The organism is Pseudomonas sp. 2FG (genome assembly GCF_005502935.1).
GTDB lineage: Bacteria > Pseudomonadota > Gammaproteobacteria > Pseudomonadales > Pseudomonadaceae > Aquipseudomonas.
Window position 1 is genome coordinate 224,488 of sequence record NZ_SCMP01000004.1, and the last position, 57,671, is coordinate 282,158.

50 protein-coding genes and 2 pseudogenes (2 of these 52 only partly in view) are annotated in these 57,671 nt (G+C 62.5%); 21 read left to right on the forward strand and 31 right to left on the reverse strand.

Translation table 11 applies throughout. From position 1 onward, the window contains the following. Window positions 1-615, forward strand: the 3' portion of a protein-coding gene (locus tag FFS13_RS06175) for an outer membrane protein assembly factor BamD (protein WP_137818225.1). The gene continues 402 nt to the left of window position 1, outside the view; the window shows 615 of its 1,017 coding nt (coding positions 403-1,017); its start codon lies beyond the left edge, outside the window; the stop codon is at window positions 613-615. A gap of 108 nt (window positions 616-723) precedes the next feature. On the opposite strand, the gene FFS13_RS06180 is transcribed toward FFS13_RS06175, so the two are convergent. Further along, window positions 724-2,355: an NAD+ synthase gene (locus tag FFS13_RS06180; RefSeq protein WP_137818226.1), complete on the reverse strand. Its 1,632-nt coding sequence runs from the start codon at window positions 2,353-2,355 to the stop codon at window positions 724-726. A 178-nt stretch (window positions 2,356-2,533) separates the two neighbouring features. On the opposite strand from FFS13_RS06180, the gene FFS13_RS06185 reads away from it, so the two are divergent. Genes FFS13_RS06185 through FFS13_RS06195 form a run of 3 tightly spaced genes read left to right on the forward strand, consistent with a single transcriptional unit; the run spans window position 2,534 to window position 5,686 of the window. Then, complete coding sequence (locus FFS13_RS06185; RefSeq protein WP_137818227.1) at window positions 2,534-2,761, forward strand: PP0621 family protein; 228 nt, start codon at window positions 2,534-2,536, stop codon at window positions 2,759-2,761. After that, window positions 2,751-4,343 carry a PAS domain-containing sensor histidine kinase gene (locus tag FFS13_RS06190; RefSeq protein WP_218568598.1) on the forward strand — a complete coding sequence of 531 codons (1,593 nt, stop codon included), beginning with the start codon at window positions 2,751-2,753 and terminating at the stop codon, window positions 4,341-4,343. Before FFS13_RS06185 ends, FFS13_RS06190 begins: the two co-directional genes overlap by 11 nt. 2 nt (window positions 4,344-4,345) lie before the next feature. Next, the gene (locus FFS13_RS06195; RefSeq protein ID WP_137818229.1) at window positions 4,346-5,686 is read left to right on the forward strand and encodes a sigma-54 dependent transcriptional regulator; all 1,341 of its coding nucleotides are present in this window, start codon (window positions 4,346-4,348) and stop codon (window positions 5,684-5,686) included. A gap of 49 nt (window positions 5,687-5,735) precedes the next feature. Here FFS13_RS06195 and thiO read toward each other — a convergent pair whose 3' ends face one another. Next, window positions 5,736-6,845 (reverse strand): glycine oxidase ThiO, encoded by a 1,110-nt coding sequence (gene thiO, locus FFS13_RS06200; protein WP_137818230.1) that lies wholly within the window; start codon window positions 6,843-6,845, stop codon window positions 5,736-5,738. Between the two features lie 66 nt (window positions 6,846-6,911). Here thiO and FFS13_RS06205 point away from each other — a divergent pair, with 66 nt between their 5' ends. From FFS13_RS06205 to FFS13_RS06235, 7 genes are all read left to right on the forward strand, one after another. Further along, the gene (locus FFS13_RS06205) at window positions 6,912-7,421 is read left to right on the forward strand and encodes a GspH/FimT family pseudopilin (protein ID WP_137818231.1); all 510 of its coding nucleotides are present in this window, start codon (window positions 6,912-6,914) and stop codon (window positions 7,419-7,421) included. Window positions 7,422-7,520: 99 nt separating this feature from the next. Next, the gene (locus tag FFS13_RS06210; protein WP_137818232.1) at window positions 7,521-8,003 is read left to right on the forward strand and encodes a GspH/FimT family pseudopilin; all 483 of its coding nucleotides are present in this window, start codon (window positions 7,521-7,523) and stop codon (window positions 8,001-8,003) included. Continuing rightward, window positions 7,994-8,470, forward strand: coding sequence for a type IV pilus modification protein PilV (gene pilV / locus FFS13_RS06215; RefSeq protein WP_137818233.1), 477 nt, complete (start codon window positions 7,994-7,996; stop codon window positions 8,468-8,470). The genes FFS13_RS06210 and pilV overlap by 10 nt, the downstream gene beginning before the upstream one ends. Continuing rightward, on the forward strand, window positions 8,467-9,489 hold the full coding sequence (locus FFS13_RS06220) for a PilW family protein (protein WP_137818234.1): 1,023 nt from the start codon (window positions 8,467-8,469) through the stop codon (window positions 9,487-9,489). Before pilV ends, FFS13_RS06220 begins: the two co-directional genes overlap by 4 nt. A 2-nt stretch (window positions 9,490-9,491) precedes the next feature. Further along, on the forward strand, window positions 9,492-9,998 hold the full coding sequence (locus FFS13_RS06225; RefSeq protein ID WP_137818235.1) for a PilX N-terminal domain-containing pilus assembly protein: 507 nt from the start codon (window positions 9,492-9,494) through the stop codon (window positions 9,996-9,998). 29 nt (window positions 9,999-10,027) lie between these two features. Further along, window positions 10,028-14,722 (forward strand): pilus assembly protein, encoded by a 4,695-nt coding sequence (locus FFS13_RS06230; RefSeq protein ID WP_137818236.1) that lies wholly within the window; start codon window positions 10,028-10,030, stop codon window positions 14,720-14,722. Window positions 14,723-14,727: 5 nt separating this feature from the next. After that, entirely contained in the window at window positions 14,728-15,168 is a 441-nt protein-coding gene (locus FFS13_RS06235) for a type IV pilin protein (protein WP_137818237.1), read from the forward strand. Between the two features lie 50 nt (window positions 15,169-15,218). Here the strand turns inward: FFS13_RS06235 and ispH are convergent, their stop codons facing one another. The 6 genes from ispH to murJ all read right to left on the reverse strand — a co-directional run bounded on the left by ispH (window position 15,219) and on the right by murJ (window position 22,623). Continuing rightward, a complete protein-coding gene (ispH, locus tag FFS13_RS06240; protein WP_137818238.1) occupies window positions 15,219-16,163 on the reverse strand; it encodes a 4-hydroxy-3-methylbut-2-enyl diphosphate reductase in 945 nt (314 codons plus the stop codon). Window positions 16,164-16,219: 56 nt separating this feature from the next. Beyond that, window positions 16,220-16,672, reverse strand: coding sequence for a peptidylprolyl isomerase (locus FFS13_RS06245; protein ID WP_137818239.1), 453 nt, complete (start codon window positions 16,670-16,672; stop codon window positions 16,220-16,222). After that, on the reverse strand, window positions 16,665-17,174 hold the full coding sequence (gene lspA / locus FFS13_RS06250; protein ID WP_137818240.1) for a signal peptidase II: 510 nt from the start codon (window positions 17,172-17,174) through the stop codon (window positions 16,665-16,667). Before lspA ends, FFS13_RS06245 begins: the two co-directional genes overlap by 8 nt. Continuing rightward, entirely contained in the window at window positions 17,167-19,998 is a 2,832-nt protein-coding gene (gene ileS, locus FFS13_RS06255; protein ID WP_137818241.1) for an isoleucine--tRNA ligase, read from the reverse strand. Before ileS ends, lspA begins: the two co-directional genes overlap by 8 nt. Before the next feature lie 10 nt (window positions 19,999-20,008). Next, a complete protein-coding gene (gene ribF, locus FFS13_RS06260; RefSeq protein ID WP_137818242.1) occupies window positions 20,009-20,947 on the reverse strand; it encodes a bifunctional riboflavin kinase/FAD synthetase in 939 nt (312 codons plus the stop codon). A 137-nt stretch (window positions 20,948-21,084) separates the two neighbouring features. Next, window positions 21,085-22,623 carry a murein biosynthesis integral membrane protein MurJ gene (gene murJ, locus FFS13_RS06265; protein ID WP_137818243.1) on the reverse strand — a complete coding sequence of 513 codons (1,539 nt, stop codon included), beginning with the start codon at window positions 22,621-22,623 and terminating at the stop codon, window positions 21,085-21,087. 280 nt (window positions 22,624-22,903) lie between these two features. On the opposite strand from murJ, the gene rpsT reads away from it, so the two are divergent. Continuing rightward, window positions 22,904-23,182, forward strand: a complete 279-nt coding sequence (rpsT, locus tag FFS13_RS06270; RefSeq protein WP_119952336.1) for a 30S ribosomal protein S20 — start codon at window positions 22,904-22,906, stop codon at window positions 23,180-23,182. A gap of 95 nt (window positions 23,183-23,277) precedes the next feature. On the opposite strand, the gene FFS13_RS06275 is transcribed toward rpsT, so the two are convergent. The 5 genes from FFS13_RS06275 to rplU all read right to left on the reverse strand — a co-directional run bounded on the left by FFS13_RS06275 (window position 23,278) and on the right by rplU (window position 27,033). Then, entirely contained in the window at window positions 23,278-23,751 is a 474-nt protein-coding gene (locus FFS13_RS06275) for a CreA family protein (RefSeq protein ID WP_137818244.1), read from the reverse strand. 34 nt (window positions 23,752-23,785) lie between these two features. After that, complete coding sequence (gene proB, locus FFS13_RS06280; RefSeq protein WP_137818305.1) at window positions 23,786-24,904, reverse strand: glutamate 5-kinase; 1,119 nt, start codon at window positions 24,902-24,904, stop codon at window positions 23,786-23,788. Between the two features lie 98 nt (window positions 24,905-25,002). Beyond that, complete coding sequence (cgtA, locus tag FFS13_RS06285) at window positions 25,003-26,223, reverse strand: Obg family GTPase CgtA (protein WP_137818245.1); 1,221 nt, start codon at window positions 26,221-26,223, stop codon at window positions 25,003-25,005. Window positions 26,224-26,425: 202 nt separating this feature from the next. Further along, the gene (gene rpmA / locus FFS13_RS06290) at window positions 26,426-26,683 is read right to left on the reverse strand and encodes a 50S ribosomal protein L27 (RefSeq protein ID WP_122450171.1); all 258 of its coding nucleotides are present in this window, start codon (window positions 26,681-26,683) and stop codon (window positions 26,426-26,428) included. A 38-nt stretch (window positions 26,684-26,721) separates the two neighbouring features. Further along, window positions 26,722-27,033, reverse strand: coding sequence for a 50S ribosomal protein L21 (gene rplU / locus FFS13_RS06295; protein ID WP_137818246.1), 312 nt, complete (start codon window positions 27,031-27,033; stop codon window positions 26,722-26,724). 243 nt (window positions 27,034-27,276) lie between these two features. Here rplU and FFS13_RS06300 point away from each other — a divergent pair, with 243 nt between their 5' ends. Both FFS13_RS06300 and FFS13_RS06305 read left to right on the forward strand, forming a co-directional pair. Then, window positions 27,277-28,245: a polyprenyl synthetase family protein gene (locus FFS13_RS06300; protein WP_137818247.1), complete on the forward strand. Its 969-nt coding sequence runs from the start codon at window positions 27,277-27,279 to the stop codon at window positions 28,243-28,245. Between the two features lie 129 nt (window positions 28,246-28,374). Continuing rightward, window positions 28,375-28,617, forward strand: a complete 243-nt coding sequence (locus FFS13_RS06305) for a hypothetical protein (protein WP_137818248.1) — start codon at window positions 28,375-28,377, stop codon at window positions 28,615-28,617. A gap of 75 nt (window positions 28,618-28,692) precedes the next feature. On the opposite strand, the gene FFS13_RS06310 is transcribed toward FFS13_RS06305, so the two are convergent. From FFS13_RS06310 to FFS13_RS06330, 6 genes and pseudogenes are all read right to left on the reverse strand, one after another. Next, window positions 28,693-29,310: an FKBP-type peptidyl-prolyl cis-trans isomerase gene (locus tag FFS13_RS06310; protein ID WP_137818249.1), complete on the reverse strand. Its 618-nt coding sequence runs from the start codon at window positions 29,308-29,310 to the stop codon at window positions 28,693-28,695. A gap of 189 nt (window positions 29,311-29,499) precedes the next feature. Further along, on the reverse strand, window positions 29,500-29,799 hold the full coding sequence (locus FFS13_RS06315) for a DUF6482 family protein (RefSeq protein ID WP_137818250.1): 300 nt from the start codon (window positions 29,797-29,799) through the stop codon (window positions 29,500-29,502). Window positions 29,800-29,958: 159 nt separating this feature from the next. Beyond that, window positions 29,959-30,084: pseudogene (locus FFS13_RS20010) on the reverse strand (hypothetical protein); the annotation flags it as partial. A 124-nt stretch (window positions 30,085-30,208) separates the two neighbouring features. Beyond that, the gene (locus FFS13_RS06320; RefSeq protein ID WP_137818251.1) at window positions 30,209-30,550 is read right to left on the reverse strand and encodes a hypothetical protein; all 342 of its coding nucleotides are present in this window, start codon (window positions 30,548-30,550) and stop codon (window positions 30,209-30,211) included. A gap of 208 nt (window positions 30,551-30,758) precedes the next feature. Beyond that, window positions 30,759-33,215, reverse strand: coding sequence for a Lon protease family protein (locus FFS13_RS06325; RefSeq protein WP_137818252.1), 2,457 nt, complete (start codon window positions 33,213-33,215; stop codon window positions 30,759-30,761). A gap of 96 nt (window positions 33,216-33,311) precedes the next feature. Beyond that, window positions 33,312-33,635, reverse strand: a complete 324-nt coding sequence (locus FFS13_RS06330) for a TraR/DksA family transcriptional regulator (protein WP_119952349.1) — start codon at window positions 33,633-33,635, stop codon at window positions 33,312-33,314. 161 nt (window positions 33,636-33,796) lie between these two features. Between FFS13_RS06330 and FFS13_RS06335 the strand changes: the two genes are divergently transcribed. Beyond that, window positions 33,797-35,653 carry a DUF4105 domain-containing protein gene (locus FFS13_RS06335; protein WP_137818253.1) on the forward strand — a complete coding sequence of 619 codons (1,857 nt, stop codon included), beginning with the start codon at window positions 33,797-33,799 and terminating at the stop codon, window positions 35,651-35,653. A 196-nt stretch (window positions 35,654-35,849) separates the two neighbouring features. Here FFS13_RS06335 and ettA read toward each other — a convergent pair whose 3' ends face one another. Further along, entirely contained in the window at window positions 35,850-37,514 is a 1,665-nt protein-coding gene (gene ettA, locus FFS13_RS06340; RefSeq protein ID WP_137818254.1) for an energy-dependent translational throttle protein EttA, read from the reverse strand. Between the two features lie 607 nt (window positions 37,515-38,121). On the opposite strand from ettA, the pseudogene FFS13_RS06345 reads away from it, so the two are divergent. Both FFS13_RS06345 and glyA read left to right on the forward strand, forming a co-directional pair. Further along, window positions 38,122-41,541, forward strand: a pseudogene (locus tag FFS13_RS06345) (EAL domain-containing protein); the annotation flags it as partial. A gap of 206 nt (window positions 41,542-41,747) precedes the next feature. Then, entirely contained in the window at window positions 41,748-43,001 is a 1,254-nt protein-coding gene (gene glyA, locus FFS13_RS06350; protein WP_137818255.1) for a serine hydroxymethyltransferase, read from the forward strand. Between the two features lie 92 nt (window positions 43,002-43,093). Here glyA and yjiA read toward each other — a convergent pair whose 3' ends face one another. The 4 genes from yjiA to FFS13_RS06370 all read right to left on the reverse strand — a co-directional run bounded on the left by yjiA (window position 43,094) and on the right by FFS13_RS06370 (window position 47,101). Further along, entirely contained in the window at window positions 43,094-44,065 is a 972-nt protein-coding gene (gene yjiA, locus FFS13_RS06355) for a GTPase (protein ID WP_137818256.1), read from the reverse strand. A 67-nt stretch (window positions 44,066-44,132) separates the two neighbouring features. After that, window positions 44,133-44,336 (reverse strand): YbdD/YjiX family protein, encoded by a 204-nt coding sequence (locus tag FFS13_RS06360; RefSeq protein WP_137818257.1) that lies wholly within the window; start codon window positions 44,334-44,336, stop codon window positions 44,133-44,135. Between the two features lie 30 nt (window positions 44,337-44,366). Next, window positions 44,367-46,433 carry a carbon starvation CstA family protein gene (locus tag FFS13_RS06365; protein ID WP_137818258.1) on the reverse strand — a complete coding sequence of 689 codons (2,067 nt, stop codon included), beginning with the start codon at window positions 46,431-46,433 and terminating at the stop codon, window positions 44,367-44,369. 161 nt (window positions 46,434-46,594) lie between these two features. After that, window positions 46,595-47,101: a DUF3015 domain-containing protein gene (locus FFS13_RS06370; protein WP_137818259.1), complete on the reverse strand. Its 507-nt coding sequence runs from the start codon at window positions 47,099-47,101 to the stop codon at window positions 46,595-46,597. Window positions 47,102-47,508: 407 nt separating this feature from the next. Between FFS13_RS06370 and FFS13_RS06375 the strand changes: the two genes are divergently transcribed. After that, complete coding sequence (locus FFS13_RS06375) at window positions 47,509-47,877, forward strand: PilZ domain-containing protein (RefSeq protein WP_137818260.1); 369 nt, start codon at window positions 47,509-47,511, stop codon at window positions 47,875-47,877. A 33-nt stretch (window positions 47,878-47,910) separates the two neighbouring features. Here FFS13_RS06375 and radA read toward each other — a convergent pair whose 3' ends face one another. Together radA and FFS13_RS06385 are read right to left on the reverse strand one after the other, a co-directional pair. Beyond that, complete coding sequence (radA, locus tag FFS13_RS06380) at window positions 47,911-49,275, reverse strand: DNA repair protein RadA (RefSeq protein ID WP_137818261.1); 1,365 nt, start codon at window positions 49,273-49,275, stop codon at window positions 47,911-47,913. Window positions 49,276-49,331: 56 nt separating this feature from the next. Then, on the reverse strand, window positions 49,332-49,589 hold the full coding sequence (locus FFS13_RS06385) for a YdcH family protein (protein WP_137818262.1): 258 nt from the start codon (window positions 49,587-49,589) through the stop codon (window positions 49,332-49,334). 218 nt (window positions 49,590-49,807) lie between these two features. Here FFS13_RS06385 and mscL point away from each other — a divergent pair, with 218 nt between their 5' ends. Then, a complete protein-coding gene (gene mscL / locus FFS13_RS06390) occupies window positions 49,808-50,224 on the forward strand; it encodes a large-conductance mechanosensitive channel protein MscL (RefSeq protein WP_137818263.1) in 417 nt (138 codons plus the stop codon). 70 nt (window positions 50,225-50,294) lie between these two features. Here mscL and FFS13_RS06395 read toward each other — a convergent pair whose 3' ends face one another. After that, window positions 50,295-51,071, reverse strand: coding sequence for a ferredoxin--NADP reductase (locus FFS13_RS06395; RefSeq protein WP_137818264.1), 777 nt, complete (start codon window positions 51,069-51,071; stop codon window positions 50,295-50,297). An 89-nt stretch (window positions 51,072-51,160) separates the two neighbouring features. Then, window positions 51,161-52,288: a cell division protein ZapE gene (gene zapE / locus FFS13_RS06400; protein ID WP_256657833.1), complete on the reverse strand. Its 1,128-nt coding sequence runs from the start codon at window positions 52,286-52,288 to the stop codon at window positions 51,161-51,163. Window positions 52,289-52,461: 173 nt separating this feature from the next. Between zapE and FFS13_RS06405 the strand changes: the two genes are divergently transcribed. Continuing rightward, entirely contained in the window at window positions 52,462-53,586 is a 1,125-nt protein-coding gene (locus tag FFS13_RS06405; protein WP_137818266.1) for a class I SAM-dependent methyltransferase, read from the forward strand. A 16-nt stretch (window positions 53,587-53,602) separates the two neighbouring features. Here FFS13_RS06405 and FFS13_RS06410 read toward each other — a convergent pair whose 3' ends face one another. Genes FFS13_RS06410 through FFS13_RS06420 form a run of 3 tightly spaced genes read right to left on the reverse strand, consistent with a single transcriptional unit; the run spans window position 53,603 to window position 56,213 of the window. Beyond that, the gene (locus tag FFS13_RS06410; RefSeq protein WP_137818267.1) at window positions 53,603-53,743 is read right to left on the reverse strand and encodes a DUF2474 domain-containing protein; all 141 of its coding nucleotides are present in this window, start codon (window positions 53,741-53,743) and stop codon (window positions 53,603-53,605) included. Between the two features lie 29 nt (window positions 53,744-53,772). Beyond that, the gene (cydB, locus tag FFS13_RS06415; protein WP_137818268.1) at window positions 53,773-54,780 is read right to left on the reverse strand and encodes a cytochrome d ubiquinol oxidase subunit II; all 1,008 of its coding nucleotides are present in this window, start codon (window positions 54,778-54,780) and stop codon (window positions 53,773-53,775) included. A 2-nt stretch (window positions 54,781-54,782) separates the two neighbouring features. Further along, the gene (locus FFS13_RS06420) at window positions 54,783-56,213 is read right to left on the reverse strand and encodes a cytochrome ubiquinol oxidase subunit I (protein ID WP_137818269.1); all 1,431 of its coding nucleotides are present in this window, start codon (window positions 56,211-56,213) and stop codon (window positions 54,783-54,785) included. 480 nt (window positions 56,214-56,693) lie between these two features. Here FFS13_RS06420 and FFS13_RS06425 point away from each other — a divergent pair, with 480 nt between their 5' ends. Next, on the forward strand, window positions 56,694-57,671 hold the 5' portion of the coding sequence (locus FFS13_RS06425; RefSeq protein ID WP_137818270.1) for an MFS transporter. The gene runs 252 nt beyond the window's last position; the window shows 978 of its 1,230 coding nt (coding positions 1-978); its start codon is at window positions 56,694-56,696; the stop codon falls past the right edge of the window.

A 57,671-nucleotide genomic window follows, 5' to 3' on the forward strand; every position in this document is an offset into this window, starting at 1 on the left:
CCGGGCGCGGCGCGTGACTCCTTCAACGAGTTCGCCCAGCTCACCAGCCGCTACCCGAATAGCCGCTACGCGCCAGACGCCAAGCAGCGCATGATTTACCTGCGCAACCTGCTAGCCGCCTACGAAATACACGTTGGCCACTACTACCTGACACGTCAGGCCTATGTCGCCGCCGCCAACCGTGGCCGCTATGTGGTCGAGAACTTCCAGGAAACTCCCGCCGTCGGCGATGGCCTGGCGATCATGACCGAGGCCTACCAGCGCCTGGCCCTGAACGACCTCGCCGCGACCAGCCTGGAAACCCTGAAGCTGAACTACCCGGATCACCCAAGCCTGGTCGACGGCCAGTTCGTAGCGCAGGAAGAGGAAGCCGACAATCGCACTTGGCTGAGCAGAGCCACCCTCGGCCTGATCGAAAGCGAGGCCCCGCTACCACCGGGCGAAACCCGCGCCAGCCAGGACGTGATCAAGCAGTACGAAGATGCCCAGGAAGAGATCCCGGACGAGCTGCAACCGGAAAACCAGGGCGCGGCGCAGGAAGAAGAACACCAGGCGGAAGGCAACAATGACGACCGCTCCTGGTTCAGCTATATGACCTTCGGCCTCTTCGATTGAGATAGCCGAATAACAAAAAAGGGAGGCCAACGGCCTCCCTTTTGTTTTGCTTTATCCGTAGGTTGGGTTACGCCTACGGCTAACCCAGCCTACAAAACAGTTCCAACCTCAGTCGCCCAGCCGCCAGCCCGAGGTGATCGGATAACGCCGGTCGCGGCCGAAGCCGCGCTGAGTCACCCGCACCCCCACCGCCGCCTGCCGGCGCTTGTACTCGTTCAGATCGACCAAACGCAGCACCCGCTTGACCGTGTCCTCGTCGAAGCCCTCGGCGATGATGGCATTGGCCGACAGGTCGTACTCGACATACAGCTTCAAGATCTCGTCCAGCACCGGATAGGCCGGTAGCGAGTCCTCATCCTTCTGATCGGGCGCCAACTCGGCCGACGGCGGACGGTCGATCACCCGCTGCGGGATCACCGCGCCGAGCCTGTTGCGGTATTCGCAGAGGCGGAACACCAGGGTCTTGGGCACATCCTTGAGCACATCGAAGCCGCCGGCCATGTCGCCATAGAGGGTCGCATAGCCCACCGCCATCTCGCTCTTGTTCCCGGTGGTCAGCACCAGATAGCCCTTCTTGTTGGAGATCGCCATCAGCAGGGTGCCGCGGCAGCGGGCCTGGAGATTTTCCTCGGTGGTGTCGCGCGCCAGCCCTTCGAAGACCGGCGCCAGCGTGCCCATAAAGGCCTCGACCATCGGCGCTATCGGCAACACACGATAAGTCACCGCCAGCGCCTTGGCTTCGGCTTCGGCGTCCTCCAAGCTGATCTGCGCGGTGTAGCGATAGGGCATCATCACCGCCTCGACCCGCTCGGCCCCGAGGGCATCGACCGCCACCGCCAGGGTCAAGGCCGAGTCGATACCGCCGGACAAGCCGAGGATGACGCCCTTGAAGCCGTTCTTCTGCACATAGTCGCGCACGCCCATGACCAGCGCCTGATAGACGCTGGCCTCGAGTTCCGGCAGCGGCGCACAACTGGCCGGCCGTGGCGTCACTTGCTCGCCATCGAAGCTCAGGTCGACCGGATACAGCCCCTCACTGAAGGCCGGCGCGCGCTGGCTGACTCGCCCATCGGCAGTCATGACGCAGCTGCCGCCATCGAACACCAGCTCATCCTGACCACCAACCTGGTTGACATAGACGATCGGCATGCCGCCCTCGCCAACCCGCTCGGCCAGCACCTCCTCACGCTCGCGCTGCTTATCCAGGTGGAAGGGTGAGGCATTCAGGCTGAGCATCAGCTTGGCGCCGGCAGCCCGCGCTTGCGCCACCGGTTCGGCGAACCAAATGTCCTCACAGATGGTCAGCGCCAGCGCAATGCCTTTGATCTCCAACACGCAGACCTCGTTACCGGGGACGAAATAGCGCTTCTCGTCGAACACCCGATAATTCGGCAGCTTCTGTTTGTAGTAAGTCGCCAGCAACTCGCCGTCGGCGATCGCGGCGCAGGCGTTGTAGCGCTGCTCGCCGTCCAGCCAGGGGTAGCCGACCACCAGATAAATACCGCGCACCTCGTCTTTCAGACGCTGCAGACCCTGCTCGATCCGCCGCTGCATGCTCGAGCGCAGCAGCAAGTCTTCCGGCGGATAGCCGCACAGGGCCAATTCCGGAAACACGATGACATCCGCTTGCCACTGATCGCGGGCGCTACAGGCGGCCTCGATGATGCGCTCAACATTGCCGTGTACATCACCAACACGCAGATTCAGCTGGGCCATTACGACCCGCAGGGTTTGGCTCATCACCGCCTCCACAGATAAAGTTGCACGCACCCCTCATCCCTTGGACAAGTGCACGCTACAGATTTGCCATTCTCCCGCATCGGCCCTAGCGGAAACAACGCACGGCATGCGACTTGACGACTGTGCTGGCGCGGCGTCCTTGGCTAAACTGCCAGCCTCTATAAAAGAAGAGCACATTATGGGCCGCCTGCTGTTCTGGATCGCATTGATCTCTGTCGCCTTCTGGCTATGGCGCCGCTTCAATCGCCCCGCCCGCCCCAGACCGAAAGCGGATGAGGCTACACCCATGGTTCGCTGTGCCCATTGCGGCGTGCATGTGCCGCGCGAGCACGCCCTCCAGCAGAACCAGCAGTGGTTCTGCAGCCAGGCCCACCTCGAGCAAGGTACCAAGCACGGTGAGCGTTGAAACACTGGCACTGAGCGGCCAGCAGGGCCTACGGATTCTGCGGCTCTATCACCTCTACCGACTGGCCATTGGTCTGGCTCTGGTATTGCTGATTTCCAGCAACCTCGACGACCAGTTGCTCGATCTGGCCAATGAGCGGCTGTTCCGCTATGGCAGCTGGCTCTATCTGGGCCTGAATAGCCTGTTCGCGCTGCTGGTGCGCCGGCCCCAACACCTGCTGCAAGTCTTCAGCCTGGCCCTGGTCGATGTCATCCTGCTCTCCGGGCTGTTCTACGCGGCTGGCGGTACGCCCAGCGGGATTGGCAACCTGCTGATCGTTGCGGTCGCCATCGCCAACATCTTGCTGCGCGGGCGGATCGGTCTGCTGATCGCCGCAGTCGCGGCCATTGGCCTGATCTATCTGACCTTCTATCTCAGCCTGCACAATCCGGCCGCCGTCGCTCAATATCTGCAAGCGGGCGCGCTTGGCGCGCTGTGCTTTGCCGCCGCACTCTTTGTTCAGGGGTTGACCCGCCGCCTGCACGTCAGCGAAAGCCTGGCCGAACAGCGCGCCGCCGATGTCGCCAATCTGGAAGCACTCAACGCGCAGATTCTGCAACGCATGCGCACCGGCATCCTGGTACTGGATGCCCAGCATCGCGTGCTGCTAGCCAACCAGGGCGCGCTAAGCCTGTTGGGGCGCGACGAACTGGCCGGGCAAGTTCTCGACCCGCTCTGCCCTGAACTGGTTAAACGCCTGCAACAGTGGCGGCATAACCCGACCCTGCGCCCCGCAAGCCTGCAAGCGACCCCCGACGGCCCAGTCTTGCAACCCAGCTTCGTCACCCTGCAGCGCGGCGAGCAACGCCACACCCTGGTGTTTCTCGATGACATCTCGCAAATCGCCCAACAAGCGCAACAGCTCAAGCTCGCCTCGCTCGGCCGCCTGACTGCCGGCATCGCCCACGAGATCCGCAACCCACTCGGCGCCATCAGCCACGCCGCGCAACTGTTACAAGAGTCCGAAGCCCTGGAAGGCCCAGACCAGCGACTGGCGCAGATCATCCAGGATCATTCGCGACGCATGAATCTGGTCATCGAGAACGTCCTCCAGCTCTCGCGCCGCCGCCAAGCCGAGCCCCAACTGCTGGACTTAAAATACTGGCTGCACCGTTTTGCCAGCGAATTTCGCAGCTCCACCACCGTGAATCAGCTCCTGCATCTGGAAACCACCGGCAGCACCATCCAGACCCGCATGGATCCGCATCAACTGACCCAGATCCTGACTAACCTGGTACAGAACGGCTTGCGTTACAGTGCGCTCCAGCACAGACAGGGCCAGGTCTGGCTCAAGCTATTTCGCGACGAAGCCAGCGACCTGCCCGTGCTCGAGGTGCTGGATAATGGCCTCGGCGTGCCGCCCGAGCAGCTGCAACATATCTTCGAGCCCTTCTACACCACAGAAACCAAAGGCACCGGACTGGGCCTGTATATTTCCCGCGAGCTGTGCGAAAGCAACCAGGCCCGCCTCGACTACAAAACCCGTGAAGTCGGCGGCAGCTGCTTCCGCATCACCTTCGCCCACCCGCGCAAACTGAGCTAACCATGACCGCACGGCAGAGAGCCCTGATCGTCGACGACGAGCCCGATATCCGCGAACTCCTGGAAATCACCCTGGGCCGGATGAAACTCGACACCCGTAGCGCACGCAACGTCAAGGAAGCCCGCGAGTGGCTGGCCCGCGAACCCTTCGACCTGTGCCTGACCGACATGCGCCTGCCGGATGGCACCGGCCTGGAGCTGGTGCAACATATCCTCCAGCGTCATCCGCAGGTGCCGGTGGCGATGATCACCGCCTACGGCAGCCTGGACACCGCGATCAACGCCCTCAAAGCCGGCGCTTTCGACTTCCTGACCAAGCCGGTCGACCTTGGCCGCCTGCGCGAACTGGTGGCCACGGCCCTGCGCTTGCGCGCCCCGGCCGGCGAAGAACTGCCGGTAGACAGCCGCCTGCTCGGTGACTCGCCGCCCATGCGCGTCCTGCGCAAACAGATCAGCAAACTCGCCCGCAGCCAGGCACCGGTCTATATCAGCGGCGAGTCCGGTAGCGGCAAGGAGCTGGTCGCCCGCCTGATCCACGAACAGGGGCCACGCATCGAGCAACCGTTCGTGCCGGTGAACTGCGGCGCGATCCCCTCGGAGCTGATGGAAAGCGAGTTCTTCGGCCACAAGAAAGGCAGCTTCACCGGCGCCATCGAGGACAAACAAGGGCTGTTCCAAGCCGCCAATGGCGGCACCCTGTTCCTCGACGAAGTCGCCGATCTGCCGCTGCCGATGCAGGTCAAGTTGCTGCGCGCCATTCAGGAGAAGGCCGTGCGCGCAGTCGGCGGCCAACAAGAGCTGGTGGTGGACGTACGCATTCTCTGCGCCACCCACAAGGATCTCGCCGCCGAAGTCGCCGCCGGACGCTTCCGCCAGGATCTCTACTACCGCCTGAACGTGATCGAGTTGCGCGTACCGCCACTGCGCGAGCGCCGCGAGGATATCGCCCAGTTGACCGAAGCCATGCTCAAGCGCCTGGCCGAAGGCACCGGCCTGGCCGCCGCCAAGCTCTGCACCGATGCCTTGGAGAAGCTGAAGAACTACCGCTTCCCCGGTAACGTCCGCGAGCTCGAGAACATGCTGGAGCGTGCCTACACCCTCTGCGAAGATGACCAGATCCAGGCCAGCGATCTGCGCCTGGCGGACACCACCGGCCCCATAGAGGCCGGTGATGCCAGCCTGGCGCAAATCGACAACCTCGAAGACTATCTGGAAAGCCTCGAACGCAAGCTGATCATGCAGGCCCTGGAAGAGACCCGCTGGAACCGCACGGCAGCAGCGCAACGCCTGGGCCTGACGTTCCGCTCGCTACGCTACCGGCTGAAGAAGCTGGGCGTGGATTGAGGCCTGTATCCGTAGGAGCCAGCTTGCTCGCGAAGCTCTTCAGCGGCTGTTAGCCCAAGCGCCCAGCCGGCGCATAGGGCGCGGGATCGACAATCGGCTCGCGCCCCAGCATCAAGTCCGCCAACAACTGGCAGGATGCCGGGGCCAAGACCAAACCATTGCGATAATGCCCGCAGTTCAACCAGAGCCCCTCGAAACCCGGCACCGGCCCGATAAAGGGAACACCCTCCGGCGAGCCAGGGCGCAAACCGGCCCAATGCCCCACCACCTCGGCCTCAGCCAAGGCTGGCAGCAGCTCGACCGCCGACGCCTTGAGGCTGGCCAATGCATCCTCGGTGGGTGTCTTGTCGAAGCCGGCATGCTCCAAGGTGCTGCCGATCAGGATATGTCCATCCTTGCGCGGAATGGCATAACGCCCTTTGGCCAGTACCATGCTCGGCAAAAAATCCTCGGCGCACTTGTAGAGGATCATCTGCCCCTTCACCGGCTCGACCGGTAACTCGATACCGAGACCGGCCAGCAGCTCACCACTCCAGGCCCCAGCTGCGACCACCACCCGATCCGCATGAATATCCCCGTCAGCGGTATGCACACCACAGATACGCTCACCCTCACGAATAAAGCCGCTAACCGCACACTGCTCGTGCAGGGTTACGTTCGGCATGCGCAACAACGCCGAGCGCAACGCCCTGGTCAAGCGCGGGTTGCGCACATTGGCCACCCCCGGCATATGCAGTGCCCGGGAGAACCCCGGCCCCAGCGGCGGCACCGCCTCGTGCACCGAGTCGAGATCCACCGAATGTAGCGGCCGGCCCTCTCGTACGGCCCAGGCCAGCGCCTCGGCCTCGTCATCCAGATCCAGCCAGTACAGGCCGGTGACATGTACCTCGGGATCAATCCCGGTCTCGGCCAGCAACTGCTCGCCTAAGCGCGGATAGAAATCCTGCGACCAATGCGCCAGCGCCGTCACCGCCGGGCTGTAGCGCCAGGGATAAAGCGGCGAAACGATGCCACCGCCAGCCCAGGAGGCCTCGCGGCCTGCGGTCTGACGCTCCAACAACCTGACCGACACACCACCGACGGCCAGACCGTAAGCGCTCAACAGCCCTACAACCCCGCCCCCAATCACTATCACTCGTTTCTCTTCACAACTTGGCATCCGAAGAATCCGCTCTACACTGCTTCACGACTGATTGATCACAACTCTGGCAAGGATGCTGGAATCATGAAAACGATGCACGGCCAAACCCTGGTCGAGCTGATGGCCTGTCTATTGATCGGCGGCATTATGCTCAGCTTGGCACTTCCCTCATTCTCTTCAATCCTGCAACGCAACCAACAGACCCAGACCGTCAACCAGCTATTGGGAACCCTGCATTATGCCCGCGGCTCGGCGGTCATGAGTCGTAAGACAATCGGAATCTGCGCTGGAGACACAAGCTGTGACTCTGAGGCTCTTTGGCAGGGCCACTTGTTGGTCTTCGATGATCTCAACCGCAATGGCCAACTCGACTCAGGTGAAGCTCAGCTACGCCAGGAGCAACTACCCGAGGGTTATGCTTGGCACTGGTCGAGAAGTAGCCCTTACCTGCTGCTCGAAGCCGATGGCACCACCCGCGCGCTTAATGGCACGTTCACCCTCTGCCGAGACGGAGCCCCGCTCCAGCAAATTGTGATCAATCTAACAGGCCGAGTGAGAACTCGAGCACCCGTGGCCGGTGCCCGCTGCAGCTGAGCGACAGCTCGTCGCGCTATCGGCTCGTTTATCCTGCCATTGCTGGTATTTGCCCACTCATACGGTAGGGTTCAATTGGGCCTTACCGGATAAAAAGCAATGCACTCGCGCAATGGATTTACCCTGATCGAACTGATGGTCGTCATCGCCATAGTGGCGATCCTGGCGAGCATTGCCGTTCCAAGCTTTCGCATACTGATCCTGAATAACCGCATCACCACCCAGACCAACGGTCTGCTGGGCCTACTGCAATTGGCCCGCAGCGAAGCGGTGACTCAACGACAACAAGTCACTGTCTGCCCCAGTAGCGATCAGAGCACTTGCAACAGCCCTAATTGGAGTGACGGGGGCCTTGCACGAGGCAATGACGGCACCGTCATCCGTGTCATGCCGGCCAGCGCTGACCCCAGCACCCGCGGAGCCGTCGCGATCGTCTATGAAACGGACGGTACCAGCGCGGCCGGAGGAACCCTGCGAGTCTGCGACGAACGAGGCGATGCCGACTCAAGAAGGATTAGCGTCAACGCTGCGGGCCAGGCCAGCAGCCGCACCTTCCAAGCTGGAGATCAGGCATGTCCATAAGAGCCTCCACCCGAGAACACGGCTTCAGCCTGATCGAAGTCCTGGTCGCCCTGTTGGTACTAGCCATCGGCCTGCTCGGCATGGCCAGCCTGATGCTGACCAGCATGAAGTCCAACCAGAGCGCCTATCAGCGCAGCCAGGCCAATTGGCTGGCCTACGACATAGCCGAACGCATGCGACTCAATCGGGATTTGGCCACTTCTGGCAACAGCTACGTGATTACCTCCACCACCGACCCGAACGACCCAGGGTGCAAGGCCAACGGCTGCTCCGCAGCCAATCTCGCGACATTGGATGTGCGCGAATGGCTGGATCAACTGGCCCAGGCCGGCGTCGAGGGCACCGTGGCGCGCAACGGTAACCAATACACCATCACCATCAGTTGGCAGGAAGACAGCGCCGCCGGCATCTGCAACCCGGTCAACGGCACGCCCCAGTGCTCCTTCGTTTTAAGGGTCGATCTATGAAGCACCGGCAAACACCGCTCCAGACAACACAGCAGGGCCTGTCCCTGATCGAGCTGATGGTGGCCATCCTGCTCAGTTCGCTGCTGCTCTTGGGCGTCCTGCAAATGTTCAGCAACACCAGCGCCAGCGACAAGGCCAATACCGCACTTGCCCGCTTGCAGGAAAGCGGTCGGGTAGCGCTGGAAATACTCAAACAGGACCTGCGCCGTACCGGCTATATCGGCTGCGCGAGCCCCACTCCCCTGGAGCCAGAGGATCTATATCCCGAAGGTCACACCCCTACCCGGAATTTCCCGGCCGATGCTATCGGCGTACAGGACATTGACACCGATGAAGGCCCAGGCACCGCCAGCGATAAACTCACAGTTGTGCACGGTTCAGCCGTCCCGGCCGAACTCAAGGACATTTCCGGCTCGACCGCCATCCTGGTTACCAGGGATGCAAACTTGCGGATTGGCAACGGCGTAGGCCAAGAGTTTGTCTTGACCGACTGCGAAAAGGTCTATGTGTTTAGCGCGACGGTTTCCGCATCCAGTGCGAACGATGTATCCAGCAAACCCATTAAGCGTGACAAGCTGGGTTTCCAGTACCGCCTCACTCAGATCAAAGACAAAAACGGTGCCCCCCTTAATGCTGTCGGAGACTTCCGCGTGGAGGGCGCGCAAATAGTCCGTCTTGGCCAAGTGACCTATGACGTCAGCAATGGAGCCCTGCGTAAAAATGGCGCAGAACTGATCGCCAACGTCGACAACTTCCAAGTGCTGTACGGAATTAACGACGCAGGGCAAACCCGCTGGGTCAATGCCGACGGCCTGGACGACGACCTGCGCGGCCAGATCAGCCAGGTGCAGATCAGCCTGGTGATCGCCAGCCCAGAGAATGCCGCCAGCGGCATCAGCAACCAGGTCTTCAATATCGCCAACATTGGAGCGAACACCCAACTCGCGGCCGCCAACAATCAGCGGCTGCGCCGCGTATTCAATACCACCATCGACATGAGAAACCGGAGCATAGATTGACTATGAAGCCTCTTGCCCGAAATCAGCGCGGTGTCGTTTTGGTCGTCAGTTTGATTCTCTTGCTGCTGCTGACCGTGCTGGCCATCTCGGCCTCCACCACCTCATCGCTGCAAGAGCGTATGGCCTTCAACGCTCAGGAAAACAATATCGCCTTCCAGACAGCCGAGAGTGGCCTGGCCTCGATAGACACCACTGCAACGAGCCCAATGAGCACCTGTGACTACTCCCCCCTCAAGCGAACCTACGACGCCGAGTCGGACACTGACATTCTGTTGCACACTTACATTCAGCCGGTCACTTACGCCAGCGGCCGCACCACTCGTGCATCAGTTAGGATCGTTTACACGGAGACAGGCGACCTAACCGTCAACCCGGGCACGCCCATCACCGGGCGCTATGACATGTCCAGCACCGCCACCCTGGACGCGACCGCGACCACGGCGGGCACCATTGAAGCAAATACCAACGCATTGCACCGCCAGGGCTATCGCTGCCTTGGATTCAACTGAGACTGCTAAGGCAGACTGAGGGAACAGCCATGAAAATCCGCCAGAACAAACTCCACCGCTTGGCCCTCAGCACGCTTTCCAGCTTGTTGATTCTCAGTGCAGCGAATAGCTATGCCGACGATACCGAAATCTTCTTCGGCGGCCCGGCGATCGACGACAGCGTCCGCCCCAATGTGCTGTTCATCCTCGACAACTCCGGCTCCATGGCCTGGCGTACCGACAGCAACAGCAGCCCCTCCGGCAGCGAAAAGTCGCGAATGCAGATCCTCAAGGAGTCCTTCTCCACCATCATCAACAATGCCGGCGCCATCAACGCCGGGATCATGGTGCTGAACGAACGCAGTGCCTACAACAACACCCGCATGGTCTACCCGGTCAGCAATATCGACGCCCCGCTACCCAGTTCGGTGCAGCAGGTTGCCAGCACCCCGCAGATTCTGGTCAGTGGCGATGACGCCACCCAGAGTTCTTTGGTCAGTACCGCTGTAATCGGCGACACCAGCTTAGTGATGGGAAATATTTCCACTCCCATTCTGGTCGGCACCACCAACACCAATACCCTGCGGAATGATGGCTCGTACTTTCTCACCAGCACCGGTTATGCCTGCGCCAACAACCCAGCAACGCTCACGCCTCCGGCAGGGAGACCGAGCGTCAACTGTCCAACCGGTGTGATCACCACAAGCAACCTGCGCAACAGTAGCGCAGGAAAGACCTCACTGTTTCACTTCCGTGGCCTCAGCCAGCCAGCCAACTACACCATCACCAGTGCGTACCTGGAGTTGGTGCCGACCAACAGCCAAAACAGCAACAAACCAACCCTCAATATCCGCATCGAGCGCTCGAAAACTCCGGCCGCCCTGGATGACAGCGGCCTATTGAGCCCCGCTGGCAATCCCCGCAACTTCATCACTGGCTCGGCAACTGCCAGCAGTTGGACGAATGGGGCACCCGCGCGAGTTGATATCACCAGCATGCTGCTTGATCTTCAAAATGACGATGCAAACCCGATCGGGGATCTTCTGCTCAGCTTCCGTGCCACCTCGAGCACTCGTGACTACATCTTCAATGCCCAAGGTGCCACCAGCTCGCTCATGCCCCGCATCGTGGTCAACTACCAGCAACCAAGCACTCAGATCGAGTCACGTACCGGTGGCCTGCGCTTCCAGAATGTCGGCATTCCGCAAGGCGCCACAGTCCAGTCTGCTTATCTATCCTTCGCCCCGGCAGCCAGCAATAGCGACCCGATCCGTTTCGACGTTCAGGCTGAAAAAGTTGCCGATGCGGCAACTTTTACTAACAGCACCAACATGACGGCGCGAGTCAAGACCACTGCTGTAACTGGCTGGGATGCTCCCGCCTGGATCAATGACTCCCCCCCCGAGCATGTGCAGGGTCCAGATGTCAAAGCCCAAGTGCAGGAAGTAGTCAATCTGGCCGGCTGGTGCGGCAATAACTCCATGGCCTTCTATCTGGACCCCACATCTGGTAGCGGCTCACGCACCGCACACAGCATCGATGGCGCGCCAGGCTTGCAACCGACCCTGACTGTTACCTACACGGGTGGCTCCGGTGGCTGCCTGAACCCGATCATCGAGGCCAGCGTCATTGACCCGAAAAATGACGCCTACGAGGACAGCAACGGCAACATGAGCCTTGGCGCTAACACTCTGCCGGTGACTACAACCAGCTTTGCCGCGCGCTACGAGGGCGTCCCCATCAGACAGGGCGCAACCATTCTAGATGCCCAGGTCATACTGACACCCGCAAACACCATTGCCAACCCGACTGTCAACTCGAACGTGCGCTTCGAGAACACAGACAACTCCGTCCCCATGACCGCTACATCTAACAACATAAGTAACCGCTCGGATACTGCCGACAATTATTGCACCATCAACAACTGGGTTGCCGGCACGCCCTTCACCTGCAGCCAGAGCGGCATCAAAACAGGCCTGCAAAGCGTCATCAATCGTGCCGGCTGGGCGCCTGGTAACGCCCTGCTGGTGTCCTTGCGCCAGGGCAGTGCCAGCAGCCTGCTTGCCCAAGCTTACGAGACCAACCCGGCTCAATCCGTCAAGCTGCGCATCAAGATCGCCAGCGGCGGCCTGGCCAGCAGTACCTATACCGTACGCCAGCATCTCAATGCCCTGGTGCAGTCCATGAACGCCAGCGGCGTCACCCCCATAGTGCCCACCTACTACGAGACCGCGCAGTACCTGCGCGGCGAGCGCAGCGGGTATGCCAGCCCCATCATCAGCGCCTGCCAGACCACCCACGTGGTGCTGCTGACCGATGGCCAGGCAAATGGCTCTTCCAGCGCATCGCAGAGCGGTATTGGCACCTGGGCAGGCAGCTGCACAGGCGATGCGAGCGCCACTAGCGAGCAGTGCGGCAGAACCCTGGCTACCTGGCTGGGCGACACCGACCAGTCCGGCTTCGATGGCGACAACTTCATCACCACCCACACCATCGGCTTCGCCCTGGGCGCACTGGCACCCAACACAGCACCGCAGACCTTCCTCGACGACCTCGCCGCCAACGGTGAAGGCTCCGCCTATACCGCCGACAACGCCAGCGAGCTGAGCCAGGCCTTCAGCCAGATCCTGCAGAATGTGCTGAGCACCGACACCACCTTCGTCAGCCCTGGCGCCGCCGTAAACCAGTTCAACCGCCGGAGCAACAAGAACGAGGTGTACTTCGCCCTGTTCAAACCCTCGGAAACCAACCGCTGGGTCGGTAATCTGAAGCGCTATGCCCTCAACAGCGGCTCAGGTGACATCATCCTCGATGCCGACAATGTCGGCGCCGTCGACTCGACCACCGGTTTCTTCAAGAGCAGCGCCCGCAGTTTCTGGAGCAACCCAGCTGATGGCAACAACACGGCGCTCGGTGGTGTTGCCAGCCAGCTACCCGCTGCCGCCAGCCGCAAGGCCTTCACCTATATCGGCACCTCACCCGCCACCCCGGCCAATCTCAACAGCGCCACAAATCGCCTGGAAGATGCCAACGCAGCCATCACCACCGGCCTCTTGGGGGCTGCCGATGCGACCGAGCGCACCGAGCTGATCAACTGGATTCGCGGCCTGAATACCGATGGCAGTGCCCGCAAGGCTGTCGGCGACCCACTGCATTCGATTCCACGACTGGTCACCTATGAGTGCACAGAATTCACCGACAGCAGCCTGACCCAGTGCAAGACTGAAGACCAGAGCGCCTTTGTCGGCACCAACGAGGGCTTCGTGCATGCCTTCGACACCAACACCGGGGCCGAACAGCTGGCGTTTATGCCACAAGAGCTGCTCAGCAACATCAAGGACCTGAAGGCCAATGCCCGCTCGACCTCACTGGCTCCACGCAAGTACGGCATGGACAACACCGTTGCCGTCTGGGTCAACGATGCCAACCGGAACGGCGTGATCTACGGCGGCCGCGACCCCAGTTCCACCAGTTCGCCGCCAGCCAGCCTGAGTGGTCTGAACAGCGGGGAGTTTGTCTACGCCTATGCCACCATGGGCCGCGGCGGACGCAGCCTCTATGCCCTGGATGTCACCAACCGCGACAACCCGAAAATGCTCTGGTTCAAGGACAGCAGCAGCGCCGGCTTCTCGCGCCTGGGTCAGACCTGGTCGACGCCGGTGGTTACCAAGATTGACGTCAACGGCACAGAGACGCCTGTTCTGATGTTCACCGGTGGTTATGACGACAATCAGGACGACGTCAACGCCCGCACTGCCGATGTCATGGGCAATGCCATCTATATAGTTAACGCCAAAACCGGCGCCTTGATCTGGTCCGCCAGTAGCGCCAGCGGCCATACCCAGCAACTAAACAAGATGCTCTACAGCATGCCGAGCAGCCTGCGGGTCATCGATATCGACCGCGACGGCCTCGCCGACCAGTTCTTCGCGACCGACATGGGCGGTCAGGTCTGGCGCTTCTTCATCAACAACGGCAATGCCGCCAGCAGCCTGGTCAGCCCTCTGGACAGCGGATCCGGCAGCACTGCTGACGGCGTGTTTGCCAGCGTCATTCCGGCCGATACCGGTAGCGAGACCCCAGCCCAGCTGGAGTCCAAACTCCGGCGTTTCTACAACGAACCCAGCGTTGCCCTGCTGACCGTTGCCGGAAGCAAGACCCTGGCGGTCAGCGTCGGCTCCGGCTATCGCGGCCACCCACTGGATACCGGCACTGAGGATCGCTTTTATTCCTTCCGCACGCCTATCCTCTACAGCAATGCCGCCCATACGATCTTGACGGAAAGCAATCTGTATGACGCCACCAACAATTTGATCCAAGGTGGCAGTGCTGCGGAGAAAGCAGCTGCGGCCAGTGCGTTCGCCAGCTCACCGGGCGGTTGGTATATCCGTCTGAATGATGATGGTGAAAAGGTTCTGTCGGACGCCATCACCTTTTCCGGCAAGCTGTTCTTCAACACCTATGAGCCGACCGCCGCCAGCAACTCCTGCCAGGCCGTTCTAGGCATCGGCCGCGCTTACGCGGTCAACCTCTACGATGCCACTCCAGCTGCACAGAACGCTGACGGTACCCCGGGTTCACGTTTCAGCCTGCTGAAAACTGGCGGCATCCCGCCTGAACCCATCGTACTTTTCCCGGATGCCGGCTCTGGCCAATCAAAAAAACCCGTTGTGTGCACCGGCACCAAGTGCACTGAAGAGAGCTCAGTTCCCCCCGGATCATCCTACTGGATTGACGAGAGCTAATACCCATGCCACGACAGAGCCAAGGCTTTACCCTGATCGAACTGATGATCACCATGGTGGTGGTCGGCATCCTCGCCGCCATAGCTATTCCCAGCTACCAGGGCTATGTGCGGCGCACCGCCTGTGAGGACGCCAAGGGCGCCCTCACAGGTCTGGCCAATGCGATGGAGCGTTATAGAGCCCAGCGGGGCGATTATTTACAGGCTGCGGCAGGCCAGGCCGATACTGGCGCACCTGCAATATTCGCCACCCAAAGCCCGATCGAGGGCACGCCACAATTCAACCTGACTATTGATCAAGCCACTGCCAGCACCTACACCGTAAAAGCTAACCCTATAGCTGGCAGTCTCTTGGCCGGCCAAGGTGATCTCACTCTGACTTCCGCTGGAATTCGCGCGGGTAGTGCTCCGCTGGGAGTGATGTGGGGAAGTTGCCGAGGCATATAAGCGACAACGGGGCCATATGGGCCCCGTTCTTTTTTATCCGACTCGCATTTCTACAACGCCTTGACCCGCAACTCCTTCGGCATCGAGAAGGTCACATTCTCCGGCCGCCCATCCAGTTCCTCCGCACCAATCGCCCCCCACTCACGCAAGCGCTCCACCACGCCGCGCACCAGCACCTCGGGGGCCGAGGCGCCGGCGGTGATACCAATACTCTGGCAATCGTCGAACCAGCTGCGCTGCAAATCCTCGGCGCCATCGATCAGATAGGCCGGCGTCCCCAGACGCTCGGAAAGCTCGCGCAGGCGATTGGAGTTGGAGCTGTTCGGGCTACCCACCACCAGCACCACATCACACTCCGCTGCCAGCTGTTTGACCGCATCCTGGCGGTTCTGGGTGGCGTAGCAGATGTCGTCCTTGCGTGGGCCGCCGATGCTGGGGAACTTGCTGCGCAGGGCGTCGATGACGCGGCTGGTGTCATCCATCGACAAGGTGGTCTGGGTGACGAAGGCCAAGGTCTCAGGATTGCGCACCTGTAAGCGCTCGACATCCGCCTCGTCTTCCACCAGGTAGATGGCGCCGCCGTTGCCGGCATCGTACTGACCCATGGTGCCTTCCACTTCGGGATGGCCGGCGTGGCCGATGAGGATGCATTCACGGCCGTCGCGGCTGTAGCGAGCCACCTCGATATGCACCTTAGTCACCAGCGGGCAGGTGGCATCGAATACCTTGAGGCCACGCTGCTCGGCTTCCTGGCGCACCGCCTGGGACACGCCATGGGCGCTGAAGATGACGATGACGTTGTCCGGCACCTGCTCCAGCTCTTCGACGAACACGGCGCCACGCGCACGCAGATCCTCGACCACGAACTTGTTGTGCACCACTTCATGGCGCACGTAGATCGGCGGACCGAAGACTTCCAGGGCGCGGTTGACGATTTCGATCGCGCGGTCGACCCCGGCACAGAAGCCACGGGGGTTGGCGAGTTTGATTTGCATGGGTGTTTCCCTCATCCGCCCCTACGGGCCACTTGCTCCCGAAGGGAGAAGGAAAGTTAGACCGGTTTGACCTCGATGATCTCAACCTGAAAACTCAGGGTCTTGCCGGCCAGCGGGTGATTGAAGTCGATGGTCACCTGGGCAGCATCGAAAGCTTTGACCACGCCTGGCAACTCGGTGTTCGCGGCGTCATTGAAGATCACCAGCAAGCCTTCGGACAGCTCCATATCCTGAAACTGCGCGCGCGGCATCACCTGCACATTCTGTGGGTTGAGCTGGCCAAAGCCGCGCTCCGGCTCGACCTGCAGGGTGCGTTTGTCGCCCGCCTTGAGACCGAACAAGGCGGCCTCGAAACCCGGCAGCAGGTTGCCGTCGCCGACCCTGAAGGTGGCGGGTTGCTTATCAAAGGTACTGTCCACGACTTCGCCCGAGTCGAGGTTCAGGGCGAAGTGCAGGGTAACTTCCTTGTCCGGACCAATACGCTGCTCAGTGACGAGAGTCTCAGTCATGGGCGGGTTCTCCGGATTTCTTAGTTTTGAACATATCCAGGGCCAGCAGGATGGCGCCGAGCGTGATTGCGCTATCGGCGATGTTGAACGCCGGGAAGTACCAGCGGTTCTGCCAATGCACCAGGATGAAATCGACCACATGGCCGAGCATGACGCGGTCATACAGATTGCCCAGCGCACCGCCCAGCACCAACGCCAGGGCGATGGCCAGCCAGGTTTCTTCGACCTTCAGGCGCTTGAGCCAGACCACCAGAACCGCACTGACACCTAGGGCGATCAGCGCGAACAGCCAGCGCTGCCAGCCCGAGCTGTCCGCCAGGAAGCTGAACGCCGCGCCGGTGTTGTACGCCAGCGTCCAGCTGAAGTAATCCGGGATCACCACGATTTGCTGGTGCAGGGTCAAGGCGCCCTCGAAATAGAACTTGCTCGCCTGATCCAGCACGAACACCAGCACGCTCAGCCACAGCCAGGCCAAGCGTCCGAAACGGCTAGCCTCAGGCATAGTGACGCACCTCACCGGCACCGCCGATGTTGTCGACGCAGCGACCGCAGATTTCCGGATGCTCCGGGTTGACCCCGACATCCTCACGGTGATGCCAGCAGCGGCCGCACTTGGCGTGGCTGGATTTCACCACCTTGAGCTTGAGGCCGGAAACCTCGGTCTCCACCGCGTCAGCCGGCGCACTCGGCAGCGGCGCAACACTGGCCGTCGAGGTGATCAGCACGAAGCGCAGCTCGTTGCCGAGTTTGGCCAGGTCGGCGACCAACGCCTCTTCGGCATACAGCGTGACTTCGGCCTGCAGGTTGCCACCTATGGCTTTAGCCGCGCGGAGGTTTTCCAGCTCCTTGTTCACCGCCACTTTAACGGCCATGACCCGCTCCCAGAACGCCCGGTCCAGCGCGATACCTTCCGGCAGCTCGCTCAAGCCCTGGTACCAGGTATTCAGCATCACCGACTCATTACGCGCGCCCGGCAGGTACTGCCAGAGTTCATCGGCAGTAAAGGACAGGATCGGCGCAATCCAGCGCACCAGTGCTTCGGCGATATGGAACAGCGCCGTCTGGCAGGAACGCCGTGCGGTGCTATCCGCCGCGGTGGTGTACTGGCGGTCCTTGATGATGTCGAGGTAGAAACCGCCCAATTCCTGGACGCAGAAATTGTGCACCTTCTGGTAAACGTTCCAGAAGCGGTACTCGCCGTAAGCCTCTTCCAGCTCGCGTTGCAGCAGCAGGGCGCGATCCACCGCCCAGCGATCCAGCGCCAGCATGTCTTCGGCCGGCAGCAGGTGCTGAGCCGGATCGAAGCCGCTCAGGTTGGAGAGCAGGAAGCGTGCGGTGTTGCGGATACGCCGGTAGGCATCGGCGCTGCGCTGCAGGATCTGCTGCGAGACCGCCATCTCCCCGGAGTAGTCGGTCGCGGAAACCCACAGGCGCAAGATGTCGGCACCCAAGGTGTCGGTGACTTGCTGCGGCGCGATCACGTTGCCCATCGACTTGGACATCTTGCGACCGTTCTCATCGACGGTGAACCCGTGGGTGAGCAGTTCGCGATAAGGCGCGTGGCCGTCGATGGCACAACCGGTGAGCAGGGACGAATGGAACCAGCCACGGTGCTGGTCCGAACCTTCCAGGTACAGGTCCGCACGCGGCCCACTCTCGTGGCCCAGCGCGTGCGAGCCGCGCAGCACGTGCCAATGGGTGGTACCGGAATCGAACCAGACGTCCAGGGTGTCGCTGATCTTGTCGTAGTGGGCGGCCTCGGCACCGAGCAGTTCGGCCGCATCCAGCTTGAACCAGGCCTCGATGCCATCCCGCTCCACGCGCTGGGCGACCTTCTCCATCAGCTCGACGGTATCCGGATGCAGATCGCCGCTTTCCTTATGCAGGAAGAACGGGATCGGCACGCCCCAGTTACGTTGGCGCGAAATGCACCAGTCCGGCCGGCCGGCGATCATGCCGTGCAGGCGCGCCTGGCCCCAGGCCGGTACGAAATCGGTTTGCTCGATGCCGGTCAGCGCCCGCTCACGCAGGGTGGCGCCTGCGGTCGGTTGCTTGTCCATGCCGACGAACCACTGCGCCGTGGCGCGGTAGATCAGCGGAGTCTTGTGGCGCCAGCAGTGCATATAGCTGTGGCTGATGGTTTCGGTGTGCAGCAGGCTGCCCACTTCGGCGAGTTTGTCGACGATGTTCGGGTTGGCCTTCCAGATGAACTGGCCACCGAAGAACGGCAGCGACTCGACATACACACCGTTGCTTTGCACCGGGTTGAAGATGTCGTCGTTGACCATGCCGTAGCGCTTACAGGTGTGGAAGTCGTCCTCACCGTAGGCAGGCGAGGAATGGACCACGCCAGTGCCTGCGCCCAACTCGACGTATTCCGCCAGGTAAACCGGCGACAGGCGCTCGTAGAAGGGGTGGCTGAAGTTGATCAGTTCCAGGGCTTCGCCTTTCGCGGTGGCGAGCACCGAACCTTCCAGCTGGTAACGCTGCAGGCAGGATTCGACCAGCTCCTCAGCCAGCAGTAGCAGCTTGTCGCCCACATCCACCAAGGCATAGTCGAACTCCGGGTGCAGGTTCAGCGCCTGGTTGGCCGGGATGGTCCAGGGCGTGGTGGTCCAGATCACGATGGATGCCGGCTTAGGCAGCGCGGCCAGGCCAAAAGCGGCGGCCAGCTTGGCGTCATCGGCGCACGGGAAGGCCACATCGATGGTCGCGGACTTCTTGTCGGCGTACTCGACCTCTGCTTCAGCCAAGGCCGAGCCACAGTCGAAGCACCAGTTCACCGGTTTCAAACCCTTGAAGACGAAACCGCCCTTGACCATTTCCGCCAGGGCCCGGATCTCACCGGCCTCGTTGGTGAAGTCCATGGTTTTGTAAGGGTTGCTCCAGTCACCCAGCACACCCAGGCGGATGAAGTCGGCTTTCTGCCCCTCGATCTGCTCGCTCGCGTAGGCACGGCACAGTTCGCGGGTCTTGTCCGCGGACAGGTGCTTGCCGTGGGTCACTTCGACTTTGTGCTCGATCGGCAAGCCGTGGCAATCCCAACCCGGCACGTACGGCGCATCGAAGCCCGACAGGGTTTTCGAACGGGTGATGATGTCCTTGAGAATCTTGTTGACCGCATGACCGATGTGAATATTGCCATTGGCGTAGGGCGGACCATCGTGCAGCACGAACTTCGGACGATCCTTACCAAGCTCCCGCAGTTTCTGGTACAGGCCAATGCTGTCCCAGCTCTGCAGGATTTGCGGCTCGCGCTGCGGCAGGCCGGCCTTCATCGGGAAGGCGGTGTCCGGGAGGTTTAGCGTGGCTTTGTAGTCGGTCATCTCAGGCTCTTCACTTAAGCGGTTGGCCCTGCCAATGGGCACGGGCGGCGGCGACATCCGCGTCTATCGCCGACTTCAGCGCCTCCAGGGAGGCGAAACGCTGCTCATCACGCAGCTTATGGTGGAATGCCACCGTCAAACGCCGGCCATAAATATCACCGGAAAAATCTAATAAATGCACTTCCAGATGGGCACGACCGTCGCCCTCCACCGTGGGCCGCACGCCGATATTCGCGACACCCGGACAGCGCTGCCCGTCCAGCTCGGTGCTGACCAGATAAACCCCGGTCAGCGGCACCCGACGGCGCTTGAGTTGCACGTTCGCCGTTGGCGTACCCAACTGGCGGCCGAGCTTTTGCCCATGCAACACCCGTCCGACGATCTGGAATGGCCGCCCCAGCAAGCGCTCCGCCAGCGGAAAATCCGCCGCTGCCAGCGCCTCACGCACCCGCGTACTGCTGACCCGCTGCCCATCGACCTCGACGGTCGCCGCCGCTTCCACGCTGAACCCCTCGGCCGCACCGGCTTGCAGCAAAAACTCAAAATCACCCGCACGATCACAACCGAAGCGGAAATCGTCACCGACCTCCAGATGCTGCACGCCAAGCCCTTCCACCAACACGGCGTGGACGAACTCGGCGGCACTCAACTCGCGCAGGCGAGGGTTGAACGACAGACACAGCACCCGGTCGACCCCTTCGGCGGCGAACAGCGCCAACTTGTCACGCAGACGCGCCAAACGCGCCGGCGCCAGGTCAGGGGCGAAGTACTCACGGGGCTGTGGCTCAAAAATCACCACACAGCTGGGCACGCCCAACTCGACCGCGCGCTCGCGCAGACGCGCCAGGATGGCCTGATGGCCGCGGTGCACGCCGTCAAAATTGCCGATGGTGGCAACACAGCCCCGATGCTGGGGCCGCAAGTTGTGGAGGCCTCGAACCAGCTGCATAGGACGCTTCTTGCTCACAAAGTGGTCGATTATACGCACACCCGGCGCCAGACAACAGGCGACAGGCCTAGCAGGAGCGACGGACGCCTGGGGCGAAAAAGCGAGAGCCGGTATCCGCGAGCGCCAGCCGCCCCGAATTACAACGCCGCCCTTCGGGCAAAGTCTTTCAAGCGGAACCCCAGCAACGCCAGCATGCCGAAATAGGCGACGACCCCGGCAACGACGAGAATTCCCAAGCGGATGAACCGCGCCAGCATGTCACCCTGCTCCCAGGCCGGCATAAAGTGCATGACACCCAACAACACTGCCGACATGACCAACACGGCGGCAATCAACTTAGCTAAAAACGTCCCCCAGCCAGGTTGCGGCTCGAACAGCTGCTGCTTGCGCAACTGCCAATACAGCAGACCGGCATTGATACAGGCGCCCAGACCGATGGCCAGGGCCAGCCCGGCGTGACGCAGCGGAAAGACAAAGGCCAGATTCATCAACTGGGTGACGACCAGGGTAAACAGTGCAATTTTGACCGGGGTGCGGATGTTTTGCCGGGCGTAAAACCCCGGAGCCAGCACCTTGACCAGAATGATCCCCAACAAACCTACCGAGTAGGCGATCAACGCGCGCTGGGTCATTTCCGCATCGAGGGCGGTGAATTTGCCGTACTGAAAGAGTGAGACCGTCAGCGGCTCCGAGAGAATCGCCAGCGCCAAGGCACAAGGCAGCGCCAGCAATAAACAGAGCCGCAGCCCCCAGTCCAGCAGGCGCGAATATTCATGCGTGTCGTTACCCGCATAGGTTCTCGACAGCGCCGGCAACAAAATCGTCCCCAGCGCCACCCCCAGAACCCCTGCAGGCAGCTCCATCAGGCGATCGGCGTAATACATCCAGGAGACCGAACCCGCCGCCAGAAACGAGGCGAAGATGGTGTTGATGATCAGCGAGATCTGACTCACCGACACCCCCAGAATGGCCGGCCCCATCTGTTTTAACACCCGCCAGACGCCGCGATCCCGCAGATTAAGGCGCGGCAGCACCAGCATGCCGATCTTCTTCAGATGCGGCAGTTGGTAAACCAGCTGCAAGAAGCCACCAACCAGCACCGCCCAGCCCAGCGCCATCACCGGCGGGTCGAAATAGGGCGTAAGGAACAAAGCGAAGCCAATCATGCTGATGTTGAGCAAAGTCGGCACGAAGGCCGGCACCGAGAAGCGGTTCCAGGTATTGAGTATCGCGCCGGCCAACGAGGCGAGCGAGATCAGCAATATATAAGGGAAGGTCACGCGCAGCAGCGCCGAGGTCAGCTCGAACTTTTCCGGAGTAGTGGTAAAGCCGGGCGCAGTCACCCAGATAACCCAGGGCGCCGCCAGCATCCCCAGCACGGTGACTAGCGCCAACACCAAGGTGAGCAAGCCCGACACATAGGCAATGAAGGTACGGGTCGCCTCCTCGCCCTGCTGGCTTTTGTATTCCGCCAGAATCGGTACGAACGCCTGCGAGAATGCGCCCTCGGCAAAAATCCGCCGCAGCAGGTTGGGCAGCTTGAAGGCGACAAAAAAAGCGTCCGTGGCCACGCCAGCGCCAAAAATCCGCGCCACTATGGTATCCCGGACAAAACCCAGCACACGGGAAAGCATCGTCATGGAGCTGACCGCGGCCAGCGACTTGAGTAAATTCATAGGGCTAGATTTCTACCGCTCGATTAGGTGCTACGACACTCAGGCTCAGCCGCGTGGGCCGCTCCGGCCTTGCGTCAATACTTGAGCTGGCCATTAACGCCAAGCCAAAGCCGGCGAGTGTAGAACCCAGACATAAATAAATCACGCCCTCATCCCAACCTCGCCCGTCGCCCGCCCTCCGTCAGACAGCCGAACCACACTTGACAAGGGCAGAACACATCGGCATGATTCGCGGCCTTATTTGTTAAGTCATTCCCCAAAGTTTTCGAGGAGCTCGACGGTGGCCAATACACCTTCTGCCAAAAAACGCGCTAAACAGGCTGAGAAGCGTCGTAGCCATAACGCCAGCCTGCGCTCCATGGTTCGTACCTACATCAAGAACGTGGTCAAGGCTATCGACGCCAAAGACCTCGAACTTGCCCAGACCGCCTACACTTTGGCTGTGCCAGTAATCGACCGTATGGCCGACAAAGGCATCATCCACAAGAACAAAGCAGCACGTCACAAAGGCCGCCTGAATGCCCACATCAAGGCACTCGGCGAAGCTGCTGCAGCTTAAGTCTGACGCACTAAAAAAACCGACCTGATGGTCGGTTTTTTATTGCCTGGAGAAAAGCAAGAACCCGGACCAAGATCCGGGTTAGCGATTGGCGCTTAAGACTTTTCCGGCCAGGGCAGGATCGGGATCGCAGTCACCGCATTCTGCGGACTACCCTCGATCACCCGGTCGCTGTAGACCAGATAGACCAGGGTATTGCGCTTACGATCGAAGAACCGCACCACCTGCATGGTCTTGAACACCAGGGAGGTGCGCTCCTGGAATACCACTTCACCCTCTTTCAACTCAGAGACGAAGCGAATCGCCCCGACCTGACGACAGGCGATCGAAGCCTCGGCCCGATCCTCTGCCAGACCCAAGCCACCCTTGACGCCGCCGGTCTTGGCCCGCGACAGGTAACAGGTCACGCCTTCGACCTTGGGATCGTCAAACGCCTCGACGACGATCTTGTCGTTCGGCCCCACCCACTTGAACACCGTGGAGACCTGACCGACCTCCTCCGCACTCACCCCAGACGACAGCAGCGGCAACACCAGCAGCGCACCCAGCAATCCATTAGCTATTCGCATCAGCAAACTCCTTGCCGCCCGCAGGCAGACTCACTCATACCAGAATCAAATTGTCGCGATGCACCAGCTCCGGCTCATCGACGTAACCCAGCAGTTTTTCGATAGCATCCGACGGCTGGCCGACGATTTTCTGCGCCTCGGCCGCGCTGTAGTTCGCCAGGCCGCGCGCCACTTCGCGCCCATCTGGTCCGACGCACACCACCATTTCGCCGCGGCGGAAGCCGCCCTGCACGGCCTTCACCCCAACCGGCAACAGGCTCTTGTGCCCTTGCTGCAAGGCCTTCACCGCCCCCGCATCCAACACCAGGGTGCCGCGCGTCTGCAGATGCCCGGCCAGCCACTGCTTGCGCGCCGCCAGCAAGCCGCGCTCCGGCGTCAGCAGCGTACCGAGACGCTCGCCCGCCTTAAGTCGGGCCAATACGCGCTCGATGCCACCACCAACGATAATCGTGTGCGCCCCGGAACGCGCCGCCAGCCGCGCCGCGCGCAGCTTGGTCTGCATGCCGCCACGCCCCAACGCGCCGCCCGTGCCGCCCGCCACCGCATCCAGCGCCGGATCGTCCGCACGGGCTTCGTGGATCAATTGGGCATCGGGATTGTGCCGCGGATCGGCATCGAACATGCCATCGCGGTCGGTGAGGATAACCAGCAGGTCAGCCTCAACCAGGTTGGCCACCAGCGCGGCCAGGGTATCGTTGTCGCCGAAACGGATCTCGTCGGTGACCACAGTGTCATTCTCGTTGATCACCGGAATCGCACCGAGCTCGACCAGGGTGCGCAAGGTGCTGCGCGCATTCAGGTAACGCTTGCGATCGGACAGATCGTCATGGGTCAGCAATATCTGCGCGGTATGCCGACCATGCTGGGCAAAACTGGACTCCCAAGCCTGCACCAACCCCATCTGCCCCACCGCTGCCGCCGCCTGCAACTCATGGATGGCGCTGGGGCGCGAACTCCAGCCCAGCCGACTCATACCGGCCGCCACCGCCCCGGAGGACACCAGCACCAGCTCTACGCCCGCCTCGCGCAGCGCGACCATCTGCTCGACCCACACCGCCATGGCCGCCCGATCCAGGCCGCGCCCATCAGCCGTCAGCAGCGCACTGCCGATTTTCACCACCCAGCGCCGTGCGCCCGTCACCTTGTCCCGCATCATCGTCCAACCTTGGTCAGCGAGCGACGCGACCAGCCCGGCGCCACCCTTGCGATTAGTCAGCACAACGCCGCTATTCAGCGGCGTTGTGGTTTCACTCAATCCCGGACGTAGATAATTTCCGGGCCATCATCGTCATCTTCTTCGTCATCGAAGTCATCATCGCCGAGATCATCGACGCTCTTCACCCCGGCCCGACGCAGCGCACGCTGATCATCCAGCGCCTGCAACTGGGCACGCGCTTCGTCTTCGATGCGCTGATCCAGCTCAGCCAGTTCTTCGGCGTATTGCGGCTCTTCCGCAAGGCGCAGGGTACGCTCTTCCAGGTAGCGCATGATGTCATAGCAGAGCTTCTCGGTACCTTCGCTACCGATGGCGGAAATCACATACACCGGCCCGGTCCACTCCAGACGCTCGGTAATCTCCTTGACCCGCGCCTCTTGTTCTTCTTCGAGGATCTGATCGGACTTGTTCAGCACCAGCCAGCGATCACGCTCGGCCAGCGACGGGCTGAACTTGGTCAATTCATTGACAATGGTCTCGGCCGCGTCGGCCGGATCGGTCAGATCCAGCGGCGCCATGTCCACCAGATGCAGCAGCAGACGCGTACGCGCCAGGTGCTTGAGGAAGCGAATCCCCAGGCCCGCACCATCGGAAGCACCTTCGATCAGACCGGGAATATCCGCGACCACGAAGCTTTTATAGCGGTCGACACTGACCACGCCCAGGTTCGGCACCAGCGTGGTGAACGGGTAATCCGCCACTTTCGGCTTGGCCGCGGACACCGAGCGAATGAACGTGCTCTTGCCGGCATTCGGCAAACCGAGCAGGCCGACATCCGCCAGCACCTTCAATTCCAGCTTGAGATCGCGCGACTCACCCGGCTTGCCGAGCGTGGTCTGGCGTGGAGCACGGTTGGTACTGGATTTGAACCGGGTGTTCCCCAGGCCGTGCCAGCCACCATGCGCCACCAGCAGCCGCTGACCGTCCTTGGTCAGGTCACCGATGATTTCCTGGGTGCCGGCATCGATCACCGTGGTGCCGACCGGCACACGCAGCACCGAATCCTCACCCTTGCGCCCAGTGCAATCGGCACTGCCACCGTTGGAGCCACGCTCGGCATCGAAACGCCGGGTGTAGCGGTAATCGACCAAGGTATTCAGATTGCCGTCGGCCACCATATAGATGGAGCCGCCGTCACCGCCGTCGCCGCCGTTCGGCCCACCATTCTCGATGAACTTCTCACGACGGAAGCTCATGCAACCGTTACCACCATCACCCGCTTTTACAAAAATCGATACTTCATCGACGAATTTCATCGGTACGCCTCCCGCCGCAATAGCGGGCTAGATAACACAAGGAACATAAGACTTTTGCAAAATTTAGCCAAACAGCCCCGCTTAAGCACCTACAAGCAACGCCAGGAGGGGCAACAGCACCCAGACAATTTTGCAAAAGCCTCAAGGATACAGAAACAAAAAAGCCCCGTCGCGAGACAGGGCTTTTCCAGCAACGTCGCGATCAGGCCGCGATGACGCTCACGTAGCGACGACCGAAGGCGCCTTTAACTTCAAACTTGATCACGCCTTCCACTTTCGCGAACAGGGTGTGATCTTTACCCATGCCAACGCCATAACCGGCGTGGAACTGGGTGCCGCGCTGACGCACGATGATGTTGCCTGCCTTGATAGCCTGGCCGCCGTACATCTTCACGCCAAGGCGTTTAGATTCTGAGTCGCGACCGTTACGGGTAGAACCGCCAGCTTTTTTGTGTGCCATGAGTCAATACTCCAAATAAGGTATTAGGCCGAAACGAATCAGGCCTGAATGCCGGTGATTTTGATCTCGGTGTACCACTGACGGTGACCTTGACGCTTCATGTGGTGCTTGCGACGGCGGAACTTGATGATGGTCACTTTATCGTGGCGGCCTTGTGCAATCACTTCAGCCACAACTTTAGCGCCTTCAACAACCGGAGCGCCGATTTGAACGTCGTCGCCATTGCCGATCAGCAGAACACGATCAAAAGTCACGGCTTCGCCAGTGGCGACTTCGAGCTTTTCGATCTTGAGGAATTCGCCTTCGGTGACCTTGTATTGCTTGCCACCGGTAACAATTACTGCGTACATAATTTTGCTCCGTTAAATCCTGCTCACCCAGCGCTTTATAGGAATAGTCGTCGGCTGGCATGGCTGCTCGGGGCCGGAAGGACGCCCTTGCAATTGCGTAAGGCAGGTGCTGCCCAGGGAAGTTCAGGGGCCGCGATTGTACGCAAGCCGCGCACGCTCCGCAAGCACCGCCGGCACTTGCCTTGACAGCCTCCACCCTGCCCCCTAGCATGCCGCGCAACCTTCGAGGAGCACTTGTCACTGATGCAACCACAGGCCTTCTACCGCGTGGTAGCGGACGATTTTACCGCTGTCGATGAGATCATCAGGCGGCAACTGGTTTCCCGCGTTCCGCTGGTGGAAAAAATCGGTGACTACATCATCTCCGCGGGAGGCAAACGCCTGCGCCCGCTGCTGGTGTTGCTCTGCGGCAAAGCCCTGGGCCGCCACGGCGACGATCTGCGACTGCTGGCCGCCACCATCGAGTTCCTGCATACCGCGACCCTGCTGCATGACGACGTCGTCGACATGTCCGGCATGCGCCGTGGTCGCTCGACGGCCAATGCACTCTGGGGCAACGCACCGAGCGTACTGGTCGGTGACTTCCTCTATTCACGCTCCTTCGAAATGCTGGTCGAGCTCGGCTCCCTGCCGGTGATGCAGATCCTGTCCCGGGCCACCCGCGTGATTGCCGAGGGCGAAGTGCTGCAACTGTCGAAGATTCGCGACGCCAGCACCAGCGAAGAGACCTATATGGAAGTCATCCGCGGCAAGACCGCGATGCTCTTCGAGGCCTCCACCCACAGCGCCGCGGCCCTGGTCGGCGCGTCTGTCGAGCAGACCGAAGCGCTGCGCACCTTTGGCGACCACCTCGGCGTGGCTTTCCAGTTGGTCGACGACCTACTCGACTACCGTGGCGATGCCGACACCCTGGGCAAAAACGTCGGCGACGATTTGGCCGAAGGCAAACCGACGCTGCCGCTGATCTACACCATGCGCGAAGGCAGCGCAGAGCAAGCCGCCCTGGTGCGCAAGGCCATTCAGCAAGGCGGCCTCGAGGATCTGGAAAGCATCCGTGCCGCCGTCGAGGCCGCTGGCGCCCTGGACTATACCGCCCAGCAAGCCCGTGACTATGCCGCACGTGCCATCGCCTGCCTGGACGCCCTGCCTGCCAGCGAATATCGCGACGCCCTGGTCGAGCTGAGCCGGTTCGCCGTGGCCCGCACCCACTGAGGGCTCGAAAGCTTCGCAAAGCCCGTCCCGCCGACGGGCTTTTTCATGTCCCGCCAGAAAGAGCCAATTACGGCTTGCTATTAATTTAATAGGAACTATTCTCATCAACTCAAGAAAAGGAGATGAGCCATGACCTATTTGATCGACGCTTGGCTGGACCGCCCGCATCCTTACCTGCGCATCCTCCATCGCGACACCGGTGAAGTCTGCGCCATGCTGGAAGAGGAGGCGCTCGATGAACTGCGCGAACAGGGCGATCTGGATCTGATCGGCCTGAACTCCAGCGAGCCGCTGGTGCTCAAGGAGTTGGTGCGCAGCCTGTTCCTGTTCAGCTACGCCCGTGCCTTGCGCCCGGCTGGCGAGGCGCACTGAGCCACAGCCCAGAAGGCAAAAAGGCCGAGACTGCTCACGCACTCTCGGCCTTTTTGCTACGGCGGCGCTGAAGCCTTAGAGGATTTCCAGCAGCTCGACGTCAAACACCAGCACGCTGTGCGGCGGGATGCTGCCGACGGCTTGGCCACCGTAGGCCAGCTCGCTCGGTACGTACAGGCGCCACTTGCTGCCTGCCGGCATCAGTTGCAACGCCTCGGTCCAACCAGCGATCACGCCACCCACCGGAAACTCCGCCGGCTGGCCACGCTCATAGGAGCTGTCGAATACCGTGCCGTCGATCAGGGTGCCGTGGTAGTGAGTACGCACGCTGTCTTCGCGGGACGGCTTGGCGCCTTCGCCAGCACTGAGCACTTCGTACTGCAGGCCGGAAGCCAGTTGAGTGATACCGGCACGCTTGGCGTTTTCAGCCAGGAAGGTCAGGCCTGCGCCAGCCGCGGCTTCAGCCTTAGCTTGTGCCTCGGCTTGCATAATTTCGCGGATCACCTTGAAGCTGGCGGACATTTCATCCTGACCAACCCGGCTGGCGTGGCCACGGAAAGCGTCGGTCAGCCCCACCAGAATGGCGTCCAGGCTCACGCCCGGCGGCGGGTTGTCGCGCAATTGGTCACCCAGCTGACGGCCGATGCCGTAGCTGACGCGGGTTTCGTCAGTAGAGAGGTTGAGTTCGGACATGGCAGGGCTCCGCTGAGGCAAAAAAAAGGTCGGCCAGCCTAGCACAGATGCCCCTGCCGCCCCACCACTGCGACGGCCGCTGGCGCAGCCGGGCTCACAGCCGAGCCCGCTAGCGGTCGGTGCTTTTCCTCGCGAAATTCCGGCCGCGCGCCCTGCCCAGGCCCGGCCAGCACGACGCCCTGATGGAGTTCAGCGAGATGGGGTCGGCCCCGGAATCTTCTGGGAACCTTCGGGCATACCGCACATTTCGTCATGCACCTCAGCCTGCACCAGATGGAACGCTGGTAGCTGCGGCAATGGGTGCAGCAACTCGCGGGCATGCTCCACCGAACGCAGGTGCAGGATGTGGCCCTGCCCATCTTTCAGCGTGAAGGGCCGACCGCCCACCCGCGCTTCCAGCAGGTAGTAGTTGCCCCCCTCGATGGAGATCAGGTTCAACTCGTCGATATGCCCAGCGCGGGCATGGGTAGAAAGGTCGTGCAGGTTCATGGCAGCACCTCGCGCGCTCAACTTGTGCAAAAGCTATACAACTAAAGTCTTTGCAGAACGGCCAAGAAGCACAAGGCGACAACGCAACCGCCCGTCCGTTTCACCACGGCCGGGCGGCTTGCAGGGGCGACGGTGAGGCTCAGTGGTCGTGCTTGGTCGCTTGTCCAGATAGCCCATGGCGAAGGCGGAGATCACGAAGGTCATGTGCAGAATCACGGACCACATGATCTTGTCATTCTCGATTCTCTGCGCGTCCATAAACACCCGCAGCAAATGGATCGATGAATGCCTTTTCCGGTTATCCACGGCCGCTGTGGATAACCTTGTGGAAGGGCTCAGGATAGAGCGCGCCACAGGCCCTGGTGCGCAGGCTGGCGAGGATTGCTCAAAAACCGAGCAATGCTGGCGTTCAGGTCTCCGGGCGGAACTGATAGTCGCCCAAATGACGGCCGCGCTCAGCGTTCAACCGGCGCAATTCGGCCTGCATATGCAAACACCAGATAGAGGGGTCGCAGGCTTCGACATAGCCCAGCACTGCGAGGTTTTCGGCGATTGCAGAGAGTACCGACTCTGCCACAAAAGGCCCGTGGAACGGGCCTTGCGCCTTAATCGCAGAGGGCTGAGCGCCGGCCATCCCGGCGGCGCAAAGGAGAGTCCAGAGTCCATTTTCGCCAGCCAGAGGGCGAATCACACACTCGATGCGTGTGGTCAGTCCCAGGCATTGGCGGGTAAGGCAGAGGCTGCGCGGCATATCGGCGGCCCTCCCGAGGTCTGGCCTTCAGACTACACCCCGCCAGGCGGTTCAGGGAAGTCTGCGGTTATCCCCGTTTGCTGTGGATAACTCTGTGGACGACACGTGGGAAAGCCGGGCTAGATGCCAGCCGCCGTGGCTGGCGCCAACCTGCTCAATGACTGACCAGCCACTGAGCAGCCAGCCAGCTCATCGCGCGCCACAAGCCTCATCCTGCGGCTTTGCTGTCCTGCAGTTTATCTGCCGGCACCGGGCTCTTGGGCTTGTCCTCTTCCGCGTCTTTCTCGTCGTCCCCCAGCTCCAGTTCGGCGATCTCACGCAGTCGCTCGACCACCCGCGCATTAACGCTACCCTCGGGAAACTGGCCGTCGGCATCCGGCGTACCGACGGCCTCGCCCACCAGCAAGCCAAGCGCCTCGTCGACCTGGCGCACCGCGTAGACATTGAACAGGCCGGCACGCACCGCCTGCAGCACGCGCTCATCGAGCATCAAGGTGGCGACGTTGGCGTGCGGGATGATCACGCCCTGCTCGCCGGTCAGGCCGCGCGCCTCGCAGAGCCGGAAGAAGCCTTCGATCTTCTCGTTGACCCCACCGACCGCCTGCACCTCACCGAACTGGTTGATCGAGCCGGTGATGGCGTAGCACTGCTTCAAGGGTGTACGCGATAGCGCAGAGATCAGCGTGCAGACCTCACCCAGCGAGGCACTGTCGCCGTCGACATAGCCGTAGGACTGCTCCAGGGCGATGCTGGCGGAAATCGCCAGGGGAAACGCCTGGGCGTAACGGCTGCCGAGGTAGCCTGTGAGGATCATCACGCCCTTGGAGTGGATCGGCTGGCCGAGATTGACTTCGCGCTCGATGTCGACGATGCCACTGCTGCCCGGATACACCGTGGCGGAAATCCGCGCCGGTACCCCGAAGGCCGAATCGCCGACCTCCAATACCGTCAGGCCGTTGCACTTGCCGACCGCGGCACCGGCGGTGTCGATCAGGATGATGCCGGCCAGCATGTCATCGAGAATCCGCGCCGAGACCCGCCCGGTGCGCGTGGCCTTGGCCTTCAATGCCCGCTCGATATGCCCGGCGTCGGTCACCGTATCGTTGGCCAACTGGCGGATAAAATCGGCTTCGCTGACCAGCTGGAACAGATCGCCGATACGCGCCGACAAACGCCCCTGGTGCTCGGCCAGGCGCGCGCTGTAGGTCGCCAGCCGCGCCACCGCGCCAGACGTCAGCGGCGCCATGCCTTCTTCCGAGGTGCGGGTCTTCATCAGTTGCGCAAACTGCTCCAGGCTGTCGTCGGCCAGCGGGATGTCTTCATCGAAATCCACCAGCACGCGGAACATCTCCTGGAAGTCCGGATCATGGTCCTGCAGGGCGTAATACAGCTGGCGCGAGCCGATGATGATGACCTTGATCTGCAGCGGAATCACTTGCGGGGTCAGGGTGACCGTCGCCAAACGCCCCAGTTCGCCGAGCGGCGATTCCATCTTCAACTTGCGCGCATGCAGGGCGCGCTTCAGCGCATCCCAGACAAACGGCTCGCCAAGCATCTTCTCCGCCTCCAGAACCAGGAAGCCGCCGTTGGCTCGGTGTAACGCCCCCGGCCGCAACTGCCGATAGCTGGTGTAGAGCGCGCCCTGGTCGGTGCTGTGCTCGATGCGGCCGAACAGGTTGTCGTAGGTCGGGTGCGACTCGAACACCACCGGCGCGCCGCCGCTGACGTGATGGCCGACCACCAGGCTGGGGCTGTACTGCTCTTCCAGCAACTTGCGGGCTTGCGCATCGAGCTTGTTTTCATCCACCAACTGCTCGACCACGGTTTTCAGCAGATTGACCTGCACGGCTTGCAGGTAGGCGCAGACCCCGGCGTTTTCCGCGTATTTCTCCGACAGCGGCGCGAGCAGCGGCTGCAGGGCGATGGTGATGGTTTCCTCGTTCAAGTGACGCAGCTGATTGCTCGACTCGCGCTTCCATTGCGGCAAGCTGGCCAGCTCTTCGTTGAGGCGCTCCTCCAGCGCCGAAATATCGGCGTGGTAGCGGTCACGCTCGGCCTCTGGCAGTTGCGCGAACTCGGCCTCGTCCAGCGCCTTGCCGTCTTTCATCGGCGTGAAGGCGATGTTGCTGTTGTCGCGGAAGAGGGCGATTTCCTTTTCCAGCGAGAGCCGCTCGATCACATCCAGCGCACGGTCGTAACGCTGGTTGAACGCGCGGTCGATGGCGCTTTTCTTCTGCTGATAGGCCGGGTGCTCGAACACCGCCGGGAAGGTCGCCAGCAGGTTGTCGATCAGCACCTCGATATCGCTGATAAAGGCGCTCGCGGTGCCCGGCGGCAGCTCCAGCGCACGCGGCTCGCGCGGCTCGTCGAAATGATTGACGTAGACCCAGTCCGCCGGCGTTTCCAGGCGCTTGGCCTCGGCCTTGAGGTAACGCTTCACGAAGGAGAAACGGCCGGTGCCCGGCTCGCCCATGACAAACACGTTGTAACCGGGGCGCGGCATCGCCACGCCAAACTGCAGGGCTTCTACCGCACGTTCCTGGCCGAGCACGCCGCGGAAGGGCTCCAGATCATCGGTGACGGTGAAGTTGAACTGGCTGGCATCGAAGGGACGAGTCAGTGCATCGGGCGCCAGGCGCAGGCCGGCAGCAACGGGATCAGGCATCGGGAGTCCTTACATCGGGCGGGGCAAAACCGCGGGAGATGGTCGCATTCTGGCGCTGGCCGATTACACCTGGCAAGGCGTTCACAGTGAGCGGCTTCAATTACCCAGATCAGCACAGGCCAGGCAGTACTCGGCAGCCGGCATAATGGCCAAGCGTGCCGGCTGAATGGGCTCGCCGCAGCGCAGACAGTAACCATAAGTACCTTCCGCCAGCCGTAGCTTGGCCAAACCCGCCAGCCGTAAAGCCGCCTCGCTCTCGGCCAGCAAGGCCTCCAGCACTTCGTCATTCTGCCGCTGGAGGGCCTGTTCGGCGAAATCCGGCGAGTGGCTACGGGCCAAGTCTTCGCGGATGGCATTCGCCCGCGCACCATTCTCAGCGAGCATAGCGTCTAGTGCGGCCCGAGGGTCGAAGGCAGTCATGGTGCACACTCCTAAAGCAAAGCCTTATCTAAGTGTGGACGCTGCCGCACAGCCTGCACGGGGCGCAGAAAAAACTTGCGCGATTGCCTGTACTCGGCTGTCTTGACACCCACACAGGGCATCCTCAAAGCTCCGCGCATTGCCTTAGAAGAAGAACAGCAATGTTGAAACGGATTTTATTCTCTCTGGCCCTATGCACCGGCACCTCTCTGCAGGCCGCCCCGCCCCTAGCCGATGAACGCCTGAGCGCCCTGGCCGCCGATCCATACTGGATCGCCCTCGGCCACTATGAAACCGGCAAGCTCGGCGGCTGGCGCAGTTATGTCGATGACGAACAGTTCTTCCTCGCGCCCAAGGGCGACAGCGACCCAGCAGCGGAGTTGGCCGCCACGTTCAAAGCCCTGTACGCCCCCGCTGACAGTGGCGATAAACACGCCCAATGCGTTTACCCCGCACGCACCCGCTGGCTGCGCGAACGGCTGCAACTGCGCGATCTGCCGCAAGCCGCCTGCAGCGAGTTCACGGCCTGGTTCAAGGACATCGCCCCGCACAGCAGCGTGCTGATCTTCCCCGCGGCCTACCTGAACAGCCCCTCGTCGATGTTCGGCCACACCTTGCTGCGCATCGACCAGGCCGACGTCGAGAGCGACAACACCGCCCTGCTCAGCTATGCGCTGAACTTCGGCGCCTTTATCGAGGGCATGGACAACAGCCTCCTCTATGCCTGGAAAGGCCTGATGGGCGGCTACCCGGGGCTGTTCGCCCTGCTGCCCTATCGCGAGAAGCTCGGCGAATACCGCAGCCTGGAAAACCGCGACCTGTGGGAATACCGGCTGAACCTGACGCAGGAGGAAACCGCACGGATGGTCGAGCATGTCTGGGAGCTGAAACAGATCCAGTTCGACTACTTCTTCTTCGACGAGAACTGCTCCTACCGCCTGCTGGAGCTGCTGGAAGTTGCCCGCCCGGGCCTCGAACTCACCGAGCAATTCCCGCTCACCGCCATCCCCACCGACACCGTGCGTGCGGTGAAAAACGCCGGCCTGGTGGAACGCATCGACTATCGCCCGTCCCGAGAACACGAGCTGCTGGCCCGCGCCACCCCCCTCGACACGGAGGAACAGGCTTGGGTGCTGGTGCTCGCCGATGGGCAGAACCAGCTGAACAACCCCGCGCTGCAACGCTTGCCGAAAGCGCGCCGGGCGCTGATTCAGGACGCCGCGTTTCGTCTGACGCGCTATCGCGCCACTGGCGAGGCGCGGGACAGTGCAAGCGCCCAGCGCAGCTTCGCCCTGTTGCAGTCGATCAACCAGAACCCGCCACCCGCGCTTGAAGTGCAACGCCCCGGCCTGCCGGAAGACGGCCATCAATCGCGCACCTGGCAACTGGGCGCCGGCAGCCGTGATGACCGCGCCTTCGCCGAGTACGGCCTGCGCATGGCCTATCACGACCTGAACGACAACCTGTACGGCTTCCCGCTGGGCGCGCAGATCGAGATCCTGCAGCTCAAGTTGCGCCAGTACGAGGGCGATCACTGGCAACTGCAACGCCTGGACCTGGCCACCATCCGCTCACTGACGCCGCGCAATCAGCTGCTCAAGCCCTGGTCCTGGCAAGTCGCCAGCGGCCTGGAGCGAGTCCTCGGCGCCGACGGCGACGAGCGCCTGGTCACGCACCTGAATGGCGGCGCCGGCGGCACCTGGCAACTGAACGATGAGCTGCTGGGCTTTGCCTTGGGCACGCTGCGGATCGAGAACAACAGCGACTTCGCCAGCTTTATCGCCCCCGCCGCCGGCTTCAATACCGGTCTGCTCTGGCACAACCCGCTGGGCAACCTGAGCCTGGAGGCCGCCGGCGATTACTTCTACAACGGCGAGGTACGCCGCACACTCAGCCTCAACCAGCAGTGGGAAGTGTCGCGCAACCTCGGCCTGCGCCTCTCCGCCCAGCGTGAATTCAGCCAACTGAGCGCGCCGGAAAATGAAATCCAACTGGAACTGAAGTGGTATCACTATTAGCAGTGGTAGGGGGGATGGCGCTTTACCCATCCACCTTTGCAGCGCCGAACGCCACTTGGTGGGCAAAAAAAGCATTGCCCACCCTACGCATCTCCGTTCGCTGGATAGATGAAGTGTTATCCCTACAACTCACCATAGAAACGCAGGCATAAAAAACGGAGCCCGCAGGCTCCGTTTTTTATGCCACTGGCGCTTACTACGCGAGCTTCTTGTGCCGTACCCGGTGCGGCTGAGCGGCGGCTTCGCCGAGGCGTTTGCGTCGATCGGCTTCGTATTCGCTGTAGTTGCCTTCGAAGAACACCGCTTGCGAGTCGTCTTCGTAGGCCAGGATGTGGGTGGCCACCCGGTCGAGGAACCAGCGATCGTGGGAGATCACAATCGCCGCGCCGGGGAAGTCGAGCAAGGCTTCTTCCAGCGAACGCAGGGTTTCCACGTCGAGGTCGTTGGACGGTTCGTCGAGCAGCAGCACGTTGGCGCCCTCTTTCAAGGTCAGCGCCAGGTGCAAGCGGCCACGCTCACCACCGGAAAGGTCCTTGACGAACTTCTGCTGGTCGCCGCCCTTGAAGTTGAAGCGGCCGACGTAGGTCCGCGAGGGAATCTCGTAGTTGCCGATGCGGATCACATCGGAGCCATTGGAGATCATTTCCCACACGGTCTTGCCACCGTCGAGGTCGTCGCGACTCTGGTCGACGCAGGCCAGCTTGACGGTTTCGCCGATTTCGATGCTGCCGGCGTCCGGCGTTTCCTTGCCCATCAGCATGCGGAACAAAGTGGATTTACCCGCACCGTTACCGCCGATCACGCCGACTATGGCGCCTTTGGGCATGCTGAACGACAGGTTGTCGATCAACCCCTGGTCGCCGTAACCCTTGCAGACATTGTGCAAGTCGATGACTTTGTCGCCCAGGCGCGGCCCCGCCGGGATGTAGATCTCGTTGGTTTCGCTGCGCTTCTGGAATTCCTGCGACTGCATTTCCTCGAAGCGTTGCAGACGTGCCTTGGATTTCGACTGCCGCGCCTTGGCGCCTTTACGCACCCACTCCAGCTCTTCTTTCATCGCCTTTTCGTGAGCCGACTGCTGCTTGGACTCCTGAGCCAGACGGTCGGACTTGGCCTCCAGCCAGCCGGAGTAGTTGCCCTCGTAAGGAATGCCGGCGCCGCGGTCGAGTTCGAGAATCCAGCCGGCGACGTTGTCGAGGAAATAACGGTCGTGGGTGATCGCCACCACGGTGCCGGGGAAGTCGTGGAGGAAGTGCTCCAGCCAGGCCACCGAGTCGGCGTCCAGGTGGTTGGTCGGTTCGTCCAGCAGCAGCATGTCCGGAGCGGACAGCAGCAGGCGGCACAGCGCGACGCGGCGTTTTTCACCGCCGGAAAGGTGCACTACCTTGGCATCCCAGGCCGGCAGACGCAGCGCGTCGGCGGCGACTTCCAGCTGGCGCTCGAGGTTATGACCGTCGGCGGCCTGCAAAATGGCTTCGAGCTTGCCTTGCTCGGCGGCCAGCGCATCGAAGTCGGCATCCGGCTCGGCATACGCGGCGTAGACCTCGTCCAGGCGCGCCTGGGCGTTCTTGATCACGCTGACGGCCTCTTCGACCACTTCACGCACGGTCTTTGCCGGGTCCAGCAGCGGTTCCTGCGGCAGGTAACCGATGTTGAGGTCCGGCATCGGCCGCGCCTCACCGTTAAATTCGGTATCGACGCCCGCCATGATTTTCAGCAGGGTGGACTTGCCCGAGCCGTTCAGGCCAAGCACGCCGATCTTGGCGCCGGGGAAGAAGGACAGGGAGATATTCTTGAGGATTTCCCGCTTCGGCGGCACAACTTTGCCCAGCCGATGCATGGTGTAGACGTATTGAGCCATGAGGAACCTAGCTTCTGTGACAGACATTGAATGACCAGGGCGCGAGCCAAGCTTCGCCGAGACCCGCCTCGACGAGCCATTGACTGCCGGAGGCCGGCGCTCCCGCGCGCGTGCGGCAAAGCTACCGGAATGTGCCCCACAGGGCAAACCGACGCTCGTCGGGCCAACTGGCACTTCGCCAGGGTTATGGGCATGCTAGCCGACCCGCGTGCGCCCGACTCAAGGTCGGCGGCGCGCCACCTGCCCAATTCAAGCCGTTACCGCAGGATCTTCGTTCGTGCCCAAGCCCAAGCCCAAGCCATCCACCTTCAAGCACGCGCCTGGCGACCCGCTCGCCGCCCCCTTGCCGGGTTCGGTGAAAGGCGTCCTGGTGCTGTCGGTGCTGCTCATGCTCGGGCTGTTGCTGTGGCAGTTGCACCAGGAGCTCCAGCAACACCAGGCGCATCGCCAGCAACGCGAGCACGAATCCAGCCAACAACTGGCCGAGCCTCTGGCCCAGCGGGTGATCGCCCGCCAGCCGGGGCCGCTGCACAGCGGCTCGATCGCCGTGCCCGTCAGCGCCGCCGAGCAGGCGCAAAACCTGCTGCCGACACCCCTGGCCGGCAAATTTCTGCTGTTTATCTTCTGCGCCTTGCTCAGCCTGCTGGCCCTGCGGCGTCTGCTGCGCGAACCAAATGCCGCCTCGCACCGTTCGCTGCAGCAGGCCGGCAGCGCCCTGCGGGCCATCGAGGAGCGGGTGCTGGTGACGCAGAGCGATGGCCAGCTGCGCTACCTCAACCCGCAAGCCGAGCAGTTGTTCGGCCTGCGCGCCGACGAGGCGCACGGCCGCCACCTGCTCGAACTGCTGCCCGGGCTCGACCCGCTGTTGCTGCACGGCCCGAGCCGGCACCACGACCGCGCCCCGGAACTGGTGGAGATCCTGCAGAACGGCCAGCGGCGCCTGTTCAGCGTGACCCGCAGCGACCTCCCCGAGGGCGGTCAGCACCTCGGGCATGTCTGGGTGCTGCGCGATGTCACCGAGCAGCAGCAAGCCCTGCGCGTGCTGCAGGAAACCCGGCGGCGCTACCAGGACATCTTCGAAGGCAGCGGCATCGCCCTCTGCGTGCTCGATCTGGCCGGCCTGCGCCACTACCTGTTGCAGCAGAGCGTGCATGACCACGACGGCCTGAGCCAGTGGCTGCAGGCCAATCCCCAGCGCCACCAGGAACTACTCCAGCAGCTGCGGGTTACCGAGAGCAATCAAGTGGCCTTGCGTTTACTCGGCGTCGGCTCTGCCGAGCAGGCCTGGCAGCACCTGATTGGCCGCGGCCCAGTGCGCGCCGACGGCATTCGCTTCCAACTGATCGCGGCCGTGCTGGGCGGCCAGAGCCAGCTCGAGCTGGAGAGCCGGGTCACCACCCCGCAAGGTCACGAACGCCATCTTTGGCTGGTGCTGCGCTTGCCGGAGCGGCTCGAGGATTACCATGCGGTGACCTTGAGCATCAGCGACATCACCAGCCGCAAGCGCATCGAGCTGTCACTGATCGAGCGCGAGCGCTTCTGGTCGGAGGTGGTGCGCACGGTGCCCGACACCCTCTACGTGCACGACCTGAACAACAAGCGGGTGATGTTCAGCAACCATCACCTCGGCCTGCAACTGGGCTACAGCAAGCCGGAACTGAGGGCGATGGGCGAGTCGTTCTGGGAGCGCATCCTGCACCCGGACGATGGCGAGCTGTATCAACGCATCCGTAACCTGCAGCAGGTGGTCGGCAACGGCCTGCTGCTGCAATGCCAGGTGCGCTGGCGGCACCGCAACGGCAACTGGCACTGGTTCGATATCCGCGAACAGGCCTTGAGTCGCGACCCGGCTGGCCGCGTCAGCCGCCTGATCGGGGTGGCCAAGGACGTCACCGAACAGATCGACGCCAGCGAACTGCTGCGCAACAACGAGCGGCGCTACCGCCTGCTGGCGGAAAGCATCAGCGATGTGATTTTCTCCACCGACAGCAGTCTGCAGCTCGACTACGTCAGCCCCTCGGCACAGCCGGTGTTGGGCTACAGCGCCGAGTGGCTGATCAGCCACAGCTTCCACAGCATCGCCGCCGACCCGCGCCAGCTGGCCGGCTTCTATCTGCTGCTGGAGCGGGTGCGCACAGCGCTCGGCGATCCGCAGCGCCTGGCCGACTTGCGCGCCCAGCTGCCGACCCAGCTGTTCCTGTTCGACTGCCTGCGTTGCGATGGCCGCAAGATTCCGGTGGAGCTGCGCCTGACCCTGATGTGGGACGAGCATGGGCGCTTCGAGGGCTTGCTCGGCGTTGGCCGCGATATCGGCCAGCAGCGCCGCGCCGAGAAAGACCTGCGGATGGCCGCGACGGTGTTCGAGCACTCCACCGCGGCCATTCTGGTCACCGACCCGGCCGGCTATATCGTCCAGGTCAACGAGGCCTTCAGCCGCGTCAGCGGCTATTCCAGCGCGCAGGTGCTCGACCAATTGCCCACCATGTTCACCGACGACCGTCAGCAGGCCAACCACCTGCGCTACATCCTCAGCCAACTCAATCTGCACGGCAGCTGGGAAGGCGAGGTCTGGCTGACGCGGCGCAACAGCCAAAGCTTCCCGGCCTGGGTTGGGATCACCGCGGTGCAGGACGACGCAGGCGATCTGGTCAGCTATGTGTGCTTCTTCAGCGACATCAGCGAGCGCAAGGCCAGCGAGCAACGCATCCACCGCCTGGCCTACTACGACGCCCTGACCCACCTGCCTAACCGCAGCCTGTTCCAGGATCGCCTGCACACCGCCCTGCAGCATGCCGAACGGCATCAGGAATGGGTGGTGCTGATGTTCCTCGACCTCGACCGCTTCAAACCGATCAACGACTCCCTCGGCCACGCCGCCGGCGACCGCATGCTCAAGGACGTGGCGCTGCGCCTGGCGGCCTGCGTCGACGAGGACGACACCGTGGCACGCATGGGCGGCGACGAGTTCACCCTGCTGCTACAGCCACGCGCCACTCGCGAGGGCGCGCTGAACGGGGCGATTCACGTCGCCGAACAGATTCTCTCCAGCCTGGCGCAGCCCTTCATCCTCGAAGGCCGGGAGTTCTTCGTCACCGCCAGTATCGGTATCGCCCTCAGTCCGCAAGACGGCAACGAACTGAGCCAGCTGATGAAGAACGCCGACACCGCCATGTATCACGCCAAGGAGCGCGGCAAGAACAACTTCCAGTTCTACCAGGCGGCGATGAACGCCACGGCCCTGGAGCGCCTGGAGCTGGAAAGCGACCTGCGGCATGCCCTCGAACAGCAGCAGTTCGTGCTCTATTACCAGCCGCAGTTCAGTGGCAACGGCCAGCGTTTGACCGGCGTCGAGGCCTTGCTACGCTGGCGGCACCCGCGCCGCGGCCTGGTCTCACCCGGCGAGTTCATCCCGGTGCTGGAAGAGCTGGGGCTGGTGGTGCAGGTCGGCGACTGGGTGGTGGCCGAGGCCTGCAGTCAGCTCAAGGCCTGGCACGCGGCCAAGGTGCGGGTACCTAAGGTGTCGGTCAACCTCTCGGCCCGCCAGTTCGCCGAGGGCCAGCTGGGCCTGCGCATCGCCAGCATCCTGCAAGACAGCGGCATTCCCCCGGCCTGCCTGGAACTGGAGCTGACCGAAAGCATCCTGATGCGCGACGTCGGCGAGGCCATGCAGATCCTCGCCGGCTTGAAGCGCCTCGGCCTGAGCATCGCGGTGGACGATTTCGGCACCGGTTATTCCTCGCTGAACTACCTCAAGCAGTTCCCCATCGACGTGCTGAAGATCGACCGCAGCTTCGTCGACGGCCTGCCCGATGGCGAACAGGATGCGCAGATCGCCCGCGCGATCATCGCCATGGCCCACAGCCTGAACCTGGCGGTGATCGCCGAAGGCGTGGAAACCCAGGCGCAGCTGGACTTCCTCCGTGAACACGACTGCGACGAAGTCCAGGGCTACCTGTTTGGCAAACCCATGGCCGCCAACCACTTCGCCGCCCAGTTCGGCGGTGCCGCGCTGTTTATGCTGAGCTGAGCTGCGGCTCCTACGGAATTTGCGCTTTTCCAATGCGTGCGACAGCGACCAACTCAGACCGGCCGATTCATTCACGCGAAGCCAGCCCTGCACAATGAGGCCCGCTTATCCATCACATGACCGACCGTCATGTGCCAGCCCGCGACGGATGCGGTAGAATCCGCCCCCTCTTACCACCGCCCAGCTGATTTTCTCAGGGGATTGCCATGTTCAGCCGTGAAACGACTCTCGCCAACTACGACGCCGACCTCTTCGCCGCGATGGAGCAAGAAGCCCAGCGCCAGGAAGAGCACATCGAGTTGATCGCCTCGGAGAACTACACCAGCCCCGCGGTGATGGAAGCCCAAGGCTCGGTACTGACCAACAAGTACGCCGAAGGCTATCCGGGCAAACGTTACTACGGCGGCTGCGAATACGTCGACCTGGTCGAGCAGCTGGCCATCGACCGCGCCAAGCAGCTGTTCGGTGCCGATTACGCCAACGTCCAGCCGCACGCCGGCTCGCAGGCCAACAGCGCGGTATACCTGGCCCTGCTGAACGCCGGCGACACCCTCCTCGGCATGAGCCTGGCCCACGGCGGTCACCTGACCCACGGCGCCAGCGTCAGCTCCTCCGGCAAGCTCTACAACGCCGTGCAGTACGGCATCGACGGCAATGGCCTGATCGACTACGACGAAGTCGAGCGCCTGGCCGTCGAACACCAGCCGAAGATGATAGTCGCCGGTTTCTCCGCCTACTCGCAGGTGCTGGACTTCGCCCGCTTCCGGGCCATCGCCGACAAGGTCGGGGCCTACCTGTTCGTCGACATGGCCCACGTCGCGGGCCTGGTGGCGGCCGGCGTGTACCCGAACCCGGTACCCTTCGCCGACGTGGTCACCACCACCACCCACAAGACCCTGCGCGGCCCGCGCGGCGGCCTGATCCTCGCGCGCAAGAACGAAGAGATCGAGAAGAAGCTCAATTCCGCGGTGTTCCCGGGCGCCCAGGGTGGCCCGCTGGAACACGTGATCGCGGCCAAGGCGGTGTGCTTCAAGGAAGCCCTGCAGCCGGAGTTCAAGGCCTACCAGCAGCAAGTGGTGAAGAACGCCCAGGCCATGGCCGGGGTGTTCATCGAGAACGGCTACGACGTGGTGTCCGGCGGTACCGAGAACCACCTGTTCCTGCTCAGCCTGATCAAACAGGACATCACCGGTAAGGACGCCGACGCCGCCCTGGGTCGCGCCTTCATCACAGTGAACAAGAACTCGGTACCCAACGATCCACGCTCGCCGTTCGTCACCTCCGGCCTGCGCATCGGCACCCCGGCCGTGACCACCCGTGGTTTCAAAGAAGCCGAGTGCCGCGAACTGGCGGGCTGGATCTGCGAGATCCTCGCCAATCTCGACGACGAGTCGGTGATCGACCGCGTCCGTGGCCAGGTCAAAGCCCTGTGCGCCAAGTTCCCGGTGTACGGCAACTAAGCCTCGGCGCAATAAAAAGCCCGGCCGATGCCGGGTTTTTTATTGCCGATTCAATCCTACTCGGCTCAACCAACAAGCCGCCTCTACACCGCTCAGACCACGGTCTTGGCGAAGCCCGCGCGTATCTGTTCTTCCGGCAACGCGTCGCCGATAAACACCATCACGCTTTCGCGCGTCTCGTCTTCCCGCCATTCGCTGTCCCAGTCGAAGCCATAGAGCTTGAGCACGCCCTGAAACACCAGCCGCCGCGCCTCGCCGGCTATGTTCAGCACGCCCTTGTAACGCAGCAGCGAGTTGCCGTGCTCTTCCAGCAGCTCATTCATGAACTCGCTGAGCTTGTCGAGATCCAGTGCCCGTTCGCTTTTCAGCACCAGGGTCGATATGCGATCGGTAGAGCCGGCCGGAGTCAGAGGACGCAGGCTCAGCGTCGGGCCGAAGTCGGCATTGAGGTTGAAGCCGCGCACATCGAGCAGTTCGGCCAGGTCGATGCGGCCGTGGTCGACCACGCGGATCGGCGCGCGGCGGTTGATCCGTTGCAGGCGCTGACTGAGCGCCTCGAAGCTGGCCTCGTCGACCAGGTCACGCTTGCTCACCAGCAGGCGGTCGGCGAAACCTACCTGGGCCTGGGCGATGGTTTCGCTGAGGTGGCGTTCGGCATTGGCCGCGTCCACCAGGGTGATGATGCCGTCGAGGATATAGCGCTCGCGCAGCTCCTCGTCGACGAAGAAGGTCTGCGCCACTGGCGCCGGATCGGCCAGGCCGGTGCATTCGATGACCAGGCGATCGAAGGCAATCGCGCCACTGTCCAAACGCTCCAGGAGCAGGTATAGGGCCCGCTCCAGATCGCCATGGATGGAGCAGCAGACGCAGCCATTGGCCAGGGTCAGCACCTGCACCGGTTCATCGCCGAGCAGTTGGCCGTCGATCGGGGCTTCACTGAATTCGTTCTCGATCACCGCGATCTTCAAGCCGTGTTCGGTCTTGAGCAGGTGCCGCAGCAGCGTGGTCTTGCCGGCACCGAGAAAGCCGCTGAGCACTGTGACCGGTATGGGAAAATGCGACATGCAAACCTGTCCTCAAAATGACACGCGCCACGACTAGGCGTGGCGCGTGGGGTTACAGCAGAAGAGTTCAGCAGCAGCGGATCGGCCGGCCTTTGCCGCCACCGTAACGGGCTTCCTGGCGTTCGCGGAAGAACGCCTCGTAGCTCATCACCGGCTTGTCCGGGTGTTTGCTGCGCATATGCTCGACGTAAGTGTCGTAGTCCGGCATGCCCACCATCAGGCGCGCAGCCTGACCGAGGTACTTACCGAGACGACTCAGATCATTGAACATGCGCAATCTCCTCGAACCAGCAGGTTATTTTTAAGCATCCGGCACCGGCTGGAAAGCGGTTTCCTTATCCGTACGCGCCTTGCTACCCCAGGCCGCGACACCGACCTTGAGCGCATAGAACAGGATGCTGAACACCACCAGCAGGAACAAGGTCGTCAGCGCCGCGTTGGTATAGGCGTTGACGATCACGTGCTGCATCTGCCCGATATCCTTGGCCGGCGCCAACACCTGGCCCGCCGCCAACGCATCGCTGTACTTGTTCGCCAGCGCCAGGAAGCCGATTGCCGGATTGGCATCGAACAGCTTGATCAGGCCCGCCGTGGTGGTGCAGATCAGCAGCCAGACGGCCGGCAGCATGGTGACCCAGATATAGCGCTGGCGCTTCATCTTGATCAGCACGACGGTGGCGAGCATCAGCGCGATACCGGCGAGCATCTGGTTGGAGATGCCGAACAGCGGCCACAGGGTATTGATCCCGCCCAGCGGATCGATCACGCCCTGGTACAGCAGGTAGCCCCACATGGCCACGCAACCGGCCGTGGCAATCAGGTTGGCCGCCCAGGACTCGGTGCGCCGCAGTGCCGGCACGAAGTTACCCAGCAGGTCTTGCAGCATAAAGCGCCCGGCACGGGTGCCGGCATCCACCGCGGTGAGGATGAACAGCGCCTCGAACAGGATCGCGAAGTGGTACCAGAAGGCCATGGTGTTCGCCCCCGGCAGCACCTGATGGAGGATCTGCGCGATACCTACGGCCAGCGTCGGCGCACCGCCAGCGCGGGAAAGGATGGTGGTTTCACCGATATCTTTGGCGGTCGCCACTAGCACTTCAGGGGTGATGGCAAAGCCCCAACCGCTGACCGTGGTCGCCACACTCAGCACATCGCTACCGACTACGGCAGCCGGGCTGTTCATCGCGAAGTAGACGCCCGGCTCGATCACCGAGGCGGCGACCATCGCCATGATCGCCACGAAGGACTCCATCAACATGCCGCCATAGCCGATGTAACGGGCGTTGGTTTCATTGTCGAGCATCTTCGGCGTGGTGCCGGAGGCGATCAGCGAGTGGAAACCCGACACCGCACCGCAGGCGATGGTGATGAACAGGAAGGGGAACAGGGCGCCTTTCCACACCGGGCCGGTGCCATCGGTGAACTGGGTCAGGGCCGGCATTTTCAGCTCGGGCATGACCACCAGGATGCCGATAGCCAGCGCGACTATGGTGCCGATCTTCAGGAAGGTCGACAGATAGTCACGTGGCGCCAGCACCAGCCACACCGGCAATACCGCGGCGACGAAGCCATAGCCGACCAGCATCCAGGTGATTTGCACACCGGTGAAGGTGAAGACCTTGGCCCATTCGGGGTCTGCGGCGATCTGCCCACCCAGCCAGATGGAGGCGAGCAGCAGGGCAACCCCGACCACGGAAATCTCACCGATGCGCCCCGGGCGGATATAGCGCATGTAAACGCCCATAAGCATCGCGATCGGGATAGTCGCCATCACCGTGAACATGCCCCACGGGCTGTCCGCCAAGGCCTTGACCACGATCAACGCGAGCACCGCGAGGATGATGATCATGATCAGGAAGCAGCCAAACAGGGCAATGGTGCCCGGCACCTGACCCATTTCCTCGCGCACCATATCGCCGAGGGAGCGGCCGTTACGGCGGGTGGAGAGGAACAGGATCATGAAGTCCTGCACCGCACCGGCGAGCACGACGCCGGCGATCAGCCAGAGCGTACCGGGCAGATAGCCCATCTGCGCCGCCAGCACCGGGCCGACCAGGGGACCTGCGCCGGCGATCGCGGCGAAGTGGTGACCGAAGAGCACGTGTTTGTTGGTCGGCACATAGTCCAGACCATCGTTATTCAGCACCGCCGGAGTCGCCCGCCGCGGGTCCAGCTGCATCACCTGGGTAGCGATAAACAGGCTGTAGTAACGGTAGGCAACCAGGTAGATGGCCACTGCCGCGACCACAATCCACAGGGCATTGATGGCTTCGCCGCGGCGCAAGGCCACGACCCCCAAGGCACAGGCGCCGACTATCGCCAGCACCAGCCAAGGCAGGTGGCGTAGAACGCTATTGTTATTATTCATCGAGAACTCCCAACGGATGGACAGACAAGCGGCTTGCCAAGTTTAGCCGCTCCCGAGCAACTCACTATCAGACCTTGGTCTAGAGCCGCCCAGCACACTCAACTGGAGGGCATGAAAAAGCCGGGCAGAAGCCCGGCTCGCTGGGTACAACGCAGATGTCGTTAAGCGGGTTGCTTGGCGTAACGCGCCAGTTGCGCGTCACGGCTCATGACGTCGAGGGTGGCAGCCAGCACTTGCTCGCTGGTCACGTCGGCCTTAGAGAAAATGCGGCCGAAGTTCTGGTGAGTGACTTGCGCAAAATGCGCCCGATCGGCCTTCTCAATACCCAGCAGCGTGGCATAGGCATCCAACGCCTCGCCCTGCCCCTGCGCCATGTCTTCGGCGATGGAGTCGAGCATGCCATTCATGGCGAGCAGCGAACGACCGCCATAACCCAGCTTGACGCTGGAGTCGCAGCCGTTAGTACCGGAGGTCAGACCAAAGGTGGCATTCCCTGAAGTGCCGTTGGTGGTGGTCGCCACCAGGTGAGGAAACAAGCCACGCTGGCCTTCGAACAGCATATTGCCCCAGCCGCAGCCTCCACCGCCGGCCTGATCAGCCTGAGCCAGCAAACTGGCCGCGCTCAGGACCCCGAGAATCAAACCTTTGCTTAGCAGTCGCTTATCCATATCTGCGCTCCGCAGGAAATTATAAGAAAAACCGCATTTGCAGCTTTGGCGACACTTGCTCAGCTGTCAAACCGATGACGGCATTAGCGCTACACTGCAGACAGTTTTCTATCAGAGCCTTTTCAAGATCGTCGCGAGCGCAGGTCAGGGCCGCACCCGTTCCCTACGGGTAGCGGCATTCCCCACATCCATGTGGGTCACAAGGCGCAACGCAGCGGAGCGGAGTAACAGCCGAAGGCTGGCCCGCAGGGCGAGCGTAGCGAGTCAAACAGGCGAGGACGCGGAGTTTACGAGTGGTAAATGAGCAGTCCGATGCCATTTTTAACGCCGCATCACGCGCGAAGCCCGCAGACAATTTGAAAACAGCTTCTTAGCTATAGTGGACAAAATTGCCAAGGAGTCAGTGCATGAGTGAGTCAGCCAACGAGCGGCGGCGTTTTCAGCGCATCGCCTTCGACGCCAGCACCGAGCTCGCCCAGGGTGAACGGCGCTGGACGGTTGAGTTGCATGACCTGTCGCTCAAGGGGCTGCTGGTAAAACGCCCGCGCGATTGGCACTGCGACCCCGATCAGCCGTTCGAGGCGCGCATCGAGCTGAGTGCCGAGGCGCAAGTCAGCATGGAGGTGCTGCTGATCCATACCCAGCAAGACCTGCTCGGGTTTGTCTGCCGGCATATCGACCTCGACTCCATCGGCCACTTGCGCCGCCTGATCGAACTCAACCTGGGCGACGAAACCCTGCTGGAGTGCGAACTGGCCTCGCTGGGCGGGGAATAGGCAGCCTCGGCCGCCCCCCTCCAGCCCTGGCCCTTACTCGAACAACGCATCCAGCGCCTGCTCCAGACGCGTCACCGCAATCACCTGCAGCCCTGGCGGCGCCTCTTTGGGCGCATTGCCTTTGGGCACTATGGCGCGCTTGAAGCCGTGCTTGGCCGCCTCTTTCAAGCGTTCCTGACCGCTCGGCACCGGGCGCACCTCGCCGGACAAGCCGACCTCGCCAAACACCAGCAGATCATGCGGCAGCGGCCGATTGCGCAGGCTGGACATCACCGCGGCCATCAAGGCCAGGTCCGAGGCGGTCTCCAGCACCTTGACCCCACCGACCACATTGAGGAACACGTCCTGGTCGTGGGTGGGAATACCGCCATGCCGGTGCAGCACCGCCAGCAACATGGCCAGGCGGTTCTGATCCAGCCCCAGGGTGACCCGCCGCGGGTTGGCCAGATGGCTGGTGTCGACCAAGGCCTGCACCTCGATCAGCATCGGCCGCGTGCCTTCCCAGGTCGCCATCACCACACTGCCCGGCACTTCCTCCTGAGCGCGGGTGAGGAAGATCGCCGAAGGGTTGGAGACTTCCTTCAGGCCGCGGTCGGTCATGCCGAACACGCCGAGTTCGTTGATCGCGCCGAAACGGTTCTTCACCGCGCGCAGCAAACGCAGACGGCCATCCGACTCGCCTTCGAAATACAACACGGTATCGACCATGTGCTCGAGCACCCGCGGCCCCGCCAGCGACCCCTCTTTGGTGACGTGACCGACCAGGAAGATCGCCGTGCCGCTCTGCTTGGCATAACGCACCAGCAACGCCGCACTCTCACGGACCTGCGAGACGCCGCCGGGTGCCGACTGCAATTGCTCGGTGAAGATGGTCTGGATCGAGTCGATCACCATCACTTTCGGCTGCTCGAGGCGCGCGGTGGCGATGATCGCCTCGATGCAGGTCTCGGTCATCACCTTCAGTTGGTCTTCCGGCAGACCCAGGCGCCGCGCACGCATGGCCACCTGCTGCTGGGATTCCTCGCCGGTGACATACAGCGCCGGCAGGCGCGTGGCGATATTGCACAGGGTCTGCAGGAGGATGGTCGACTTGCCGATCCCCGGGTCGCCGCCGATCAGCACCACCGAGCCATCCACCAGACCGCCACCGAGCACCCGATCCAGCTCGGCGGAAGCGGTGGAGAAGCGCGGCATCTCCTCGACGCTGACCTCGGCCAGCGTCTTGATCTGCGCCTGCTGCCCAGCCCAGCCCGCACGCCCGTTGGCAGCCTCGCTGCCGGCTTCAATCAGGCTTTCGACCAGGGTGTTCCAGGCTCCGCATTCGGCGCATTGCCCGGCCCATTTGGGGAAGGTGGCGCCGCACTCGGTGCAGCCGTACAGACGCTTGGCCTTGGCCATAGCGGACTCCTGTCAGAGGAAAGCCCGCATGATAGCCGCAGCAGCCGCGCCGGTGTTCAAGCACCTCGGCCGTTGGCCGCCGCCTTCAGTTGCCGGGCGATCTCGACGTTGAGCGTCACCCGTTCGTTCTTCAGCACCTGCAGCGCCTCCGTATCCAGCGCTTCGCGGCCGTCCTCGACCAGATAGATGCGCTTGTCCAGCGCCTCGTAGTCCGCCGCCAAGCGGGTGAAATGCGCATCGCGGCCATGCAAGGCCCGCAGCTCGACATGAAATTCGGGAAACTCCCGCATCAGCGGATGGTATTCGAGCGTCATGGTCTGATCCCTCCTCCGGTTGATTGGACTTGTTCTTTTAGCCTAGCCCAGCCACCGTCGGTCGAACCTACCCTCGGTCGCACCGTCAGGCAGCCACCCCGTTGGGTCCGACAGCAGGCTCTGGCCAGCAGCGCAGCGCGCCGCACACGCGTACTGGGAGGCGCCTTGGCGCTGCATTACACTGCCACCACTCATCTCAAAACACAGGGAGTAAACCTATGAGCGTACTCAGCGAGTTCAAGGCCTTCGCGGTCAAAGGCAATGTCGTCGATATGGCGGTCGGGATCATCATCGGCGCCGCCTTCGGCAAGATCGTCTCGTCGTTCGTCGGTGATCTGGTGATGCCGCCGATTGGTTTGCTGATTGGCGGGGTGGACTTCTCCGACTTGGCCGTCACCCTGAAAGCCGCCGAGGGCGATATTCCGGCAGTCATGCTGAGCTACGGTAAATTTATCCAGACGGTGCTGGACTTCCTCATCGTCGCCTTCGCCATCTTCATGGGGGTCAAGGTGATCAACAAACTCAAACGTGAAGAGGCGGCGGCGCCGACGCTGCCGCCGGTACCGACACCGGAAGAGGCGCTGCTCATGGAGATCCGCGACCTGCTCAAGACCCGGCAGAACCAGCAGCCCTGAACCCTGGGCAGCATAAAAAAACGGCGCCCGCAGGCGCCGTTTGCATTTATTGCCAAGGCTTTGAGCCGGCTTACCAATAGTTTTCCACCGCGACCTGCCCTGGGCGACGGGTCAGGCTGAGCTGCAGATCCCGCGTTTTCAGCAGCGCACGGCAGTCCTCGATCATCTGCGGATTGCCGCACAGCATCACCCGCGAAGACTCGGGCTCCAGCCCCAAACCGGCGGCGCGCTCCAGCTCACCATTGGCGATCAGCGTCGTCACCCGCCCATGCAGGGTGCCGGACACCTGCTCACGGGTGACGATCGGCACGTAGGTCAACTTGTGCGCATATTCCTGCAGGTACTCGTGCTGCCTCAACTGCGCAATCAGTTCCTGATAGGCCAGCTCGGCGCTAGTGCGCGCGCTGTAGACCAGCACGATGCGCTCGAAACGCTGCCACACCTCGAAGTCCTGCAGAATCGACAGAAAGGGTGCCAACCCGGTACCCGTGCCCAGCAACCACAGATCGCGGCCATCGCTAAAGCGCTCCAGGGTGAGAAAACCAAAAGGCTGGCGCTCGACCAACAGCTGGTCGCCCGCCTGCAGGCGGTTGAGTTCGCTGGTGAATTCGCCATCCGGCACGACTATGGAGAAGAACTCCAGGTATTCATCATGGGGCGCCGAGAGCATCGAATAGGCCCGCCAGACCCTTGTGCCATCGGCCTTCTCCACCCCAAGGCGGGCGAATTGGCCGGCGCGAAAGCGAAAATGCGCATCCCGGGTGCAGCGCAGACTGAACAAAGTCGGCGACCAGGGCCGCACGTCTAACAATGTCTGGCGGGTGAACTTGTCTTCGCGGGTGGCCATACATCCGTTCCTGGTGAGCGCTTGGCCTCAGTCTCTCGCAAAGAGGCGCCCGGCAACACCGCCGGCGCGGATAATCGCAATTGGCTGGTTCAGGCTCGACCAAAGCGCTGCAACTGCATTTCCTGCAGGCGGCTCAGGGTGCGGCGAAAGGGAAAGGCCAGATAGCCCTCGGTGTAGAGCTGCTGCAGCGGCACCTGCGCTTCCAGGTAGAGCGGAACCTTGCGGTCATAGCATTCATCCACCAGGGCGATGAAGCGCCGCACGCCGTCGTCATGGGCGGACAGTTCCGGCAGTTGCCGATCGCCGGCCAGCACCCGCTCGACGCCATCTTCGGTGCCGCGGGCAATCTTGGCCGCCCTTTGCCGGCCACTCAGGTTGGGCACCTCGCCGAGCAGGATGATCGAGAAGCGATCGCACAGGGCGATGAAATCCAGGGCCGAGAGTGGCTGCTCGCACAAGTCGGCGTAGCGGCACCAGAGCACCGGCTCACTCTGCCGCAGCACCGGAATCGGTCGATGCCCCAGTTCGATGGGCTCGGCGGACGTCGGCTGGCCAGCCGTCAAACGGCTGAACAGTGCGCCCAGGACACTCGTTTGACCTGGCGTGGCCAGCCAATAGCGCGGGTGCTGCTCGCCCGGGTGCAGGCGGTGATCCTGCCCGCCATCGACGCCAACCACCTGCATGTAACGGTCGATGGCGGCGATCGCCGGCAGGAAGCGCTCGCGATTGAAACCGTCGGCATACAGCTGTTGCGGTGGCTGGTTGGAGGTGGCGACTAGCACCACGCCCTGCTCGAACATCACCTGCAGCAACCGCCCGAGGATGATGGCATCGCCGATGTCATTGACGAACAGCTCGTCGAAACACAGCACCCGGACCTCCGCGCTCAACTCGCGGGCCAGCGCCTGCAGCGGATCGGCCCTACCACTCAGTTGAAACAGGCGCCGGTGCACCCAGCTCATGAAGTGATGGAAATGCTGGCGCCGCGCCGGTACTTGCAGGCTCTGATAAAAGCGATCCATCAGCCAGGTCTTGCCGCGCCCGACCGGCCCCCAGAGATAGACCCCGCGCACCACTGGCGCGTGGCTGGCGTGCTGATGCACGGCTTCGTAGCAATCCTGCAACAGCCCGGCAGCGCGCCATTGCGCCTGGTCCGACTCGAAACCTTGCTGCTCGATGGCCTGCCGATAGGCCGCCAGGGGGGGTATGACGTTGATCATGGAAGTAACCGGTGCATGAATTTCAGCGGCTGAGAGCGGGCCATTGCCGCTACGGGGCCACGCAGCCGCCCTCTTATACTTGAAGTGCCGGCGCGAAAAACCACTTAAACTGCCGGCATGGCGAGTTTCAATTCAAATCAATGACTTGCCCGATCAAGAGTGTTTCATTGATGGCCCTATTCAGCACCCCGTTCGCCAACCTCGATCTATACCGCCAGCCGCCACAGCGCGACGACCCGCTGCAGGCCTTCGATGCGGCCGACGAATACCTGCTCAACCACCTGGCCGAGCAGGGCATCACCGGTGAAAGCCGCGTGTTGCTGCTGAACGACAGCTTCGGCGCGCTGGCCGCCAGCCTGGCCGGCAAGGCCCAGGTCAGCAGCAGCGGCGACTCCCATCTAGGCGCCTTGGCGCTGGCGAACAACCTGGCCTGCAACAGTCTACCGGCGGACAGCGTGCGCTTTATCCCGGCCAGCCAGACGGTGTCCGGCCCGTTCGACTGGGTACTGATCCGCGTGCCGAAAACCCTGGCGCTGCTGGAGGAGCAACTGATCCGCCTCCAGGGCCAGCTGGCACCCGGCGCGCGAGTCGTCGCCGCCGGCATGCTCAAGCACTTGCCGCGCACCGCCGGCGATCTGCTGGCGCAATACATCGGCCCGCTGCAGGCTTCGCTCGCGGTGAAAAAGGCCCGGCTGCTGTTCGTCACGCCCAGCGCGAAAGCCCCGGTGAGCTCGCCCTACCCGACCCGCTACCAGCTGGACAGCCCGCGCATCGAGTTGCTCAACCACGCCAATGTGTTCTGCCGCGAAGGCCTGGATATCGGCACCCGGGCCTTTCTGCCACACCTGCCGCAAAGGCTCGGTGCGGCGCGGGTTGCCGACCTCGGATGTGGTAACGGCGTGCTCGGCATCGCCTGCGCCCTGGCCAACCCCGATGCGCAGCTGACGCTGGTGGATGAGTCGTATATGGCCGTGCAATCGGCGGCCGAGAACTGGCGCGCCGCACTGGGCGAGCGAGCGGTGGAGATTCGCCCCGGCGACGGCCTGGCCGAGCAGGCGCAAGACTCGCTGGACCTGGTGCTGTGCAATCCACCCTTCCACCAGCAACAGGTGGTCGGCGATTTCCTCGCCTGGCGGATGTTCCAGCAGGCCCGGGCGGCGCTGGTCAAGGGCGGCGAGCTGTGGATAGTCGGCAACCGTCACCTGGGCTACCACGCCAAGCTCAAGCGCCTGTTCCGCGGCGTCGAGCAGGTCGCGGCGAATCCGAAGTTCGTGGTGTTGAAGGCGATCAAGTAGCCGCGCGATCCTACGACTACGGCGTACTCAAGCCCGCCGCAGTCATAAACAGCCGCAACAGATAAGACACGGCACCCAGCGCCAGCACGCTGGCCGTCCAGATCGCGACCAGCCAGCCCAGCCGTTGCCACAGCAGTTTCTTCCCGGGTTTATCCACAGTCTTCGCCAACCTTCGCGCCGCGGCCACTAGTGATAGCCGTGTTCGTGGGTCACCTTGCCGCGGAACACGTAATAGCTCCAGGCGGTGTACATCAGGATGAAGGGGATGATGAACAGCGCGCCGACCAGGATAAAACCCTGACTCTGCGGCGGCGCGGCGGCCTGCCAGATGGTCACCGACGGCGGGATGATATGCGGCCACAGGCTGATGCCCAGGCCGCTGTAGCCGAGGAAGATCAGCACCAGGGTGAGGATGAACGGCGAGTAGTTGCGGTTGTTCTGCACCGCCTTCAACAGCGCGTACAGGGTCACCAGCACCAGGATCGGCACCGGCAGAAACCAGAACAGATTCGGCAGGCTGAACCAGCGCTGGGCAATTTCGGCGTGGGCCAAGGGCGTCCACAGGCTGACAATCCCGGTCACGGCCAACAGCACCAAGGCCAACGGCCGGGCCAGATCGTGCATCTGCTGTTGCAGCCGGCCTTCGGTTTTCATGATCAGCCAGGTGCAACCGAGCAGGGCATAGGCGGCGATCAGCGCCAACCCGCAGAACAGCGAGAAGGGGGTCAGCCAATCCAGCGAACCGCCGGCGTAGGCGCGATTGACCACCGGAATGCCGTCGATGTAAGCACCCAACGCCACCCCCTGGAAGAAGGTCGCGGCCAGCGAACCGCCGATGAAGGCCTTGTCCCAGATATGCCGCTTGTGCGCCTTGGCCTTGAAGCGGAACTCGAAGGCCACGCCGCGGAAGATCAGCCCCAGGAGCATGAAGATCAGCGGCAGATACAAGGCGCTCAGCACCACCGAGTAAGCCAGCGGGAAGGCGCCGAACAGCGCCGCGCCGCCGAGCACCAGCCAGGTCTCGTTACCGTCCCAGACCGGCGCCACGGTGTTCATCATCACGTCGCGCTCGGCGTCGTCCTTGACGAACGGGAAGAGGATGCCGATGCCTAGATCGAAACCATCCATGACCACGTACATCATGATGCCGAAGACGATGATGATTGCCCAAATCAGCGAAAGATCGAAGCCCATGGTCAGTTCCTCCCGCTCGAGTTGTCGTCTTCCAGCCCTTCGTCCGCCGCCGACAGCGGCCGCGCCGGAGTGCGTTGCTGCCCAGGGCCACCAACGCCCTGCTCCCTGCCTTCATCGGTGATCGGGCCCTTGCGCACCAGGCGCAGCATGTAGCCGAGGCCGACCCCGAACAGCGCGAAGTACACCACCACGAACAGCGTCAGGGTCAGGCTCATCTGCGCCAGGCTGTGCCCGGAGGAGGCCTCGGCGGTGCGCATCAGGCCGTAGACCACCCAGGGCTGACGACCGACCTCGGTGGTGAACCAGCCGGCGAGAATGGCGACCAGACCGGACGGCCCCATCCACAGCGCCAGATAGAGGAAGGGCCTGGACTGGTAGAGGCCGCCACGGGCGCGCAGCCAGAGGCTCCATAGCCCGGTGAGGATCATCAACATACCGAGACCAACCATGAGCCGGAACGACCAGAACACTATGGTCGAGTTGGGCCGATCCTGCGGCGGGAACTCCTTCAGCGCCGGCACCTGCTTATCCAGGCTGTGGGTCAGGATCAGGCTGCCGAGGGCGGGAATTTCCAGCTTGAAGCGGGTCTGCTCGGCCTGCATGTCCGGCCAGCCGAAGAGGATCAATGGGGTCGGCTCGTCGCCGACGTTTTGCCAGTGGCCCTCGATCGCGGCGATCTTGGCCGGCTGGTGTTTCAGGGTATTGAGCCCGTGGAAATCACCGATCACCGCCTGAATCGGGGCGACGATCAGGGCCATCCACATGGCCATCGAGAGCATGCGGCGGATCGCCGGATTATCCCGCCCGCGCAGCAGATGCCAGGCCGCCGACGCGCCGACGAAGAACGCCGTCGCAAGGAACGCCGCGGTGGCCATGTGCAGCAGACGGTAGGGAAATGACGGGTTGAAGATCACCGCCAGCCAGTCCACCGGAATCACCCGGCCGTCGACGATCTCGAAGCCCTGCGGGGTCTGCATCCAACTGTTCGAGGCGAGAATCCAGAAGGTCGAGATCAAGGTGCCGATGGCCACCATCACCGTGGCGAAGAAGTGCAGCCCCGGGCCGACGCGGTTCCAGCCAAACAGCATGACGCCGAGGAAACCCGCCTCGAGGAAGAACGCGGTCAGCACTTCATAGGTCAGCAACGGCCCGGTGACCGCGCCGGCGAAGTCGGAGAAGGCGCTCCAGTTGGTGCCGAACTGATAGGCCATCACCAGCCCGGAGACCACGCCCATGCCGAAGTTGACGGCGAAGATCTTCGACCAGAAATGGTAGAGATCGCGGTAGACCTCCTCCTGGGTTTTCAGCCACAGGCCTTCCAACACCGCCAGGTAGCTGGCCAGGCCGATGGTGATCGCCGGGAAGATGATGTGGAAGGAAATGGTGAACGCAAACTGCATCCGAGCCAGATCCAGGGCCTCTAAGCCGAACATGGGACTTCCTCAATCAGGTGGTACGGGGCACGGCCCTTTATTGCGGCCAAGCCAGCAGCTCCAAGCTTTGGAGTGGCGCTACGGAATTATTCTTGTGTGGCGCAGATCGAGCGGAACAGCAGGCCTAAAAGCCCCCCACGCGACCCAAAAACGGGGTATTGACGTGGATCAACCAGCCCACAAAGAGTAGCGCTTTGTACCCGGGGTGCCGCTGTGGTCGATTGTCGCGCGGGGCCCTGCCGGCCCAGCCCACAAAACCCGCAACAACCCTCCAGGATGTCCGTCCACAAATCTCCCAGAGCCCATAGGGCGAGTCGTTGTTAGCCTGTTAAAGCCCGCTAGGATCAGTCGCAAAGCTTGCTGAAGAAAGCACGTAGTCAGGTAGCCTTTTTACAACGGCCGGTTAATCCAACCCCACCGCTCTAGACCGCGTGCTAGCCTGACGCCCCCCTGAGCTCGCCAAGTAAAAAGCCGCCCATCATGTCGACCCACGGCAAACTCCTGCTGCGCCAACAACGTCCGTTTCTCGCCTTCTGGCTGGCCCGTGTCTGTACCGCCAGCGGCTTCCAGATGCTCACCGTGGCCATCGGTTGGCACCTGTACCAACTGACCGGCAACGTGCTGGATCTAGGCTGGGTCGGTTTAGTGGAGTTTCTGCCACGGCTGCTGTTCATGCTGTACACCGGGCATGTGGCGGATCGTTACGATCGGCGCAAGGTTGCGGCGCTCTGCCAAGGTGGTCAGGCGCTGATCGCCATCGCCTTGGTGCTGGGCAGCAGCAGTGGCGAGGTAACCCGCGAGATGATTTTCGTGCTGGCCTTCCTGCTCGGCAGCGCCCGCGCCTTCGAGATGCCGGCGACGCAAGCGCTGCTGCCGAGCCTGGTGCCGAGCGCGCTGTTCCCCGCCGCAGTCGCCGCTTCGGCTTCGGCAATGCAGACCGCGACCATAGTCGCGCCGGCCCTCGGCGGCTTTCTCTATGCCTTCGGCAGCATCTGGGTCTATGCGCCCACAGCCCTGCTGTATGTCGTGGCCTGTGCGCTGATGCTGAGCCTGCCGAGGCGCCAGGAGCCGCTGAATCAGGAGCGCCCGTCGCTGCATTCATTGCTGGCTGGCATCCGCTTCATTCGCAGCCGGCGCGATATCTTCGGCGCGATTTCGCTGGACCTGTTCGCCGTGCTGCTCGGCGGCGCCACCGCGCTGCTGCCGGTGTTCGCCAAGGACATTCTGCTGACCGGCCCCTGGGGCCTCGGCCTGTTGCGCTCGGCCCCGGCGGTGGGCGCCTTGCTGATGGCCTTCTGGTTGGCGCGCTTTCCCATCCAGCGTAACGTCGGGCGGATCATGTTTGTCTCGGTGGGCGTGTTCGGTGTGGCGACCATCGCCTTCGGCCTCTCCACCTCGTTCTGGTTCTCGCTGCTGGTGCTGGCCATCCTCGGCGCGGCCGACATGATCAGCATGGTG

Coding starts and splice junctions, on each gene's coding strand:
- cydB (WP_137818268.1), bottom strand. CDS start 54,780: ATGGGCTTCGATCTTTCGCTGATTTGGGCAATCATCATCGTCTTCGGC.
- FFS13_RS06395 (WP_137818264.1), bottom strand. CDS start 51,071: ATGGCCACCCGCGAAGACAAGTTCACCCGCCAGACATTGTTAGACGTG.
- FFS13_RS06320 (WP_137818251.1), bottom strand. CDS start 30,550: ATGCCGCGCAGCCTCTGCCTTACCCGCCAATGCCTGGGACTGACCACA.
- proB (WP_137818305.1), bottom strand. CDS start 24,904: ATGCGGGACAAGGTGACGGGCGCACGGCGCTGGGTGGTGAAAATCGGC.
- FFS13_RS06315 (WP_137818250.1), bottom strand. CDS start 29,799: ATGAACCTGCACGACCTTTCTACCCATGCCCGCGCTGGGCATATCGAC.
- mscL (WP_137818263.1), top strand. CDS start 49,808: ATGAGCGTACTCAGCGAGTTCAAGGCCTTCGCGGTCAAAGGCAATGTC.
- FFS13_RS06405 (WP_137818266.1), top strand. CDS start 52,462: ATGGCCCTATTCAGCACCCCGTTCGCCAACCTCGATCTATACCGCCAG.
- FFS13_RS06195 (WP_137818229.1), top strand. CDS start 4,346: ATGACCGCACGGCAGAGAGCCCTGATCGTCGACGACGAGCCCGATATC.
- FFS13_RS06335 (WP_137818253.1), top strand. CDS start 33,797: ATGTTGAAACGGATTTTATTCTCTCTGGCCCTATGCACCGGCACCTCT.
- FFS13_RS06245 (WP_137818239.1), bottom strand. CDS start 16,672: ATGACTGAGACTCTCGTCACTGAGCAGCGTATTGGTCCGGACAAGGAA.
- rpmA (WP_122450171.1), bottom strand. CDS start 26,683: ATGGCACACAAAAAAGCTGGCGGTTCTACCCGTAACGGTCGCGACTCA.
- FFS13_RS06210 (WP_137818232.1), top strand. CDS start 7,521: ATGCACTCGCGCAATGGATTTACCCTGATCGAACTGATGGTCGTCATC.
- FFS13_RS06370 (WP_137818259.1), bottom strand. CDS start 47,101: ATGGATAAGCGACTGCTAAGCAAAGGTTTGATTCTCGGGGTCCTGAGC.
- FFS13_RS06375 (WP_137818260.1), top strand. CDS start 47,509: ATGAGTGAGTCAGCCAACGAGCGGCGGCGTTTTCAGCGCATCGCCTTC.
- cgtA (WP_137818245.1), bottom strand. CDS start 26,223: ATGAAATTCGTCGATGAAGTATCGATTTTTGTAAAAGCGGGTGATGGT.
- FFS13_RS06385 (WP_137818262.1), bottom strand. CDS start 49,589: ATGACGCTCGAATACCATCCGCTGATGCGGGAGTTTCCCGAATTTCAT.
- ribF (WP_137818242.1), bottom strand. CDS start 20,947: ATGCAGCTGGTTCGAGGCCTCCACAACTTGCGGCCCCAGCATCGGGGC.
- FFS13_RS06230 (WP_137818236.1), top strand. CDS start 10,028: ATGAAAATCCGCCAGAACAAACTCCACCGCTTGGCCCTCAGCACGCTT.
- FFS13_RS06310 (WP_137818249.1), bottom strand. CDS start 29,310: ATGTCCGAACTCAACCTCTCTACTGACGAAACCCGCGTCAGCTACGGC.
- thiO (WP_137818230.1), bottom strand. CDS start 6,845: ATGCCAAGTTGTGAAGAGAAACGAGTGATAGTGATTGGGGGCGGGGTT.
- pilV (WP_137818233.1), top strand. CDS start 7,994: ATGTCCATAAGAGCCTCCACCCGAGAACACGGCTTCAGCCTGATCGAA.
- ileS (WP_137818241.1), bottom strand. CDS start 19,998: ATGACCGACTACAAAGCCACGCTAAACCTCCCGGACACCGCCTTCCCG.
- FFS13_RS06180 (WP_137818226.1), bottom strand. CDS start 2,355: ATGAGCCAAACCCTGCGGGTCGTAATGGCCCAGCTGAATCTGCGTGTT.
- FFS13_RS06325 (WP_137818252.1), bottom strand. CDS start 33,215: ATGCCTGATCCCGTTGCTGCCGGCCTGCGCCTGGCGCCCGATGCACTG.
- murJ (WP_137818243.1), bottom strand. CDS start 22,623: ATGAATTTACTCAAGTCGCTGGCCGCGGTCAGCTCCATGACGATGCTT.
- FFS13_RS06205 (WP_137818231.1), top strand. CDS start 6,912: ATGAAAACGATGCACGGCCAAACCCTGGTCGAGCTGATGGCCTGTCTA.
- FFS13_RS06330 (WP_119952349.1), bottom strand. CDS start 33,635: ATGACTGCCTTCGACCCTCGGGCCGCACTAGACGCTATGCTCGCTGAG.
- FFS13_RS06365 (WP_137818258.1), bottom strand. CDS start 46,433: ATGAATAATAACAATAGCGTTCTACGCCACCTGCCTTGGCTGGTGCTG.
- FFS13_RS06225 (WP_137818235.1), top strand. CDS start 9,492: ATGAAGCCTCTTGCCCGAAATCAGCGCGGTGTCGTTTTGGTCGTCAGT.
- FFS13_RS06420 (WP_137818269.1), bottom strand. CDS start 56,213: ATGTTCGGCTTAGAGGCCCTGGATCTGGCTCGGATGCAGTTTGCGTTC.
- rplU (WP_137818246.1), bottom strand. CDS start 27,033: ATGTACGCAGTAATTGTTACCGGTGGCAAGCAATACAAGGTCACCGAA.
- yjiA (WP_137818256.1), bottom strand. CDS start 44,065: ATGTCGCATTTTCCCATACCGGTCACAGTGCTCAGCGGCTTTCTCGGT.
- FFS13_RS06235 (WP_137818237.1), top strand. CDS start 14,728: ATGCCACGACAGAGCCAAGGCTTTACCCTGATCGAACTGATGATCACC.
- FFS13_RS06360 (WP_137818257.1), bottom strand. CDS start 44,336: ATGTTCAATGATCTGAGTCGTCTCGGTAAGTACCTCGGTCAGGCTGCG.
- FFS13_RS06185 (WP_137818227.1), top strand. CDS start 2,534: ATGGGCCGCCTGCTGTTCTGGATCGCATTGATCTCTGTCGCCTTCTGG.
- ettA (WP_137818254.1), bottom strand. CDS start 37,514: ATGGCTCAATACGTCTACACCATGCATCGGCTGGGCAAAGTTGTGCCG.
- FFS13_RS06220 (WP_137818234.1), top strand. CDS start 8,467: ATGAAGCACCGGCAAACACCGCTCCAGACAACACAGCAGGGCCTGTCC.
- lspA (WP_137818240.1), bottom strand. CDS start 17,174: ATGCCTGAGGCTAGCCGTTTCGGACGCTTGGCCTGGCTGTGGCTGAGC.
- radA (WP_137818261.1), bottom strand. CDS start 49,275: ATGGCCAAGGCCAAGCGTCTGTACGGCTGCACCGAGTGCGGCGCCACC.
- ispH (WP_137818238.1), bottom strand. CDS start 16,163: ATGCAAATCAAACTCGCCAACCCCCGTGGCTTCTGTGCCGGGGTCGAC.
- FFS13_RS06275 (WP_137818244.1), bottom strand. CDS start 23,751: ATGCGAATAGCTAATGGATTGCTGGGTGCGCTGCTGGTGTTGCCGCTG.
- FFS13_RS06300 (WP_137818247.1), top strand. CDS start 27,277: ATGCAACCACAGGCCTTCTACCGCGTGGTAGCGGACGATTTTACCGCT.
- glyA (WP_137818255.1), top strand. CDS start 41,748: ATGTTCAGCCGTGAAACGACTCTCGCCAACTACGACGCCGACCTCTTC.
- FFS13_RS06305 (WP_137818248.1), top strand. CDS start 28,375: ATGACCTATTTGATCGACGCTTGGCTGGACCGCCCGCATCCTTACCTG.